The following is a 57,671-nucleotide window of genomic DNA, read 5'->3' as shown; positions in this document are numbered from 1 at the left end:
CCTGGCACCAGGGAACGGGTACTCGCCGCGGTCGCGGAACTGGCCTACCTGTCCGACCCCGAGCCGCCCGCCGCGGCCGGGGCGGACCCTGCCGCCCGCTCCGGGGCGGCGGACCGCGGCACGGGTCTCGTGGGCGTGGTCGTCACCGACGTGACCGATCCGTTCGCCTCGCGCCTCGCCTCCGGCGTGGACGCGGCCGTGCGCCGGCACGGGCTGCGCATCCTCATCGGTGACAGCCGACGGGACCGGGAGCGCGAACGCGGGCTCGTGGCCGACCTCGCGGGCCGCGCGGACGGCATCGTCGTGATGCCCGCGGGGCCGCGCCAGGAGCACCTGTCCGCCGTCGCCGCGCGGGGCGTTCCCGTGGTGTGCGCGGGCGGCCCGCCCGCGGGTTTCGAGGCGGACCACGTGGTGATCGACGACTACGGCGGGGCCAAGGAGGCCACCGAGCGGCTGCTGGCGCTCGGGCACCGGCGGATCGGCTTCCTGGGTCCCCGGCCGGATGTGTGGAGCGGCGCGGAACGCCTGCGCGGCCACAGGACCGCGCTCCGTTCCGCGGGGCTGCCGCTCTCCGATGAGCTGGTGCGGCGGGAGGGGGCCGGGGCGGCGGAACGGGCCGCGGCGGAGCTGCTGGCCCTCCCCGAGCCGCCGAGCGCCCTGTTCTGCTGCGGCGAGCGGTACACCGTCGGGGCGTTCCGCGCGGTGCGGGCGGTGGGCGCCCGCACGGTGCTGGCCGGGTTCGACGACTTCGAGCTGGCGGACACGCTCGGGCTGCCGCTGACCGTCCAGATCTGCGACAGCGGCGAACTCGGCCGCCAGGCGGGCCGGTTGCTGCTCGACCGGATGGGCGGGGCGCCGGGCCGGCGGCAGCCGCCGCGCCGGAGGGTGGTGTCCACCAGGGCCGTGCGGTACGGCGAAGGACACAGCCGCGGCCCGCTGGCTCCGGCACCCGCGGGCGCGGACGGCGCCGCCGGGGACGGGGCGGAAGGGCGGCACGGGGCGGGAACCGCGGGGAAGGGGCAGCGGCGCAACGCCGCGCCCGGTCGCACCCGTTGACGCGGGCGCACACGTGATGCTCAACTGTTCGACGTGAGCGTCGAGTTGCCTTTGGTCACGCGCGGCCACATCGACTTCGGTCGGGTGTGGTCGGCCTCGTGTCGCGTCTGACCCGGTAGCACCGCGGCCCGCGCCTCCCCGCGCTTTCCGAGCCGCCGCGCCCCTTCCGGTGCGCGCGTGCGCACGCCCGGCGTATGCCGGCGCCGCCCGCTCCCCGCTTCCCCGCGCGGAACGCGCCGTCCACGCCCTTCGCACGCCCGCGCACGCCCACCCGCGCCCCGGCCGTCCCGCGACGCGCGCCGGACGCCGCGTTCCCCTGCCCCGACACCTTCCACCTCCCCCGCAGGAAAGGCCGGGTACGACCAGGTATGACCGCGCCGACACCTCCCACTCCCCCGCCCGCCGCACCCCCCGCCCCCGGTGGCGTGCGGGTCGTGCGGGCCCGCGTCTCCGACCCCGTCGCGGCCCCGCTGCTGCGCGAACTCGGCAGGGAGTACGTCTCCCGCTACGGCAGCGCCGCGCTGCGCGAGATGACCCGCTATCCCGACGCCGAGTTCGCGCCGCCGCACGGCGTCCTGCTGCTCCTCGTCCTGGACGGCGCGGCCGTCGCCGGCGGCGCCTACCGCAGGTACGACGAGGACACCGCCGAGCTGAAGCGGATCTGGACCCACTCCGCGCACCGCCGCCGCGGACTCGCCCGGCGCGTGGTGGCCGAGCTGGAGCGGGACGCCGCCGCACGCGGCTACCGGCGCGTGCGGCTGACCACCGGGCCGCGGCAGCCGGAGGCCGCGGGGCTGTACCTGGCGGCCGGCTACACACCGCTGTTCGACACCGCGGCCGACCCGGCGGGCATCGACCTGCTGCCCTTCGAGAAGCACCTCACCCCGCCCACGCCCCGCGCCACCGCGCCCGCGACCGCCGGGGCGAGCCCCGGCGGTCGCGGGCGCCGGTGACCAGGACGCGACCGAAAGGCCCGAGACCATGGACATCGCGTCAGCGCCGGGCGAGGCCCTGCGCCACCCACCCGATCCGCCGGCGACCGGAACGCCGGGCGAGGCCGACGAACTGGCCGGGCTGCGGATCGTGCCGGCCCGGCACTACGGGCGGTGGGTGGCCGGCGCCGCCGTCCTGGTGCTGCTCGGCCAGTTCGCGCACGGCCTGGCCACCAACCCGGGCTGGGACTGGGACACGTTCTTCGCCTACCTGACGGCGGAGACGGTCCTCAAGGCCGTGTGGCTGACGGTCCAGCTCACGCTGTACGGCACGGTCCTCGGCTTCGCCCTCGGCGTGGTCCTCGCCTGCATGCGGCTCTCCCGCAGCCCGGTGCTGCGCACGGTGGCCTGGACCTACGTGTGGGCGTTCCGGTCGATCCCGCTGATCGTGCAGCTGCTGTTCTGGTTCAACCTGGCCTACCTGTACCGGGAGATCGGCTTCGGCATCCCCTTCGGCCCTGTGTTCTGGGAGTTCGAGACGCTGCACCTGATCGGCGCCATGACCGCGGCGGTCATCGGGCTCGCGCTGCACCAGGCCGCCTACGCCGCCGAGATCGTGCGCGGCGGCGTGCTGTCGGTGGACCGGGGGCAGACGGAGGCCGCCGCGGCCCTCGGCATACCGCGGCTGCGCCAACTGCGCCGGATCGTGCTGCCGCAGGCCATGCGCGGCATCCTGCCGAACGCGGCGAACGAGATCATCTCCCTGTTCAAGGGCACGTCGATCGTCTCGGTCATGGCGATCGGCGAGCTGTTCTACCAGGTGCAGGTGATCTACGGGCGCAACGGCCGCGTCGTGCCGCTGCTGATGGTCGCGACCGTCTGGTACATCGTGCTCACCACGGTGCTGTCCGTCGCCCAGTACTACGTCGAACGGCACTTCGCGCGCGGCGCCGAGCGCACCGCGCCGCCCACCCCTCTGCAACGGCTGCGGGCCCGGTTGCGGTCCGCCCGGCCGCTGACGGCCGCGCGGGCCGGGGCGGCCACCGGGGGGCGGACATGAGCGGCGGGCGGCGGACGATGGTCGACGTCCGGGGGCTGCACAAGTCGTTCGGCGCGCGGCACGTGCTGCGGGGCATCGACCTCGCCGTGCGCGCCGGGGAGGTGGCCGCGGTGCTCGGGCCGTCCGGTTCTGGGAAGTCGACCCTGCTGCGCGGCATCAACCACCTGGAGCGGCCCGACCGCGGCTTCGTGCGGATCGACGGCGAGCTGATCGGGTACCGGCGCGCCGGCGACCGGCTGCGGGAGCTGCGGGAGCGCGAGGTGCTGCGGCAGCGGGCGCGGATCGGCTTCGTGTTCCAGGATTTCCACCTCTTCCCGCACCTGACCGTTCTCGGCAATCTCGTCGAGGCTCCCGTCTCCGCGCTGCGGCTCCCGCGCGCCGAAGCCGCCGCGCTCGCCGGCCGGCTGCTCGACCGGGTGGGCCTGGCGGACCGGGCGGACGCCTACCCGAGGCAGCTGTCCGGCGGCCAGCAGCAGCGGGTCGCGATCGCCAGGGCGCTGGCGCTGCGGCCCAAGGTGCTGCTGTTCGACGAGCCCACGTCGGCGCTCGACCCCGAACTGGTCGGTGAAGTGCTCGACGTCATCAGGGACCTGGCCCGCGCCGGCACGACGATGATCGTCGTCACCCACGAGGTCGCCTTCGCGCGCGAGGTCGCCGACACCGTCGTGTTCATGGACGAGGGCCTGATCGTCGAACGCGGCTCCCCGCGGCAGGTGCTCGACCGGCCCGCCAACCCGCGCACCCGGGCGTTCCTGTCCAAGGTGCTCTGAGCGGGCCGCCGCCCCCGCGCGCTCCGCCCACGGCGGTCACCCGTCGTTCCCGCTCCCCCGTTCGCCCATCCTCCCGTTCACCCGTGCCGGTCACCCGGCCGGAAGGAAAGGACCTCGCGTGCGCCGCCATCGCCCCCGTCCCGCCGCCCGCCGCCGCTTGCCCGCCCTCGCGTCCTGGCTGGCCGTCGCGCTCGCCCTCACCGCGTGCGCCGGTCCCGGGGCGGACGGGGGCGGCGGCCCGGCCCCCGCGGGCGCCGCGGGCGAGGGGACGGGCGTCCACCTCGGGCCCGACCAGGACCGGATCGGCACCGAACGCGTGGACGCCGTCGCCGCGCTGCTGCCCGAGGAGATCCGTGACCGCGGCACGCTGGAAGTGGCCCACTCCCCCGGCTCCGCGCCGCCGCTGACGTTCTACGCCACGGACGACGAGACCGTCATCGGCGTGGAGACGGACATCGCGTCGCTGGTCGGTGACGTGCTGGGACTTGAGGTCCGCTACCACACCGTCGACTGGGCCAACTTGTTCGTCGGGCTGGACAGCGGGCGCTACGACGTCGGATTCAGCAACATCACGGTCACCGAGGAGCGCAAGGACAAGTACGATTTCGCGACGTACCGGCTGGACAACGTCGCCTTCGAGGCCAGGGCGGGCGGCGACTGGCGCGTCGAGGGCGCCCGGGACGTGGCGGGCCGCACGATCGGGGTCAGCTCCGGCACGAACCAGGAGGAGCTGCTGGTGTCGTGGAGCGAGCAGAACGTGGCGGACGGCCTCGACGCCACCGACATCAAGTACTTCCAGAACGCGACGGACTACTACCTGGCCCTGTCCTCCGGGCGCATCGACGCCTACTTCGGTCCCAATCCGGTGGCCGCGTACCACGCGGCGGTCACCGGTGAGACCGAGATCATCGGCAGCTTCTCCGGCGCGGGGGCGGAGATCCAGGGCGAGATCGCCGCGACGACGAAGAAGGACAACGGGCTCGTGCGGGCCCTGAACGAAGCGCTGAACACCGTCATCGACAACGGCACCTACGGGCAGGTGCTCGACCGGTGGGGCCTGGCGGACGAGGCCGTCGAGGTGTCGGAGGTCAACCCGCCGGGGCTGCCGCGCGCCGAGGAGTGAGCGCGGGCTCGCCTGCCGAGGCGGGACGCGCCTGCCCCAAGGGTGCCGGGCCGGCCGGGACGCCGGCCCGGCACCCGCGCGGGCACCCGGCACATGGCCGGCGGCGCCGCGGCCTCGGAGGCGCACACGGGCGGGACGGGGGGACGGGCAGCCGGAGGGAGCGGCGGCACCCGACGGCCTCGGCGGGCGGAACGCGGGCCGCGGCCGAGTCGGACGCTACCCTGCGGCCCCGTGGGGGCGCCAGGGGGGCGGCACCGGAGCGCGGCCCGCGCCGCGCGCCGCGACCACGCGCGACCGCGCCCGCCGCCCGGGCCTGGGAGGCCGGGCGGCGGGCGCGGCGGCCGGCCGGGCCGGCGTCAGCGTGCCGGGGTGACGGGCGTCTCGTCCTGGGCGCCCCCCGCGTCCCCGGGCGCGGCGCCCTTGGACAGGGTCTGCGCCGAGCCGGGAGCCTGGGCGTCCGGGCCGGTGCCGTCCGCACGTTCCGCGACCTCCCCGGCCGCGGCCTCCTCGGCGAGCCGCTCCGAGCCGCTGGTGGTCTTCAGCGGCTTCTCCTTGATGAAGAGCACGACGAGCAGCGCGAGAGCCGCGAACGGCGTGGACACGAGGAACAGCTCCGCGGTGGCCGTGCCGTAGGCGTTCTCCACGATCTCCCGCACGGGATCGGGCAGGGTGGAGATGTCGGGCACGGCCCCGTGGCCGCCGCCCCCGCCGGTCTCGCCGCCCTCGGCGCCCGGCATGTTGGCGGACATCTCGGAGGCGACCCGGTTGGCCAGCACGGCGCCGAGCACGCTGGTGCCGACGGTGCCGCCCATGCTGCGGAAGAAGGACAGCACGGAGGTCGCGGCGCCGAGCTCGGCGGCGGGCACGTCGTTCTGCGCGGCCAGGACCAGGTTCTGCATCAGCATGCCGACGCCGATACCGAGCAGCGCCATGTAGACGCTCAGCACGCCGAACCCGGTGTTCGCGTCGATGGTCGCGAGCATCCCGAGGCCCGCGGTCATCGTGATGCCGCCCGCGACCAGGTAGACCTTCCACTTGCCGGTCGCCGTGATCAGCTGGCCCGCGATGGTGGAGGACACCAGCAGGCCGGCGATCATCGGCAGGCTCATCAGCCCGGCCATGGTCGGCGACTTGCCGAGCGCCACCTGGAAGTACTGCGAGAGGAAGACCGTGCCGCCGAACATCGCCAGACCCACGAAGAAGCTGGCCACCGTGGTGAGCGCGACCGTGCGGTTGCGGAAGATGTCCAGCGGGATGATCGGCTCGGAGACCCGGGCCTCCACGAACACCGCGGCCACGATCAGCAGCGCGCCGGTGCTGGTCAGCGCGGCGGTCTGCCACGAGGCCCAGTCGAACTCGTTGCCCGCGAGCGAGGTCCAGATCAGCAGGGCGCACACGCCCGCCACGATGAGGAACGCGCCCAGGTAGTCGATCTTGACGTCCCGCCTGATGGTGGGCAGCGACAGGGTGCGCTGGAGCAGGAAGATCGCCGCGACGGCGAAGGGCACGCCGATGAAGAAGCACCAGCGCCAGCCGAGCCACGAGGTGTCGACCATCAGGCCGCCGATCAGCGGGCCCGCGACGGTGCCGACGGCGAAGACCGAGCCGAAGATGCCGGCGTACTTGCCGAGCCGGCGCGGCGGGATGACGGCCGCCATGACGACCTGGACCAGTGCGGTCAGGCCGCCCGCGCCGATGCCCTGGACGACGCGGCTGAGGATCAGCACCTCGATGTTCTGCGAGAAGCCGGCCACGAGCGAGCCGACCACGAACAGCGCGAGCGACGCCTGGAGCAGGAGTTTCTTGTTGTACAGGTCGGAGAGCTTGCCCCAGAGCGGGACGGTGGCGGTCATCGCCAGCAGCTCGGAGGTGACGACCCAGGTGTAGGAGGACTGGGTCGCACCGAGGTCGGTGATGATGCGCGGCAGCGCGTTCGCCACCACGGTGCCCGCCAGGATGGCGACGAACATGCCGGCCATGAGACCGGACATGGCCTGGAGTATCTGGCGTTCTGTCATGGCCGGCGGCGCGCTTTCCGGCACCTCTGTTGTGGTCACAACGTCCTTCTTCGTGTGCTGTGCGGGGGGAGGAGAAGCGGTCCGCGGGCCCGCGGCGAACGTCAGCGGTCGCCGTGGGTCGGCGCCGGCAGCCCGGCGGCCAGGTGCGCGAACACTCTCCGGAAGACAACGGGGAACGGGTCGGAGGTACCGCCCACGCCCCAGTGCTGCATCGAGATGCGGACGGCGGTCCCGGCGACCGCCGCCACCAGGCGCGGGTAGAGACCCGGCTGCTCCGGCTCGGGCGCGTCCGGGTCGAGCCGCTTGGCGATGGCCCGGGCGAGGATGAGCTCGTCCTCCATGTGGGCCCCGAGCGTTCGGACCATGAGGTGCGGAGCCTGCTTCAGCACCTCGGCCCGCAGATCCCACACCTCCTGCCGGCCCTCGACATCCGCCAGTTCCGCGGCGAAGGCGTCGTGGACCACCGTCAGGGGGTCGAGCCCCGGCGGTGCGCCGAGCACCGCCCGCCGGATGCGCGCCCCGACATCGCTGTCGATCATGACGAAGGCGTCGTCCCGGCTGTCGAAGTAGTTGAAGAAGGTCCGGGGCGAGACGTCAGCGGCGTCGCTGATGGCCTCCACGGTCACGTTCTCGATCCCGTGCTCGGCGGCGAGCCGCACCGCGGCCTCCGCGAGCGCCGCACGCGTCGCCCGCTTCTTCCGCTCCCTGAGCCCCACCGGAGCTTCCGCACCCTTCACGCATTGCAGGGTATGAAAAAATGCAGAGCATGCAAAATCTTTTTCCCGGGGTCCGGTGATTCCGAGAAAAGAGTCACACGGGGGCAGGCGGGGCACGCGGGGCCGCTCAAGAACAAACAGAAGCACGCACGATACTTCACCAGCGCACGGGATCCTCCATAGAGTGCGACAGCATCCTCCCGCGGATGCCAGTCATCACCGAGCAGCACCCAGAAAGGACAGTGCGTTGGCCAAGCCGACACCGACGGACGGCGCCCACCGCCGTTACGCGCTCATCGGCACCGGGAGCCGTGGCCGTGACTACGTGCGCGCCCTGTGCCGTGACCACCGGGACGTCGCGGAACTCGTCGCGCTCCTCGACCCGAACCCGGCGCGGCTCGACTACTACGAGGACCTCATCCGCGACCTCGGCACCGGGGCGGCGGGACCGGCCCGGTACGGCGCGGACGACGTGGAGCGGATGATCACCGAGCAGCGGGTCGACCGCGTCGTGGTGACCGCACCCGACCACACCCACGCCGACGTCATCGCGCGGGCCCTGCGCGCCGGCGCCGACGTGATCACGGAGAAGCCCCTCACCACCGACGCCGAGGGCACCCGCCGCATCACCGAGGCCCTGCGGGAGACGGGGCGCGACCTGGTCGTCACGTTCAACTACCGGTACTCCCCGAGGAACAGCGCGCTGCGGGAGCTGATCGCCTCCGGAGCCGTCGGCGAGGTCACGGGCGTCCAGTTCGAGTGGGTGCTCGACACCCAGCACGGCGCCGACTACTTCCGCCGCTGGCACCGGGAGAAGCAGAACTCGGGCGGCCTGCTCGTCCACAAGGCGTCGCACCACTTCGACCTCGTCAACTGGTGGATCGACGACACCCCGCACCGGGTGTTCGCCTCCGGGGGCCTGCGCTTCTACGGGGCCGAGGCCGCCGCCCGCCGGGGCCTCGGCCCCCGGCCGGAGCGCGGCACCACCGATCACGGCGGCGGCGACCCGTTCCTGCTCGATCTGCGCACCGACGAGGCGTTGCGCCGCCTCTACCTGGAGGCCGAGCACCACGACGGGTACCTGCGCGACCGCGACGTCTTCGGCCCCGGCATCACCATCGAGGACAACCTCTCGCTCGTCGTCGACTACGCGGGCGGCCCGACGCTGACCTACGCGCTCAACGCCCACAGCCCGTGGGAGGGGTACCGCGTCGCGGTCAACGGCACCGAGGGGCGCGCGGAGCTTGAGGTGGTGGAGCGGGCCGCCGTGCTCACGGAGGCGGACCGCCCCGCGGCCGTCGACCCGAGCGTCACCGGGCGGACGGAGGGCGCGGCGGGCGACGCCAGGGCCGACGGCGAGCGGCTGGTGCTCCAGCGCCACTGGGAGGCCGCCCGCGAGATCCCGATCCCGCCGGCCGAGGGCGGGCACGGGGGCGGTGACGCGCAGTTGTACCGGGCGCTGTTCCACCGGGTGCCGCCGGACCCGCTGGGCCGGGCCGCGGACGTGACGGACGGGCTGCGGGCGGTGTCCGTCGGGATCGCGGGCAACCGCTCACTGGAAACGGGCCTCCCGGTCCTCATTCCCGACCTGGGCCTCGGCGAGAAGTAGCCGAAACGGCGGGGCCGTCGCACCCCCTTGACGCTTCCTCAGTTCGCCCCTATGTTCCTCGGCACGGTTTTGAATCGTTTCATGAACGGTCCCGCACGCCCGTGGAAGACATGGGGAAGAGGAGTGCCATTGACCGGCCCCGCCGCCTTATCACCGCTGCTCCGACTCCGTGAGGTCACCAAGTCCTTCGGCCCCGTGGCCGCCGTCAAGGGCGTCTCCCTCGCCCTGCACGCCGGGCGCGTGCACGCCCTGGCGGGCGAGAACGGCGCCGGCAAGTCGACCATCGTCAAGATGCTCGCCGGCGTCCACCGGCCCGACAGCGGCGGCATCGACCTCGACGGCCGCCCCGTCGTCCTCGACGGCCCGGCCGCCGCCCAGGCGGCCGGGATCGCCGTCATCCATCAGGAACCCACCCTGTTCCCCGACCTGTCGGTGGCCGAGAACATCTTCATGGGCCGGCAGCCCACCGGCCGCCTCGGCCGCATCGACCGCCGCGCGATGCGCGAGGCGGCCGACGGCCTGTCCGCCCGGCTCGGCTTCGCCGTCGACCCCGGCCGCCAGGCCCGCGGCCTGTCCATCGCCGACCAGCAACTCGTCGAGATCGCCAAGGCCCTGTCCCTGCGCGCGCGGGTGTTCGTCATGGACGAGCCGACCGCCGCGCTGTCCGGCGTCGAGGCGCGGCGCCTCTTCTCCGTCGTCGGGGAGCTGACCCGGCAGGGCGCCGCCGTCCTGTTCATCTCCCACCGCTTCGACGAGATCTTCGCCCTGTGCGACGACATCACCGTGCTGCGCGACGGCGCCCGGGTGGCCACCGAGCGCGTCGCCGACGTCACCGTCGACGACATCGTGCGCGGCATGGTGGGCCGTGAGGTCTCCGCGCTCTTCCCCAAGGAGGACGTGACGCCGGGCGACGTCGTGCTCGACGTGGCCGGGCTCACCAGGGCGGGGGCGTTCCGGGACATCGACCTGGCCGTCAGGGCCGGGGAGATCGTCGCGCTCGCGGGACTCGTCGGGGCGGGCCGCAGCGAGGTGGTGCGCGCCGTCTTCGGCGTGGACCGCTACGACCGCGGCGAGGTACGGGTCGGCGGAACGCCCCTGCCGCCCGGCTCCCCCGCGGCGGCCATGGCCCGCGGCGTCGCCCTGGTGCCCGAGGACCGGCGCCAGCAGGGCCTGGTGATGGAGATGTCGGTGGAGCGCAACGCCACGCTCACCCGGCTGCGCCCGCTGGCCGGACGCGGCCTGCTGACAGGACGCGGCGAACGGCGGGCCGCCGCCGCGTGGGCGGAGCGGCTGCGCGTGCGGTACGGCGGACTCGGCGACCCCGTAGGCACCCTCTCCGGCGGCAACCAGCAGAAGCTGGTGCTCGCGAAGTGGCTGGCGACCGCGCCGCGCGTCCTCATCCTCGACGAGCCCACCCGCGGCATCGACGTCGGCACCAAGGCCGAGGTGCACCGGATCATGTCCCGGCTCGCCGCCGAGGGCATGGCCGTGCTCATGGTGTCCTCGGAACTGCCCGAGGTGCTGGGCATGGCCGACCGCGTGCTGGTCATGCGCGAGGGGCGGATCACCGCGGAGCTGCCGGGGCGGCGGGCCACCGAGGAGTCGGTCATGTTCGCCGCCACCGGCCGGCGGGCGGCGGGCGCGTGAGCGCGGCAGCCGCCGGCGCCGGGACGCGCCGGGCGTGGGCCGTGCGCGAACTGGGCGTGCTGCTCGCGCTCGTCCTGCTGGTCGCGGTGACGGCGGCCGACAACTCCCGTTTCCTGTCCGCGCAGAGCGTGCGCGACGTGCTGCTGAGCGCGTCGATCCTGATCGTCCTCGCGGTGGGCCAGACGGTCGTGGTCCTCACCCGCAACATCGACCTGTCCGCGGGGTCCGTGCTCGGCCTCGCCGCGTTCGCGACCGGCACGCTGTTCGCCTCCGCGCCCGGCACGCCGATCCCGCTCGCGGTGCTGGCCGGCGTCGGGATCGGCGCGCTGTGCGGCCTGCTCAACGGCGCCCTGGTGGCCCTCGCGCGGGTCCCGGCGCTCGTCATCACCCTCGGCACGCTCTACGTGCTGCGCGGCGTCGGCCACTCCTGGGCCTCGGGCGACCAGATCAACGCGGCCGACATGCCGGGGGCGTTCCTCGACCTGGGCACCGCGACCCTGCTCGGCGTGCCGGTCCTCGCCCTGCTCGCCGCCGCCGTGCTGCTCGTGGTGGCGACCTGGCTGTCGTCCTACCGCAGCGGCCGGGAGCTGTACGCGATCGGCTCCGAGCCGGCCGCCGCACGGCTCAGCGGAATCCCGGTGGGCCGCAGGGTGTTCACCGCGTTCCTCGTGAGCGGTTCGCTGGCCGGCCTGGCCGGGGTGCTGTACGCGGCCAGGTACGGAACGGTGGACGCCACCGCGGGCACCGGCCTCGAACTCCAGGTCGTGGCCGCCGTGGTGGTCGGCGGCGTGGCGATCTTCGGCGGCAGCGGCACCGCCTGGGGCGCGGCGCTTGGCGCGCTGCTGCTGACCACCATCGGCAGCTCGCTCGCGGTGCTGCGGGTCGACCCGTTCTGGCAGCAGGCCGTCGTGGGCGCCCTGATCCTGGCCGCGATCGGTCTCGACCGGCTGCTCGCGGCGCGGACCGCCGCGGGCGCGGCGCGGGCGCGGGGCCGCGCGGGACCGCCGCCCGAGCGGGCGGACAGCACCGCGGGGGCCGGGGGCCGCGGCACCGGGAGGAAGGCGGGGAACCATGGCGCATGACACGCTCCGGGCGCGACCGCGGGACCCGCGCGCCGCGGGGGCCGGGGGCGGGAGGGCCGGCGCGCTGCTGCGCCGCTGGGACACGGCCGTGGTGCTCGCCCTGGTCGCGGTGGTCGTGGGCGCCGCCCTGCTCGTCGACGGCTTCGCCACGGGCCGCAACGCGGAGTTCCTGCTGCTCGACGCGGTCGCGATCGGCCTGGTCGCGCTGCCGGTGACGCTGATCGTCGTCACCGGCGAGATCGACCTCTCGGTGGCGAGCACCCTGGGCCTGTGCAGTGCCGTGATGGGGCAGCTGTGGCTGTCCGGCTGGCCCCTCGAACTGATCGTGCCGGCGGCGGTCGCCCTGGGCGCGGTGCTCGGCGCGGTCAACGGCCTGTTCGTGACCGGGTTCGGGCTGCCCTCGCTCGCCGTCACGATCGGCACCCTCGCGGCCTACCGCGGGCTGGCGTTCGTGGTGCTCGGCGACCGGGCGGTCGCGGACTTCCCCGGCGACTGGACCGACGCCGCCATCTCGACGGTGCCAGGCGGCGCGCTGCCGTGGGCGATGGTGGCGACGGCGCTGCTCGCGGCCGGTTTCGGCGTGGTGCTGCACGCGACGCCGTTCGGCCGGGAGCTGTTCGCGCTGGGCAGCAACGCCGAGGCCGCGCGTTTCTCCGGCGTCGCCGTGCGCCGCCACAAGTTCTGGCTGTTCGTGGCCTGCGGCGCGGTGTCAGGACTGGCCGGCGTGTACTGGACGCTGCGGTACGCCAGCGCGCGGGCCGACAACGGCGAGGGGCTCGAACTCGCGGTCGTCGCCGCCGTCCTGCTCGGCGGCGTGTCGATCTTCGGCGGCCGGGGCACGCTGCTCGGCGTGTGCGCCGGCGTGCTCCTGCTCGGCGCCCTGCGCAACGCGCTGCAACTGGCCGACGTGCCGTCGGACACGTTGGACATCGTCACCGGATCGCTGCTGATCGTCTCGGTCGTCGCGCCGAACGCCGTGGCGCGCCTTCGCGCCCGGCGCACGCGCGCGCGGCCCCCGTCAGGCCCCGGCGCGCCGGGCGCACCCGCGCCCGGCCGCCGCCCGTCCCCCGCTCCGCCGTCCGGCGAAAGGAACCCCTGATGCCCGTGACCCCTGGTCGCCCGCGCGTCGGCCCGCGCACCGGCGTGCGCGTCGGCACGGCCCTGGCCGCGTGCGCGGCCCTGCTCGCCACCGCCTGCTCGGGGACGACGCGCGGCGAGGAGGACGACGAGGCCGGCGCCGCCGATCCGGCGGCGAGCGCCGATCCTTCGGCCCCCATCGAGGAGGGCCTGTCCGTGGCCTTCCTGCCCAAGCAGGTCAACAACCCCTATTTCACGGTCGCCAACGAGGGCGGCCGGGCGGCCGTCGAGGAGTTCGGCGGCGAGTACAAGGAGACCGGTCCCTCGGAGGCGAGCGCGTCCTCGCAGGTCAGCTACATCAACACGCTCTCGCAGCAGCAGACGGACGTCATCGCGATCGCCGCCAACGACCCGGGCGCCGTGTGCGGTGCGCTGGAGGGCGCGCGTTCGGCGGGCGCACGCGTGGTGACGTTCGACTCGGACAGCGACCCGGGGTGCCGCGACCTGTTCGTCAACCAGGCGACGGCCGAGGGCATCGCGCGCACCCAAGTCGAACTGATCTCCGAGCAGATCGGGGGCGAGGGGCAGATCGCGGTGCTCTCCGCCACCCCCAACGCCACCAACCAGAACGCGTGGATCGCGCTGATGGAGGAGGAACTGGAGAAGCCGGAGCACGCGGGGATCGAGCTGGTGACGGTCGCCTACGGCAACGACGAGGACGAGAAGTCCTTCCAGGAGACCCAGGGCCTGCTGCGCTCCTACCCGGACCTCGCGGGGATCGTCTCGCCCACCACGGTCGGCCTGGCCGCGGCGGCCCGGTACCTGTCGGGCACGGAGTACCGCGGTGAGGTGGCGCTCACGGGGCTCGGCACGCCGAACCAGATGCGGGAGTTCGTGGCGGACGGCACCGTGGAGGCGTTCGCCCTGTGGAACCCGGCCGACCTGGGCCACCTCGCCGCCTGGGCGGGCGCGGCCCTGGCCTCGGGGCGGATCACCGGGGCGGAGGGCGAGACGTTCACGGCCGGAGATCTCGGCGAGTTCACCATCGAGGCGGACGGCACGGTCGTCCTCGGCCCGCCGACCGTCTTCACCGAGGAGAACATCGACGACTACTCGTTCTGACCCGCCGGCCCGCTCCCGGCCCCGCCGGCCGGCACACCGGGCCCGCGCGCGGTGTGCCGGCGCCGCGCCGCGGGCAGTCTGCTCCCGCGCGTCCGGCGCGGGTCCGGGCGGACGGAACCGTGCGGGAGGCGGACGGTGGCATACCGCGGGCTGATCCTCGACTTCGCCGGGGTGCTGGCGACGGGCATCAGGGAGTCGATCCGGGACTGGTGCCTGGGCGAGAAGCTGGAGGCCGACGCGTGGCGGCACGCCCTGGAGACCGATCCGGCCGGCCGCCGGTCCTACCTGGACCTGGAGGCCGGGCGGCTGTCCCAGGCCGACTGGAACCGGCTGACCGCGCGGGCGCTCGGCCTGCCGGACGGCGAGAACCTCATGGGCAGGGCGTGGGCGCGGGTGCGGCCTGCCGCCGAGGTGATCGCGCTGGCCCGCGCGGCGCGCGAGGCCGGGATGACGGTGGCCATGCTGTCCAACTCCTTCGGCCTGGCCCCCTACGACCCGTACGCGCACGTCGGCGTGTGGGACCTGTTCGACGTCGCGGTGATCTCGGAGCGCGAGTTCGTGGCGAAGCCGGACCCGCGCATCTACCGCCTGACGCTGGAGCGCATGGGGCTGCCGGGCGAGGCGTGCGTGTTCGTCGACGACCGGCCCGAGAACCTGCCCCCGGCCGCCGCGCTCGGCATCACCACGGTGCACGCCACCGCGGACGGGGCCTGGCTCGCCGACCTGACGCGCCTGCTCGCGCTGCCGTCCGCCGCGGCGGACGGCGACGCGCCCGGAACCCGGCCGGACGGCGACGCGCCCTGAGCGCCGCGCGGGCCGCGCGGGTGCGGCGGCCCGCGCCCGCCACGGGAAAACCGCTGTCCCGCCCGCCCCCGCTCTGCCAGGCTGGCCGGCCATGACTTCCTACGAGTTGCTGCTGATCGGCGGTGGGGCGGGCGTCGGCAAGACGACGGTCGGCTGGGAGACGTCCGCGCTGTTGCAGGACAGGGGGACCGCCCACTGCCTGATCGAGGGCGACTTCATGGACCAGATCCACCCCGCGCCCGAAGGCGACCCGCACCGCGCCCTGATCACCGAGCGCAACACCGCCGCGATCTGGGCCAACTACGCCGCGCTCGGCCAGCGCCGCCTCATCTATACGAACACGGTGAGCATCCTCGACGAACCGATGGTCAGGCGGGCCATGGGAGGCGGCGGGACCAGGGCCACCCGCGTCCTGCTCACCGCCGAGGAGACGACCGTGCGGCAGCGGCTCGCCCGGCGGGAGATCGGGTCCCGGCTCGACGCCCACATCGAGCGGAGCCTGCGCATGGCCCGCGAGCTGAGCGAGCAGGCTCCCCCGGGAACCGTCCGCGTCCCGACCGACGGCCGCTCCGTCACGGACATCGCCCGCGACGTGCTGCGGGCGGCGGCCTGGTAGGGGCGGGCGGAACGCGCGGCGCGCGCCTCACCCGCCGGCGGGCCGCGCGGCAGGCGCCCCGGCGCCGCGGGGCGTGCGGGTGCGGTAGGAGTGGCCGAGCTCGGGGCCGAGCCCGAAGTAGTGGCGGAAGTTGTAGACGAGGGGGCTCCAGGCGGCGGGGTCGATGTGGTCGGTGCCGGGCACGACGATGCGGGCGTCGGCGTGCACCTTGCGCACGACGGCCTCGACGACGAGGAAGCCGCCGGAGCCGTCCGGACGCACCCGCTCGGCACGGGCCTCCAGCTGGATCGGGCACGCGGCGACGCGGGGCGGCCCGACCAGGTGGGAGGGCTCACCGGTCAGGCCGGCCGCGGCGAACTTGTCCGGCTCGTAGCGGCAGCCCTCCGGTTTGGTCGCGGGCACCGGGTACCGCCCGGTCAGCGCCGCCAGCCGCTCCACGGCAGGCCACTGGGCGGGGGACGGCAGGCTGATCACCAGCTCGGGCCGGCTCCCGAGGTTGTGCGCGGTCTGCCCGTCGCGGCCGAGCCCGATGACGACCGTCCGCGCGAGGGCCCATGCGGAGGACACGGGAGCCAGGTTGAACGAGCCGTCCTCGTTCTCCGTGGACAGGAGCACCACCGGCGTGCCGAAGTACAGGACGCCGGGCTCGATCTCCACGTGGGTGGGGCCTGCCGCGGCGGGCAGGGCGGTGGGATGTGCGGTGTGCATGGCGGGCAGCCTAGGTTCCGCTCGTTTCGGCGGCGGCCGAAGCGTCGTGGGCGACAATGGTGCGCATGGGAACGCGGCGCGCACACGGAGCCGGCCCCGATCTCGCCTCCGTGGCGAGATTGCTGGCCGACGGGACACGCGCGGGCTTCTGCATGGCCCTGCTCGACGGCCGGGCGTGGACGGCGAAGGAGCTGGCGCACCACGAGGGCGTGGCGCCCTCGACGGCGACCGAGCACTTGCACGCGCTCGTGCGCGGGAACCTGCTCACCGAGGAGCGCCAGGGCCGCCACCGCTACGTGCGGCTGGCCGGTCCGCACGTCGCCGAGCTGGTCGAGGGCCTGGCCGCGCTGGCACCCGAACGTCCCGCCGCCGCCCGCTCCCTGTCGGCGGCGAGCCGCCGGCGGGCCCTCGCCCACGCCCGCACCTGCTACGACCACCTGGCCGGGGCCCTCGGCGTCGCGATCACCGACGCGATGACCGAACGCCGGCTGCTCGACCCCGGGCACGGACTCGGCCTCACCCGCGCCGGCGCGGACTGGCTGAGGGAGCTGGGCGTCGTCGTCCCGGCGGGCACCCGCCGGCCGGCGGTGCGGTCCTGCCTCGACTGGACGGAGCGCCGCCCCCACCTGGCCGGAGCCGTGGGGGCCGCGCTGTGCGGGCACGCGTTCGACGCGGGCTGGATCACCCGCGTGGGCACCACGCGCGCCGTCGTCGTCACCCACGCCGGCCGGCGGGCGCTGCGCCGTCACCTCGGCCTGTCCGGCGGCCTGCTCGCGCCGGCGGAGGCGGTCTCCCCCGGCTCCGGCGCCGCGCCGGGCCGCGCCTGACGCGCGCCCCGGCCGGCGTTCCCGCCCGGTCCCCACCGTAGGGTGAGCGCATGACAAACGCACATACGGGCACGGGCGTTGCCCTGGTCACGGGCGCCTCACGCGGACTCGGCGCCGTCATCGCCCGGCGCCTGGCGGCCGACGGCTGGGCCGTGGCCGTGAACTACCGTTCCGGGGACGAGGCGGCCCGGCAGGTGGTCGAGGACATCCGCGCGGCCGGCGGCACGGCGGAGTCCTTCGGCGGCGACGTGACGGACGAGGCGGCCGTCGCCGCCCTGGTCGCCGAGGTCGGGGACCGCCTCGGCCCGCTCGGCGCCCTGATCCTCAACGCCACGGGGCCCCAGCCGATGATCGCCCCCGAGGAGCTGACCTGGCGGGACCACCTGGACCAGCTCGACTTCTTCGTGAAGAGCCCCACCCTGCTGGTGCGCGCGGCCCTGCCCGCGCTGCGCGAGCACGGCGCCGGCCGGATCGTCCAGATCGGCTCCGACGTCCTGGAGCGCGCGCTCCCCGAGATGGCCGCGTACACCGCGGCCAAGGCCGCGCAGCACAGCCTCACCGTCGGCTGGGCCCGCGCGTTCGGCCGGCACGGCATCACCGTCAACACCGTCGCCCCCGGCTGGATCCCGGTCGAGCGCCACGCCGGCACGTCCCCCGAGTCGTTCGCCTCCTACGCCGCCGAGGTGCCGCTCGGCCGCATGGGCACTCCTGAGGACGTCGCGGCCACCGTCGCCTTCCTCGCCTCGCCCGCCGCGGCGTTCATCACCGGAGAACGCGTCAAGGTCAACGGCGGCCACACGCTCGGCTGACGCCTGCCGTCCGGGCCGCCCGGGGCCCGGCGTCAGCGGTGGCTGTCGCTCGGCTCGTCCGCGCCGAAGACGATGGCGTCGAGGGCGCCGGCCGCCGACCGGTCGAGGATCAGCACCGACGCGCAGCCGGACGGCAGCCGTCCCGCCTCGACCTCGCTGAACAGCCGGGCCATGGCGCGCCTGTGCCGCGCGAACGCCCGCCCCGACACCGCCCGCCCCCGCTCGTACTGCCCCGCGAGCGCGGTGTCCGCGGAGACGTCGAGGAGCAGCAGGTGGTACGCGGTGCCGCGGCGCCTGGCGTCGCGGCCGAGCCAGTTACGCACCCATGAGGTCCTGCCGCAGTCGTGCACCAGCACGCTCACCGGGCCGCGCAGCGCCCGCCACAGCCGCGCGTAGTGGGCCACGCGGACCGCGGGGCGGTACACGGCGTACGGCAGCCGGTCCGGCAGCCTGCGCGCCCAGCTCTCCCTGACCTCCTGCGAGTCGATGAGGCGCACCGCGCCGCGCGCCCGCCGCATCAGGGTGGACTTGCCGCTGCCCGGCAGCCCGGAGACGATGACCCGCTCGCCGGGGCCGCGGGTGAGGAGGCGCGGCACGTCGACGGCGCCCCGCAGATCGAGGACACGGGGACCCGCGGGGTCTCCCGCGTCGCGCCCTGTCAGTTCCGGGCAGTGCGCCATGACGGAGTCCCCTTCTGGGCAGCGGCGCGCTTTCGCGCGGTGGCGCCCGGCCGTGGCGCGGCGACACGACGTGACCGCGAACTCCGAAACGTTAACCGGCGTGGGCGTTGGTCCGCAATGTCACCGAAGTCCCGGGCGGCGGCGCCGAGTCGACGCGGCGTCAGGCCGCGGCCACCCGGCGGCCGACGCGGTGCGCGAGCGCGAGCACGGTGAGGACCGGGTTCACTCCCCCGTTGGTCACGTGCAGGGACGCGTCGGCGACGTGCAGGTTGTCGTGCCCCCAGACCGTTCCCCACGGATCGGTGACGGAGTCGGCCGGGTCGGTGCCCATGCGGCAGGTGCCGGCCTGGTGCTGCCCGGCGGTCGGGCCGTGGGCCGGCGGCGCGCCGCGCCGGAACACCCGGGTGGCACCGGCCGCGGTCAGCCAGTCGGCGGCGCGGTCGGCGAGGAACGCGGCGGTCCGCGCGTCCTCGCGGTGCAGGCTGCCGGAGAGGCGGGCGACCGGCAGGCCGAACCGGTCCCTGGCCGCGGTCGAGACCGTGACCCGCAGGTCGGCCCGCGGAATCTCCTGCACCGGCCCCGTGACCAGGGCGAGCCGTGAATAGAGCGTGCGCATGCCCTCCTTGGCCGCGGCGCCCCACGCCGGGATCAGGCCGAGTCCGGTGAGGGCGGCGAAGGTCTGGAGCGGGGTGGGGACGAAGTCGTCGGCGAGCAGGCCCCCGCCGACGAGCCCGTCGTTGCGGTGGCGGTGGTCGTTGGTGGCTATGCCGGGGCCCGGTCCGACGCAGTCCTGCACCGGCTCGTCGAACAGGCCGAACGCCCCGGCGTAGACGTGCCCCTGGAGGTGCCGGCCGACCTGGTCGGTGTTGTTGCCCAGCCCGTTCGGCTCCCGCGCCGAGGCGCTGTTGAGGAGCAGCCGCGCCGTCTCGATCGCGCCGGCCGCCAGCACGACGTGGCCCGCGGCGACCTCGCGCCGCAGGACGCGCCCGCCGCGTTCCGTGGCGAGCGCGACGCCGGTGACGCGCCCGCGCGGCCCGCCGGTCGTCACCCGGACGGCCTGCGCGCCGGTCAGCACGTCGCAGCGGCCGGTGGCGACGGCGCGCGGGATGACCGTGTTGTGGGTGCCGTTCTTGTACTCGCCCTGGCACCCGAAGCCGACGCACGTCGCGCACCCCGTGCACGCGCCACGGCCGTCCCTGGGCACGGAGTTGATCAGCAGCGGCACCGGTGAGGTGGCGAGGCCCAGCCGCCGCGCGCCCGCGGCGAGCACGCGCGCGGTGCCGTTGGGGCGCACCGGCGGCATGGGGTAGCCGCGCGTGCGCGGCCCGGCGCAGGAGTCGCCCGCCGGGTCGCCGCTGACCCCGATCCCCCACTCGGCCCAGTCGTAGTCGGGTTCGAGATCGGCGTAGCCGATGGGCCAGTCGGCCAGGGAGCTGTCCTCGGGAACGCCGTAGGTGGTTGCCATCGTGAAGTCCTCGGCGCAGAACCGCCACGCCTGCGCCCCGTAGACGCGGGTGCCGCCGCCCGCGGTCATCGCGTTGTTGCCCCACCGCGGATCGGCGGGCCACACCACGCGGTCGCCCGAAGGCGCCGCGAACACGCGGGGGTTGCCGCGCGCGGGCGGCCCGGCCGGGGTGTCGTAGCCGCCGTCGACGCCGGGCGCGCCCCGCTGGTTGCGCAGGTGGTCGGGGATCAGTTCCTCGGGCGTCAGCCACGGGCCGCGCTCCACGAGCAGGACCCGCAGGCCGGCCTCGGCGAGCACGCAGGCCGCCACGCCCCCGCCCGCGCCCGAGCCGACGACCACGGCGTCGTAGCGGTCCGCGACGTCCGCCCAGTCGACGGTGGGCGGCGTTCCCGGCACGGGGGTGGGCGGCGTTCCCGGCGCGGGGCGGCCCGGGTCCTGCCGCGCCCGGTAGCCGACCATGCGCCAGGAGGCGCCGCCGCGGTTGCCGCCCGCGGCCGGGTCCCCGTAGTAGCCCTGGGCGCACAGGCGGATGACGGCCCGGACGAACGCGGCCGGGTCGGCGGGCTCCCAGGCCGCCCGCGGCCGGCCGGCCAGCAGGTCGGCGACGATGTCGTCCCGCGCGGCTTCGGGCAGTCCCGCGAAGGCCGCGCCGTCGTGCCTTGCCCCGGCCTCGGCGTCGAGGAGGGCGAGGCCGGCGTCGATCAGCGGGGCGTCCGCGCGTGCGTCCGCGGCCAGCATCCGCCGGAAGAAGCCGTCCGCGCCCGCCTGCCACGCGTCGGGGTGGCCGTCGCCGCCGGGGACGACGCGCTCCACAAGGGCGCGCAGGGTCTGCCGCGGTTCCATCCGTGCTCCTCGGTTCCGTGTCTCCTGGGCCCGCCACGCGCCGAGCCCAGGCGAGAATGCCAGGCCGCGGCGTTCCCGGGTAGGGGGTCGGGCCCGCGGACCGGCGCGGACCCGGCCGGTCCCGCGCATTGACAGCGGACGTGCCCTGCGGTCGAATCCGTCACTGGGAGCGCTCCCAAACGATCTGTGGGAGGCGAGGGACGACATGCAACTCCGCACTGCCGTCAGAGGGTTCACGGCCGCCGCGGCGGCCGGCGTGCTCGCGCTGCTCGGCGCGCCGCCGACGGCCGCCGCACCGGGCCCGGCGGCCCCGGCCGCCGCCGACGAGGCGGCCCCGCCGGTCCGCCAGGCCCCCGAGGTGTACGAGGCCGAGGACGGCGAACTCCAGGGCGTCACGGTGGCCTCCACCGCGCCCGGCTTCTCAGGCACCGGCTACGTGGAGGGGTTCGACGAGGCCGACGACCAGGTCACGGTCACGATCCCGGACAGCCCCGGCGGCCTGTACGAGCTGACCGTGCACTACCGCGGGCCCTACGGCCGCAAGAACGCCGTGCTCAGGCTCAACGGGGAGGGCATGGGCGAGGTGACCCTGCCCGAGACCACCGAGTTCTCCACCGCCCCGGCCGGCAAGGTCCTGCTCGAACCCGGGGACAACACCATCTCCGTCGTCAACGGCTGGGGCTGGTACGAGATCGACGCCCTCGCCCTGGCGCCCGTGCCGCCGCGCCCGCCGCACCAGGTGACGGGCGAACCGGTCAATCCGCACGCAACGCCGGAGGCCAGGGGGCTGCTGCGGTATCTCACCGACGGCTACGGCCGCCGCATCCTCAGCGGGCAGCAGGACATGTCCGGGATCGCGTGGCTGGAGGAGAACATCGGCAGGACGCCCGCCGTCGCCGGCCTCGACATGATGGACTACTCGCCGAGCCGCGTGGAGCGCGGCACCTCCTCGCAGGAGGTGGAGAACGCGCTGGCCTGGGACGAGCGCGGCGGCATCACCACCTTCGTGTGGCACTGGAACGCGCCGGCCGGCCTGATCGACGAGCCGGGCCGCGAGTGGTGGCGCGGCTTCTACACCGACGCGACGACGTTCGACCTGGCGGCGGCGCTCGCCGACCCCGCGTCCGAGGAGTACGCGCTGCTGCTGCGGGACATCGACGCCATCGCCGCCGAGCTGACCCGGCTGCGGGACGCCGGGGTGCCGGTGCTGTGGCGCCCGCTGCACGAGGCCGAGGGCGGCTGGTTCTGGTGGGGCGCCAAGGGCCCCGAGCCCGCCAAGGAGCTGTGGCGGCTGATGCACCAGCGGATGACCGAGGTGCACGAGCTGCACAACCTGCTGTGGGTGTGGAACTCCGTCGACCCGGCCTGGTACCCGGGCGACGACGTGGTGGACATCGTGAGCGCCGACTCCTACCCGCCGGCCGGCGACCACGGCCCGGTCAGCGGCACGTACGACCGGCTGGTCGAGCTGGGGCAGGACGCCAAGCTCGTGGCGCTCACCGAGGTCGGCTCGATCCCCGACCCCGACCTGCTTGAGGCGTACCGGGCCGACTGGGCGTGGTTCGTCACCTGGTCGGGCGACTTCCTGACCGACGGCGTCAGCAACCCGCGCGCGCACCTCGAACACGTCTACCACCACCCGCGGGTCGTCACCCTCGACGAGCTGGGCGACTTCAAGGAGCACGGCGGCTGCACCGCGACCCACCGGGTGGTCACGAAGTGGGGCACGGGGCACCACGTGGAGGTCACCGTGCGCAACACGGGCACCGCGCCGCTCTCCGGCTGGGAGGTGTCCTGGCCGGCGCCGGCCGGGGAGACCGTGCGGCACGTGTGGAACGCGCGGCTGACCACCGCCGGCGACCGCGTCCGCGCCACGGCGCAGGACTGGAACGGCGACCTGCCGCCCGGCGGTGGGACGACGTTCGGCTACCTGGGCGGCGGAACGCTGCCCGACAGCCTCGCGCCGGCGCCGAGCTGCGCCGCCGCCGGAGGCTGACCCGCGGGCCCGGGGGCGCGCGGGGGCCTCAGTCCTCCCGCGCGCTCCCGGGCAGCCGGATCGCGACGCGGCCGTCGGTCACGCGCGTCTCGAACACCGGCTGGGGCGCCGTCGCCGGGCCCTGGACGTGCCAGCCGTCGGAGAGCCTGAACACGCTGCCGTGCCAGGGGCAGCGCACGCAGCCGTCGGAGATGTCGCCTGCCGACAGCGGGCCCGCCTGGTGGCTGCACCGGTCGGCCAGCGCGCGGACCGCGCCGCCCGGCTCGCGCACCACGAGCACGGCGACGTCCTCGACGGTGCGCCGCACCGGCTCGCCCACGGGGAACTCGCCGAGGTCGCCCAGCGCGTGCCAGCCGGGCTGGACGAGGGCGGGCACCTGCTCGGCGTGGTTGACGCCCGCGGCCTGCCGGTAGGCGAGGTGCCCGCCGATGGCGCCGCCGACCCCGACCACGACCAGCCCGGCGAAGCCGAGGCCGCGGCCCGCGACCCGCCGGCCGCGCAGGCGGGCGGCGAGCGAGGCGCCGTAGAGGGCGACCGCGGCCGAGTTGGCCGCCGCGTGCACCAGGCCCACGCGGGCCTGCGGCTTGCGCAGGTCGGCCCAGTCGGCCCAGCCGGCCACGGCCGCGGGAGCCGCCGCGGCCAGGCCGACGGCGACCAGGACCCCGGCGCCGCGGCGGCGGCCCGGCGCCAGGTCGAGGACGGCGGCCGACAGCCACGTGCCGATGGGCACCTGCACCAGGATCGGGTGCACGGGGTGGCCGAGCCACGTGCCGTGCAGGATGTCGCGGGCGCCGGAGGGGATCGTGCGCACCACCGCGCGCAGCGCGCCGATCAACGGGTCGGCGGCTCCGGCGGACTCCACCCGGTCCATGGCGGCCAGCACCCGGCCGGGCCGCGTGCGGTCCGGCAGCAGCGAACGGGCGGCGGCCGTGCCGTTCGGCAGTCTCTGCAAGAAGGCCATGCCGCCGACTTCCCCGCCTCAAGGACCCGAAACCGCGGGGCGGTGCGCCACGCCGCGCGCGCTGGCAGAATGCACCGCATGGAGCAACGCGTTCTCGGTCCATCGGGTCGGCAGGTCTCGGTCGTCGGCCTCGGCACGTGGCAGCTCGGCGCCGACTGGGGCGAGGTGGACGAGCCGCGCGCGAGGGCCGTGCTCGACGCGGCGGCGGACGCGGGCGTGACGTTCTTCGACACCGCGGACGTCTACGGGGACGGCCGCAGCGAGCGGCTGATCGGCGCGTTCCTGCGGGCCAGGCCGGACGCGGGGATCACGGTGGCCACCAAGATGGGGCGCCGGGTGGCGCAGCTGCCGGAGCACTACGTGCTGGACAACTTCCGGGCCTGGACGGACCGCTCGCGCGCCAACCTGGGGGTGGAGACCCTCGACCTGGTGCAGCTGCACTGCCCGCCGACCCCCGTGGTCTCCTCCGACGCGGTGTTCGACGCGCTGGACACGCTGGTCGACGAGGGGCGCGTCGCGGGCTACGGCGTGAGCGTCGAGACCTGCGACGAGGCGCTGACCGCCATCGCCAGGCCGGGCGTGGTGAGCGTCCAGATCATCCTGAACCCGTTCCGGCTCAAGCCGCTGGAGCGGGTGCTGCCCGCGGCCGGGGCGGCGGGGGTGGGCGTGATCGCGCGCGTGCCGCTGGCGTCGGGCCTGCTCTCGGGCCGCTACACGGCGGCGACGGTCTTCGCCGATGACGACCACCGCGCGTTCAACCGGAACGGCGAGGCGTTCGACCGGGGCGAGACCTTCTCGGGCGTCGACTACGCCACCGGTCTCACCGCCGCCGCCGAGTTCGCCGGCCTCGCGGCCGAGGGCGCCACTCCGGCGCAGACGGCCCTGCGGTGGGTGATCCAGCAGCCGGGGGTCACCACCGTGATCCCGGGGGCGCGCGACCCCGAGCAGGTGAGGGCGAACGCGGCGGCGGCCCACCTGCCGCCGCTGCCCGAGGACACGCTCGCTGCCGTCCGGGCCCTGTACGACGAACGGATCCGCCCGCGGGTGCACGCGCTCTGGTGACGGCCGCCGCGGGCGGGCGCCGCGCCCGGGCGGGGCGTGTCAGACCTTCCGCTTGAAGACGCGCACCGACAGCGGCGCGAAGACCGCGGTGATGGCGATCGCCCAGGCCAGGGACGTGAGCACCGGCGTGGCCACCTCGCCGCCGAGCATCAGCCCGCGGCTCGCCTCGGCCAGGGAGCTGACCGGGTTGACGTCGACGAAGCCCTGGAGCCAGCTGGGCATGGAGTCGGCGGGCACGAACACGTTGCTGACGAACGTGAGCGGGAACAGCGAGGTGAAGCCGAAGATCTGCACCCGCTCGGCGTCCTTGGCCAGCAGCCCCACCAGGACGGCGACCCACGAGAACGCGAGGGCGAACACCAGGAGCAGGGCCGCGGCGGCGATGAGTCCCGGGACCCCGGGGTCCCCGAGGCGGAAGCCGAGGATGAAGCCGACCGCGAGGACGAGGACGATCGACCAGGTCTGCTTGACCTGGTCGGCGGCGATGCGGCCGGCCAGCGGGGCCCAGCGGGCGATGGGCAGGGAGCGCAGGCGGTCGAAGACGCCCTGGGCGAGGTCGGTGTTGAGGCCCTGCCCGACGTAGAGGGTGACGAACAGCATGTTCATCACCAGGAGTCCCGGCAGCATGAACGTCAGGTACTTGTCGGTCGAGCCGGCGATGGCGCCGCCGAACACGTAGGTGAAGAGCAGGACGAACATCACCGGCTGGATGCTGAAGTCGGTCAGTTCGAAGGGGTTGTGCCTGACCTGCACGAGTGTGCGCCAGGCCAGGGTCAGGCTCTGCCTGACGCCCTGGGCGAGGGTGACCCGCGGGGCCAGGTCGGCCTCGCGGCCCGTGCGCTCCGTGGTGCCCTCCCCGGCCTCCGGCGGGGGGCTCACGACCGGCCCCCGTCCCCGTTGCCCTCCGGGGCGCCATCCGTTGCATCGGCAGCGTCCGTTTCGTGCGTTTCATCCGTGTCGTGCGTGTCGTCGGCCTCGTCCGCCGGGCGGCCCGTGAGGGTGAGGAAGACCTCGCGGAGGCTCGATCCCCGCAGGGCCAGCTCGGCCAGCCGCACCCCTGCGTCGTCGAGGCGGCGCACGACGGACGGCATGACGGCGGGGTCGCCGACCGGCGCGGTGACCAGGTCTCCGCTGATGTCAGGGCGGTTCCCGGTCAGTTCGGCGACCGCCGCGCGGACGTCCTCGACGCGGGCCGGGTCGGCGGGCCTGACGGCGAGCGTGCGGCCACCGACCCTGGACTTGAGTTCCTCGGGCGTCCCGGTCGCGATCACCTCGCCGTGGTCGATGACCACGACGTGGTCGGCCAGCGCGTCGGCCTCGTCGAGGTACTGGGTGGTGAGCAGGGCGGTGGCGCCGGTGCCCACCAGGCGCCTGATGAGGTCCCACAGCTCGGTGCGGGCGCGCGGGTCGAGCCCCGTGGTGGGCTCGTCGAGGAAGAGGACGGGCGGGCGGCCGACGAGGCTGGCGGCCAGGTCGAGCCGGCGGCGCATGCCGCCGGAGAACGTGCCGACCGCGCGCCCGCCCGCGTCCGCGAGGCCGAACCGGTCGAGCAGTTCGTCGGCGCGGCTCCTGGCCTCGCGGCGCGGCATGCCGAGCAGGCGGCCGATGAGCAGCAGGTTCTCCGTGCCGGTGAGGTGTTCGTCGACCGAGGCGTACTGGCCGGTGAGCCCGATCAGCTGCCGCACCCGGTGGGCGTCGCGCAGGACGTCGTGGCCGCCGACCTCGGCCCGGCCCGCGTCGGGGCGCAGCAGCGTGGCCAGGACGCGGACGACGGTCGTCTTGCCCGCGCCGTTGGGGCCGAGCAGGCCGAGGACGCTTCCCGCCGGAACCCGCAGGTCGACGCCGGCCAGCGCGGTCGTCGTGCCGAAGCACTTGAGCAGCCCTTCCACCCTGATGGCGTCGCCCATGGTCCCGGCTCCTTCCCGGTCGGTCCCCTCCCGGCCACTATCCGGGCCGCGGGCGCGGGCCGCGACCGCAAGGGCGCGTCGCCCGGGGTCAGGTCACGTCGGTCGCGGCGGCTGCCGCGCGGGGCCTGAGGATGTTCTCTATGTAATCCTCCGCCGCGCTGGCCAGGCCGACGTCGCGCTGCGCGCGCTCGGAGAGGTACCACCGGTGTTCGAGGAGTTCGTGGTAGATCTGCGCGGTGTCGGCCTCGCCGCGCAGCTCGAACGGCACGGCGCGGACGGCGGGCCTGAAGACGTCGCGCACCCACCGGTGGGCCAGCACCTCGGGCCGGGCGCCGAGCGGGTCGCCCGGCGCGTAGTCCTCCTGGGTGGCCATCCAGGTCTCCAGGTCGTTGAGCAGGCTCCTGGCCTGGTTCTCCTCGGCGTCCAGGCCCGTCAGGCGCAGCAGCTGCCGCTGGTGGTGGCCCGCGTCGACGACCTTGGGGAGGAACGTGACGTGGTCGCCGTCGGGCGAACGCTGGATCTGCATCTCCGCGACGTCGAAGCCGAGGTCGTTCAGCCGGCGGATGCGGCGGTCGATGTAGTGCCGCTTGTCCCTGGGGTAGATGGAGGTGCGGGTCAGCTCGTGCCACAGGTCGCCGTAGCGCTGCACGATCTCCTGCCCGAACGGCACCGGGTCGACGGCCGGGTGCAGGGAGCCGCCCGCCTCCAGGTCCATCAGCTCGCCGACGATGTTGACCTGGGCCACTTCGAGGTCGTAGTCGCGCTGGCCGCGGGTGAGCCGCGGCTGGATCTGCCCGGTCTCGGCGTCCACGAGGTAGGCGGCGTAGGCCCCGGCGTCGCGGCGGAAGAGCGTGTTGGACAGCGAGCAGTCGCCCCAGGCGAAGCCGCTGAGGTGCAGGCGGACCAGGAGCACGGCGAGCGCGTCGAGGAGCCGTTTGATGGTGGTGGGGCGCATCGTCGTCTCGAACATCGACCGGTAGGGCAGCGAGCCCTTCAGCTGCCGGGTGATGAGGACCGGCTCCAGTGGCTCGCCGTCCGCGCCGGTCCTGCCGGTGACCACCGCGACGGGGTCGACCGAGGGCACCGCGAGGCGGTCGAGGTCGCGCAGCAGCGCGTACTCGCGCACGGCCGCCCACTCGCCGACCTCCTTGACGGCGACGACCTCGCTGCCGGCCCGGGCGAAGCGCACCACGTGCCGCGAGATGCCGCGGGGCAGGGCGACGAGGTGCTTCTCCGGCCACTCGGCCAGCGGGACGTCCCACGGAAGGTCGAGGAGCGTGGCGGGGTGCGCGGGGTCGGTGGCGGTGATCTGCAACTCCATGGGTCCAGTCTGCGCCAGAAGGGCCGCGGACAGGCGTGCGGGCGCGGTGCGGCGGCCCCGGGAGTCCCGGGGCGCCGGGTGCGGGCGGCGGGCGGCCCGTGAGGCCGCCCGCCGTGCCCGACCCGGTCAGCGCTCGCGGAAGGCGCGGGTCGCCGACTCCTTCACGTTGTCCGCGGCCCGGCGCGCCGCCTCGGTGCCGTCGTCCTTGAGGTGCCTGGCGGAGGCGGTCGCGGCGTCCCTGACCGGTCCTGACCGCTCGGAGATGCGGGCCGCCGCCTGCTGCTCCGGCCTGCTGGCCGGGGCGAGCGAGGCCGCCATGAGCCCGGCGCCGAAGGCGATCGCCCCGGCGGCCAGCGGGTTGCCCCGCGTGCCGGACGCGGCGCGGCCCGGCGCGCGGCCCAGGCTCTCACCCGCGTGCGACGCGGCGTCGCGGGTGCCGCGCGCCGCGTTCCTGCCGCGGCCGCCGGCCTCCTCCGCGCCGTGCGCCGCGGTGCCCGAGACCCGCTCGCGCAGGCCGGAGGCGGCGCCGCGCACGCGTTCGGTGCGGCGGTGCGCCATGCGGCGCGGGCTGGCGCGGTCGGCGAGCCGGTCGAGGTCGTCGGCCAGCTTGGTCCTGGTGGCCTCGATGTCGGCCCTTATGCGGTCGGGTGACGCGCCCATCGTGCGTCCTCCTTCAGCGTCTCGACGGTCTGTTTCGGGGTGGCGGACAGGCGCCGCATGCGGGCGCGCCCGGCGATGAACAGGGCGGCGCCCACGATCGCCCACAGGCCCGCGGTGATGAGGCCGGCCCAGCCGGCGTCGAGCACGTTGGCCAGGCCGAACATGAGGGCGAGCGACAGGAAGAAGGCGACCATGTAGCCGGCGAAGCCGGCGCCCCCGAACATGCCGGCCGCCTTCCCCGCCCGGCCGACCTCCTGCCGGACCTCGGCCTTGGCCAGTTCGACCTCCTGGCGCACGAGGTGCTGGGCGTCGGTGGTGATCTCGGAGATCATCCGGCCGACGGAGCCGTTCTGCTCGCCTCCGGTGCGGGTCGCTCCGGGCTGCCGTGATGTGGTGGCCATGTCAGACCTCCGGTTCACGGGTGTCGCCCTGCGCGTCGCCGTCGCCCTCGGCGCGGCCCGCCCTGACCAGGCGGCCGATCGCCAGGCCGGCGAGCGCGGCGCCGCCGAGGAACGCGGCCGGGCGGCGGCGGGCGAAGCCCTGGACGTCCTCGACGAGGCCGGAGAAGCCGTGCGCGTCGAGGTAGTCGGCGGCCCGGTGGCCCTGGTCGGCGGCCTGGGCCACGAGGTTCTTCGCCTGCGATTCGGCCGGGGCATTGGCCGCGAGGCCCGCGAGGTCGTCCGCCCACTGGCGCACGGCGTCGGCGGTGCGGTGGGTCTGGCTGTCCGCCTCGTCCGCCGCCCGGCCGCGCAGGTCGTGCGCCGTGTGGCGCGCCTCGTCCCTGGCCCGGTCGGTGACGGCTCTGGTCTGCTCCCGCGCGGTGTCGGCGAAGCCCCGGGACCCGTCAGGGGGCCGTCCGGCACTCCTCGTGTCCGCGTACGCAGCTTCGGTCATGGGTCTCTCCTCCTGCGGGATGCGGGTTGTGCCTCCCTCTTCCGGCACCGGGTTACCACCGCAAACCAAGCGAAAACCCAACGAATCAAATGAAAGCGGACCATATGCGCTGAACCCCGCGCGCGCCCCGGCCGGCCCCGCCGCCCCTGGGGTGCACCGCGGCCCCCGCGGTCACAGAATGGACGGGGCGTTCGCCGGCCGGCGGCTTCCGCGCCGCCAGGCCCGGCTCGTTACCCTGGCCCGGCACCGCGGCGCGGCGTGCCCGCCGGGCCCCGGCGTCCGAAGGAGCCGACCAAGGAGGAGCAGTGGCCCACGCGCCCACCCATACGCTCAACGACTCGCACGCCCTGCCCGCGTTCGGGTTCGGCACCTACCCGCTGGACGACGCGGCGGCGGAACGGGCCGTCGTGGACGCGCTCGGCCTGGGCTACCGGCTGATCGACACCGCGGTGAACTACGGCAACGAGAAGGGCGTGGGCCGCGGGATCGCCGCCTCCGGCGTCCCCCGTGAGGAGATCACCGTCACCACCAAGCTGCCGGGCCGCCACCACGGCTACGCCGAGACGCTGAGCTCGTTCGAGGAGTCGAGGGCGCGGCTGGGCGTCGACCGCGTCGACCTGTACCTCATCCACTGGCCGCTGCCCCGCGTGGACGCCTACGTCGACTCGTGGCGCGCGATGGTCAAGCTGCGCGACGACGGCCTGGTGCGCTCCATCGGGGTCTCCAACTTCACCCCCGCGCACATCGAGCGCATCGCCGAGGCGACGGGCGTGCCGCCCGCGGTGAACCAGATCGAGCTGCACCCCCTGTTCCCGCAGGAGGAGGCCCGCGCCTACCACGCGGCGCACGGCATCGTCACCGAGAGCTGGAGCCCGCTCGGCCGGCGCAGCACGCTGCTGAGCGACCCTGGCATCGAGCGGCTCGCGCGGGCGCACGGCGTCACGCCCGCGCAGATCGTGCTGCGCTGGCACATCCAGCTCGGTCTTGTGCCCATTCCCAAGTCGGGCGACCCGGAGCGGCAGCGGACGAACGCCGACGTGTTCGGCTTCGCGCTCGACGAGGCGGAGATGGCGGCCGTCACGGACCGGCCGCACCGGCGGCTCGGGGGCGACCCGGAGCGGCACGAGGAGTTCTGACGCCCCGTCGGACACGCTCGGAATGCTTGCTTCCGCCGTGCGGAACAACCGCGCGCCCACTCGTAGTTGGGGTCTAGTACAGCTGAAGTGACGACAGGAGTTGATGAGATGGCGCGGCAGGCTCAGATCGGTATCACCGGTCTCGCGGTGATGGGCAGCAACCTGGCACGGAACTTCGCCAGGCACGGGCACACCGTCGCACTGCACAACCGCACCGCCGCCAAGACGCGGGCCCTGGTCAAGGAGTTCGGCCACGAGGGCGACTTCATCCCGGCCGAGTCGGCCGAGGAGTTCGTGGCCGCGCTCGAACGGCCCAGGCGAGTGGTGATCATGGTCAAGGCGGGCGCGCCGACGGACGCGGTCATCGACGAGTTCGCCGCCCTGCTCGAACCCGGCGACATGATCGTGGACGGCGGCAACGCCCACTTCGAGGACACCAGGCGGCGCGAGGCGGCGCTGAAGGAACGCGGCCTGCACTTCGTGGGCTGCGGCATCTCCGGCGGTGAGGAGGGCGCGCTGAACGGGCCGAGCATCATGCCCGGCGGCTCCGCCGAGTCCTACCAGGCTCTGGGTCCGCTGCTGGAGAGCATCTCGGCCAAGGTCGACGGCGAGCCGTGCTGCGCGCACATCGGCGCGGACGGCGCGGGCCACTTCGTGAAGATGGTGCACAACGGCATCGAGTACGCCGACATGCAGCTGATAGCGGAGGCGTACGACCTGCTGCGCAAGGTCGGCGGGTACGAGCCGGCGCAGATCGCGGACATCTTCCGCACGTGGAACACCGGGCGGCTCGACTCGTACCTCATCGAGATCACGGCCGAGGTCCTGGCGCACACCGACGCCGACACGGGCGACCCGTTCGTCGACATCGTCGCCGACCGCGCCGAGCAGAAGGGCACCGGGCGCTGGACGGTCCAGACCGCGCTCGACCTGGGCGTTCCGGTCTCGGGCATCGCCGAGGCCGTCTTCGCCCGCTCCCTGTCCGGGCACGCCGAGTTGCGGGCCGCGGCGGCCGAACTGCCCGGCCCGGAGCGGCCCGAGCTGCACCCGGACGACGCGGCCCGCTTCACCGAGCAGGTCGAGCAGGCGCTGTACGCGTCCAAGATCGTGGCCTACGCGCAGGGCTGGCACCTGATCCAGACCGGGGCGGAGCACTACGGCTGGGACATCGACCGGGCCTCGGTCGCGGCGATCTGGCGCGGCGGCTGCATCATCAGGGCCAGGTTCCTCGACGAGATCAGGGCCGCCTACCGGGGCGGTCAGGCGCCGGTGACGCTGCTGACCGACCCCACGTTCAGCGGCGCGCTGAAGTCGGCGCAGAACGCGTGGCGGCAGGTGGTGGCGCGGGCGACCGAACTGGGTGTCCCGGCCCCCGGGTTCTCCGCCGCCCTGGCGTACTACGACGCGCTGCGCGCCGGCCGCCTGCCCGCCGCGCTGGTGCAGGGGCAGCGCGACTACTTCGGCGCCCACACCTACCAGCGCACCGACAAGGACGGCTCGTTCCACACCCTGTGGGGCGGCGACCGCTCCGAGCGCAAGGAGGACTGAGCGGGGGCACGGCACGCGGCCACCGCCGCCCGGGTGTCCCGGGCGGCGGTGGCCGCCGCCGTTCCCTACGCCGTCCGGGGGACCTGCCGCCGGTGGGCGGCCTGCCTGCCCCGGCGTCCCGCCCGCGCCTGGCAGCGTGCGGGCAGGCGCCCGGGGCGCGGGCAGGCAGCGGGAGATGAGGGACGGATGCAGATCGGGTACAAGCTGGCGGCCGAGGGCTACGGGCCTGAGGAACTGGTGCGGCAGGCGGTGCTGGCGGAGCGTTCGGGTTTCGACTTCGTGGAGATCAGCGACCACTACCACCCCTGGCTGGACAACCAGGGCCACTCGCCGTTCGCCTGGAGCGTGCTGGGGGCCATCGCGGCGCGCACCGAGCGCATCGGCCTGGCCACCGGCGTGACCTGCCCGACCGTGCGCTACCACCCGGCGATCATCGCGCAGGCCGCCGCGACGCTCGCGCTGCTGTCCGACGGCAGGTTCGTCCTCGGCGTCGGCTCGGGCGAACGCCTCAACGAGCACGTCACCGGCCGCGGCTTCCCCGACTCGGTGCACGTGCGGCAGGAGATGCTGCGTGAGGCGCTGGAGATCATCCGGCTGCTGTGGCGCGGCGGCTACCGCAGCTACGACGGCAAGTACCTGCGGCTTGAGGACGCCCGGGTGTTCGACCTGCCGGCCACGCCGCCGCTGATCGCGGTGGCCGCGGGCGGCGAGGACGCCGCCGAGATCGCCGCGGCGCTGGGCGACGGCCTGTTCGCCACCGAGCCGCGCGCCGACATCGTCCAGCGCTACCGCGACAGCGGGGGCGCGGGACCGCGCTACGCCGAGGTGCCGGTCTCGTGGGCCGAGGACACGCACACCGCCGCTCAGGCGGCGCTCGACACCAGCCGGTGGGCGCTGACGGGCTGGAAGGTCATGAGCGAACTGCCCAACCCGGTGAACTTCGCCGCGGCGTCCCGCACCGTGCGGGAGGAGGACATCCTCGGTCAGTTCGCGTGCGGGAACGACCCCGACCGGTTCGTCGAGGCCGCCAAGCAGTACGCCGACGCGGGCTACGACCGGCTGGTGATGCAGAACGCGGGCCCCGACCCGGACGGCTTCGTCGACTTCTACCAGCGCGAACTCGACGGCCGCCTGCGGGAGCTGACGCCCCGCGGCTGACCGGGCACGCCCCGCCCCGCCTCACGCGCGCGCGGCGATCCGGTCCAAGCGCCGGCGGGCCGCCGTGAGGGAACGCGCCTCCCGGCGCAGCCCCTGCCACGGGTCGCCCGAGCGCGCGAGGCGTTCCGGCAGGGTGCGCAGCGTGAAGTGCCGCGGCCCGATGCCGCCCCCGGTGAACTCCTCCCACGTCAGCGGGGTGGCGACCGGCGCGTGCGGCCTGGCCCTGACCGCGTAGGGCGCCACGGCCGTCTGGGCGTAGGCGTTGCGCTGCACGTCCAGGTAGAGGCGCCCGCCGCGCCGGTCCTTGCGGACCTCGGTGGTCAGCCGGTCCGGGTGGCGCGCGGCCAGCAGGTCGGCGGCGGCGTGGGCGAAGTCGCGGACCTCGTCGAAACCGGCCTTCGCGTCCAGCGGCGCGAGCACGTGCGCGCCGCGCGAGCCGGTCGTCATCACCGCGGGCCGCAGTCCCGCGTCCGTCAGCAGGCCGCGCACCTCGGTGGCGGCCCACCGCACGAGGCCGAAGTCGTCGCCCGGCGGGTCGAGGTCGAAGACCAGCCGGTCCGGGCGGTCGGGCCGGCCCGCGCGGCTGAGCCACACGTGCGGCGTCAGGCACGCCTGGTTGGCCAGATAGGCGAGGGTGGCCGCGTTGTCGCACACGGCCATCTCCAGGGTGCCGCCCGCCTTGGCCACCTCGACCCGGCGGACCCAGTCGGGGAAGTGGTCCGGCACGTCCTTGTGGAAGAACGAGGGCCCGCGGTAGCCGTCCGGGTAGCGCTCCATCGTCAAGGGCCGGTCGCGCACGTGGGCCAGCATGGGCCGGGCGACGGCCCGGTAGTACGCGACCAGGTCCTCCTTGGTGATGCCGTCCTCGGGGAACATCTCCTTGTCCGGGCGCGTGACGGCGACCCGCCGCCCGCCGACCCGGATCTCGTGCCGTCCGTCTCGTGCGCTCATGGCCGGTGCCGGGTTCCCCCGCGCGGCCGGGGAAAACGCCGGGGCCCTGGGTTTCCCCGGCCGCCGCGCCGGTTACCCGGACCGCGGTCCGCAGACCCGACAACCCCGACAACACCGAGGACGGTGAAACCGATGCGCATCGCATTCCTGACGGCACCGGAGGGCGTGGAGCAGGTCGAGCTGACCGAGCCCTGGCGGGCCCTCACCGAGACCGGCGAGACCCCGCAGCTGATCTCCACGAGCCCCGGGGAGATCCAGGGCTTCGACCACCTCGACAAGGCGGACACCTTCCCGGTGGACCACACCGTCGACGAGGTCTCGGGGGACGACTTCGACGCGCTGGTGCTGCCCGGCGGCGTCGCGAACCCCGACGCGCTGCGCCTGAACGCCCGGGCCGTGGCGTTCGTCAGGGAGTTCTTCGACGCCGGCAAGCCGGTCGCGGCGATCTGCCACGCGCCGTGGACCCTCATCGAGGCGGACGTGGTCCGCGGCAGGACCCTGACGTCCTGGCCCAGCCTCCGCACAGACATCACCAACGCGGGCGGCACCTGGGTCGACGAGCAGGCGGTGGTGTGCCACGAGAGCCCCAACACCCTGGTCACCAGCCGCAAACCGGGCGATCTGAAGCACTTCAACGACCGTATGCTGCGCGAGTTCGGAAAGGTCGCCGCATAACCATGAATCTCGGATTCCTCACCCCGCTGCTGCACCGCCCCGGCCCCTGGGCCACGGTGTACCTGGACACCTCGGCCGTCGCGGAGGACGCGGCGGAGGTCCAGGAGCTCCAGGCCCGCGACGCCTGCGACCGGCTCGCGGAGCTCGGGGCCGACGAGGCGACCTGCCGCGCCGCGTACGGCGCGCTCGCCGGCGCGGGCCGCGAGGACGCGGGGCGCGCGGTGTTCGCCACGGACGGCGAGGTGGTGCTCGACGTTCCGCTGAGCACGCCGCCGCCGTCCCCGCCCCGGGCGTCCTGGTCCGTGCTGCCGCGCCTGGCCCCGCTGCTCGAATACGGCGGGGGCGACCCGGCGTGCCTGGTCGCGTTCGTCGACCGCAAGGGCGCCGATCTCGAACTGCGCGGCACCCACGGCAGACCGCGGCCCGAGGGCCAGGTGAAGGGGCGCGACTGGCCCCTGCACCGCACCGGCCGCGACGACTGGCACGAACGCCACTTCCAGCTGGCCGTCGAGAACACCTGGGAGGAGAACGCCGCCCTCATCGCGGACCGGCTCACCGACGAGGCCGCCAGGACGGAGGCCGAACTCCTGGTCCTGGCCGGCGATCCGAGGCAGCGGCGGGCCGTATGCGACCGGCTGCCCGAGGAACTGCGGGCGGCCACCGTCGAGAGCGAGCACGGCGGCCGGGCCGCGGGCGCCTCCCGCGAACTGCTCGACAGCGAGGTGGCCAGGGCGCGCGCCGAACGGGTCCGCGCCCACGCCGACGAGGTGCTCGACCGGTTCATGGCCGGCCGCTCCCCCGCGGGCGAGCACATCGACGCCGCCGAGGGGGTGCCGGCGCTGGTGGACGCCGCGCGGGAACACCGCATCGACGAACTGCTCGTGCGCAGCGGCGGCACCGACCTGCACCACGAGGTGTGGGTGGGGCACGAGCCCGACCAGGTGGCGCTGCGCCGCTCCGACTCCCAGTACCTCGGCGAGCCGTCGCCCGCCGCCGCGCGCGCCGACGACGCGCTGCTGCGTTCGGCCGCCGCCACGGGCGCCGGCGTGATCGCGCTGCCCGCCGACGACGGGTCCGACGGCGGGCACCGGGTGCCGGTCGGGGGCCTGGGCGCGCTGCTGCGCTGGCCCTACCAGGGCGCCGTGCCGGGCGGCGGCGCCAGGCCCGACGGCTGACGCCGCCCCGCCCCCGTCCGCCGGCCCGAGCCCCGCGCCCGGGCCGGCGGCGTGCGCGCGGGCCGGTTTTCAGGGCCCGGCGGCCCGGGTACCCGCGCACGAAACGTCCACAGGCCGGCCCATGAGGAGGCTTCCGCATGACCACCGATCTCGACCTGGCCGAGCTCGGACAGCAGTTCCGCGTGGACGCGGTACGCGCCACGTCGCACGCCGCGTCCGGGCACGCCACCTCGTCGATGTCCGCCGCCGACCTGATGGCCGTGCTGATGGCGCGCCACCTGCGGTACGACTTCGACTGGCCCGACCACCCGGGCAACGACCACCTCATCCTGTCCAAGGGGCACGCCTCTCCCCTGCTGTACGCCGCCTGGAAGGCGGCGGGCGCGATCACCGACGAGGAGCTGCTGACGTTCCGCGAGCACGGCAGCCGCCTCGAAGGCCACCCCACGCCGCGGCTGCCGTGGGTGGACGTCGCCACCGGCTCCCTGGGGCAGGGCCTGCCGGTGGGCGTGGGCATCGCGCTCGCCGGCCGCAGGCTCGACGAGCTGCCCTACCGGGTGTGGGTGCTGTGCGGGGACAGCGAGCTGGCCGAGGGCTCGAACTGGGAGGCGTTCGAGCACGCGGGGTACGAACGGCTCGCGAACCTCACGCTCGTCGTCGACGTGAACCGGCTGGGCCAGCGCGGCCCCACCCGGCACGAGTGGGACCTCGACGCGTACGCGCGGCGGGCCGCCGCGTTCGACTGGCACACGATCGAGGTCGACGGCCACGACACGGCGGCGATCGACGCCGCCTACACGGAGGCGGCCGGCGTCACCGACCGGCCCACCGTGATCCTGGCCCGCACCCGCAAGGGGCGCGGCGTGCGCGCGGTCGAGGACCAGGAGGGCGCGCACGGCAAGCCCGTGCCCGACGCCGACGAGGCCATCGCGGAACTGGGCGGCGAGCGCTCCCTGACCGTCGAGGTGGCCAAGCCGGCCGCCGCGACCGCGCCCCGGCAGCCGCACGGCGTGCACACGGAGCTGCCCACGTGGTCGCCGGGCGACGAGGTCGCCACGCGGAACGCCTACGGCGAGGCGCTGGCCGCCGTCGGGGACGGGCGCGAGGACGTCGTGGCGCTGGACGGGGAGGTGAGCGACTCGACGCGTTCCGCGTTCTTCGCCGAACGGCACCCCGAGCGGTTCTTCGAGTGCTACATCGCCGAGCAGGAACTGGTCGCGACGGCCGTCGGCATGCAGATCCGCGGCCGGACACCGTTCGCCTCGACCTTCGCGGCCTTCCTGACCCGCGCGCACGACTTCGTGCGGATGGCCGCGGTCAGCCGGGCGAGCCTGAACCTGGCGGGCTCGCACGCGGGGGTGGCCATCGGCGAGGACGGCCCGTCCCAGATGGGCCTTGAGGACCTGGCGATGTTCCGCTCGGTGCACGGCAGCACCGTGCTCTACCCGTGCGACGCGAACCAGACGGCACGCCTGGTGGCCGCCATGGCCGACGGCACCGGCATCCGCTACCTGCGCACCTCGCGGGGCGCCGCGCCGGTGCTCTACGGCCCGGACGAGGAGTTCCCGATCGGCGGCAGCAAGCTGCTGCGCTCCTCGGACGAGGACCGGCTGACGGTGGTGGCCGCGGGCGTCACCGTGCACGAGGCGCTGGCCGCCGCGGACGAACTCGCGGCGGACGGCATCCGCGTGCGGGTGCTCGACCTGTACTCGGTGAAGCCGGTGGACGCGCACGCGCTGCTCGAAGCGGCCGAGGCCACCGGCTGCCTGCTGACGGTCGAGGACCACAGGCCCGAGGGCGGTCTCGGGGACGCCGTCCTCGACGCGTTCACCGACGGCAGGCCCGTGCCCCGGCTGGTCCGCCTCGCGGTCACGACGATGCCGGGGTCGGCGAAGCCGGCCGAGCAGCTGCGGGAGGCAGGCATCGACGCGGCCGCCATCGCGGCGGCGGTGCGGCGTCAGCTCGACGAGCCCGCCACCGCGTGACGGACGGCGTCGGCCGTGTCGGTCAGCGTCGGCAGGTGGGCGAGCACGTCCGCGGCCCTCGCGGTCAGATCGGCGGGTGAGTCGATGCCGAGGTCCGCGAGCAGGGCGGCGAAGTGCGGGGCCCGTTCCTCGCGCAGCGCCTCCGGCGCGTCGGCGTCGAGGACGGTGTGGCAGCGGGCGGCCGTCGCGGCCAGCCAGAAGGCCACCTCCCTGTGCTGCCCCGCCCTGATCCGCGCGTACAGCGAGTCGATCGACACGGCCCTGGCCGCGGGCGTGATGTCCGAGGCGTAGGCGAACGGGGTGCGGGCGACCGCCGCCGCGGCGTCGAAGGTGTCGGCGAGCGCGCGCAGGTGCTGTTCCGCGCGCGGCGCGGTCAGGGCGGCGGAGCCGAGCAGTTCGAGCAGTTCCTCGTGGCGCCGGGCCAGGCCGTGCGCGGCGAGCAGGTCGCGGGCGGCGACATAGCGCAGCCGGATGGTCGGGTTGCGCAGCGCGGCCACGAGCAGCACGTGGGTGGTGACCCCGGTGGGGAACAGCCAGGCGGTGACGGCCTGCGGCCAGGGCGCGGTCGCGTCCAGGCCGCGCAGGCCGTCCGTCACGCGGCGCAGCGCGTGGGCCTGGCGGGCCGCGACCCAGCGCGGCTCGGCGAAGCGGCGGGCGACGTCCTCGTGCAGGGCGGTGAGCCGGCCCGCGGGGTCGGCGACGACGGTGTCCGCGCGCAGCGCCGGCGCCAGGTGGTAGTCGGAGAGCACCGCGTCGGGCGAGGCGAGCTGCTCGGCGGGCACCAGCGTGACGTCGAGCAGCGCCCCGAGGTGGCGCAGCTTGCCCGGCTTGACGCCGGGCGCGGGTCCTTCGGTGACGACCATGACGTCGACGTCCGAGCCGGGCGGGACGGGGGCGTCGGGCGGCAGGGCCGCCGTGGAGCCGCCGAGGTAGGCGCCGGCGAAGCCGGGCAGCCGGCCGCCGTGTCGTTCGATCCAGTCGGCGGCGGCTGCCCTGGCTTCACTCGCTCTCATGCCGACCATGGTGCCCGCGGCCCGGCGCCCCCGCGCCACCGGGGCGCGAAAACTCCGGTCAGGGGGCGCGTTCGAACCGGGCCGCGGCCACGAAGTCGGGGCGCGGGTCGAGGGCCGCCGCGAGCCGGAAGTGGCGCAGTGCCTCCCCGTCCCGGCCGGCCCGCTCAAGCGTGCGGGCCAGCGCGAAGTGGGCGAAGGCGTTGTCGGGCTCGCGTTCGAGCACGAGCTGGAACTCCAGCTCCGCCGAGCGCAGCTGCGCGGCGAGGAAGAACGCGCGGGCGCGCAGCAGCCGGGCCGCGGTGTTCTCCGGGTGGGCCGTGATCAGCGGGTCGAGCAGTTTCAGGGCGCCGCGCGGGTCACGGGCGTCGAGCAGGTGCTCCGCCGCCCGGTAGGCGATGACGTGGGTCTCCGGAGTGGCGTCGGACACGGGCCCTCCCTCAACGAATGGTTCTGGTGCCGGGTGGGCGCAACGCTGGGCCGCCGCCCGGTATTCCCCTCCGGGATTCCCCGCCACGGCCGCCGCGTACCGCGCGCCGCCTGATAAGACATGGGCATGGCCGACGATCTCTCCCCGCGCCGCCGGTTCCTGGTGCTCGCGATCTGCTGCATGAGCCTGCTGATCGTCAGCCTGGACGTGACCGCGCTGAACGTGGCCCTGCCGTCGTTGCAGCGGGAGCTCGACGCCGACGTCTCGGGGCTCCAGTGGACGCTGGACGTCTACACGGTGGTGCTCGCGGCCTTCCTGATGCTCTCGGGTTCGATGGCCGACCGGATCGGCCGGCGCCGCGTCTTCAGGACGGGCCTCGTGGTCTTCACCGCCGGCTCGCTGCTGTGCGCCCTGGCGCCCGGGCTCGGCTGGCTGATCGCGTTCCGCGCGGTGCAGGCCGTCGGCGGCTCGATGCTCAACCCGGTGGCCATGTCGATCATCACGAACACCTTCCGCGAGCCGCGCGAGCTGGCCAGGGCCATCGGCGTGTGGGGCGGTGTGGTCGGCATCTCCATGGCGATCGGCCCGATCGTGGGCGGCGCGCTGACGCACGCGTTCGGCTGGCGGGCGATCTTCTGGCTGAACCTGCCGATCGGCCTGGCCGCGCTGTACCTGACGCGGCGCTTCGTGCCCGAGTCGCGGGCCGCGCGACCGCGCCGCGTCGACCCGGTGGGGCAGGTGCTGGTGATCGTGCTGCTCGGCTCGCTGACGTTCGGGATCATCGAGGGCGGGCACGACGGCTGGGGCTCGCCGGTGATACTGGGCTGCTTCGCCGGGGCCGCGGGGGCCCTGGCCGGACTGCTGCTGTACGAGCCGCGGCGCGCCGAGCCCCTGATCGAATTGCGCCTGTTCCGCAGCGCCCCCTTCAGCGGCGCGTTCGCGATCGCGGTGGCGGCGTTCGCGGCCCTGGGCGGGTTCCTGTTCCTGAACACGCTCTACCTCCAGGACACCCGGGGCCTCACGGCGCTCGAAGCCGGCCTGCACCTGCTGCCGATGGCCGGGACGACGCTGCTCTTCGGGCCGCTCTCCGGCCAGTTGGTGGCGCACGTGGGCCCGCGCGCGCCGCTGATCCCGGCCGGCGTCGCGATCGCGGCGAGCGGCGTCCTGCTCACGGGGCTCGACGCGCGGACGCCCCTGCCCGTGCTGTTCGCCGGGTACGTGTGCTTCGGCATCGGGTTCGGCCTCGTCAACGCGCCCATCACGAACACCGCGGTGACCGGCATGCCGCGGTCGCGTTCCGGGGTGGCGGCGAGCATCGCCTCGACGGGCCGGCAGGTGGGGTCCGCGCTCGGGGTCGCCGTGGTCGGCACGGTGCTCGTCGCGGGGTCGAGGACGGCCGGGATGTGGGTCATCGCCGGCTGCGGCGCGGTCGTGCTGGTGCTCGGGGTGGTGACGACGGGGCGCTGGGCGCGCGGCACCGCGGAACGGGCCACGCGCCGGCTCGCGGCGGCGGAACGCGACGCCCGCGCCGGGGCGGAACCCGGCGCGTGAGCGGCGCGTGCGCAACCGCGCCGGCGCGCGAAGTGGCGCGCGGCGCCGGCGCGTTCAGGCGTCGGGCGCGGTCGCCGTGCTGCCGCGCGCGGTGAACCGCGCGGGCGGCGACCAGCGCCGCACGACCGGGCGGCCGTCGATGAGTTCGAGCACCGACGCGGCGACCAGGACGCCGAACCGGTGCACGTCCACGCTCATCGTCGAGAGCGCGGGCGAGGCGAGGCGGCACAGCGTGGAGTCGTCCCACGCGATGAGGGACAGGTCCTCGGGCACCCGCACGCCGTGCTCCTTGGCGACGCCGAGCCCGGCGACGGCCATCACGTCGTTGTCGTACAGGACGGCCGTCGGCCGCTCCGGGCGGCGCAGCAGCTGTGCGGTCAGCTCGGCGCCGGCCTCGGCCGAGTAGTCGCCCTCGACGAGCACGGGTTCGACGCCGACCGCCGCGCAGCCCTCGCGCAGGGCCGCGGTCCTGGCCCGCGTGTGGACCAGCTCTGCGGGTCCTGTGACGCGGGCTATGCGCCGGTGCCCGAGCCCGAACAGGACGTCCAGCGCCTCGCGCACCGGCGCGGCGTTGTCCGTGATGACGGCCGGCGTGTCGGGACCGCCGTCCCACGCGCCGACCATGACGGCGGGCAGGCCCAGCCCCGCGAGGACCGCCGGGCGGCGGTCGCCGCCGGTCAGGTTGACCACGACGACCGCGTCCACCAGCCCGCGCTCGGCCCACCTGCGGTGGGTGGCGATCTCCTCGTCGTGCGTGGCGACGACGTGGAGCAGCACGGACAGTCCCCGCTCGGCCAGTTTCTCCTCGATGCCGGCGATGAACTCCATGAAGAAGGGTTCGACACCGAGCAGTCGCGCCGGCCGGGCGAGGACGAGCCCGATGGCCTCGGTCCGGCTCACTCAGCCGGCACCGGTGGCGTGTGCAGGGAGCCGGCGCTGCGCAGCACCAGCGGTCCGGTGAACTCGGCCGGGTCGACGGTGGCCCCGGTGCGCACGGTGAACGAGCGGGTCTCGCCCGGCAGGACGGGCACCAGCATCTCGTCGACCACGGCGTCGGGGGCGACGCGGTCGGCGAGGATCGCGACGTCGCGCGCGAAGGAGGTCGCGCGGACGTCGACGCGGTAGCCGCCCGGCACCGGCACCGCCTCGGCCGTGAGGGCCCGCGGGTCGTAGGCGAGGTCCCGGTCCTCGGCGAAGAGATGGACCGCCCGGGTCCCGTCCACGGTTGCCACCAGTACCTCCCGTGCCGCGTCGGCCGGCTTCAGCAGCGAGTCGGCCAGCTCGATCTCGGCGACCGAACGTGCCGAGACTTCGAGGGAGATGGTAGCGGTGGCCAGCGCCTCGCCCGTGAACGTCAGCCGCTCGACACGAAGTTGGCCGGTCCACGCCTCGTCGGTGTCGTTGACCGCGACGAGTGTCTCACGGCCGTCGCGGGGCTGGACGGTCAGCAGCCGCGGGGCGTAGGCGTTGCGCAGCCCGTACCACAGGGGCTTGGGGCGCTCGTCGCCGTCCACGGCGGCCCAGGAGGTCACCGGCCAGCAGTCGTTGAGCTGCCACACCAGGGAGCCCGCGGTGCGCGGCCACCAGGAGCGGAAGTGCTCGATACCGAACGCGACGGCGCGCGCCTGGTTGAGCTGCGTGGCCCAGTGCCAGTCCTCGAACGTGCGGGGCTCGGGCAGGTGGGGGGCCATGCCGCGGTCGAGCTTGCCGTTGCCGTCCTCGGCCTTCTGGTGCAGCAGGAAGCCGGGCGAGGTCGGGGTCAGCGGCTCGTCGTGGATCCAGCGGGTCAGCGTGGACCAGGCGGGCGGGCCCTGGAAGCCGAACTCCGAGCAGAAGCGCGGCACATGAGTGCGGTAGTGGGTGTAGTCGACGCGGTTCCACACCTCCCACTCGTGCCGGGAGCCGTGGTCGGCGTCGTTGGGGTGCTTGTCCTCGGGCGTGAAGCCGGGGCTGTAGGGGCTGCCGTCGGAGTAGGGGCGCGTGGGGTCGAGTTCGGCGACGATGGCGGGGAACAGCTCGGTGTAGTAGCGCAGGCCCCAGGTCTTGCCGTCGAGTTCCTCCTGCCAGCCCCAGTCCATCCAGCCCCACAGGTTCTCGTTGCCGCCGTTCCACAGCACGAGGGAGGCGTGGGAGGTCAGCCGGGCCACGTTCTCGCGGGCCTCGGCCTCGAACTCGCTCCACAGCGGCTCCTCCTCCGGGTAGGCCGCGCAGGCCAGGAGGAAGTCCTGCCAGACGAGGACGCCGCGCTCGTCGCAGACGTCGTAGAAGTCCTCGGTCTCGTAGATGCCGCCGCCCCAGACGCGGAGCATGTTCATGTGCGCGCCGAGCGCCTGGTCGACGCGCCGCTCAAGGCGCTCGCGGGTGATGCGGGTGAGGAAGTGGTCGTCGGGGATCCAGTTGGCGCCCTTGGCGAAGATCCGCCGGCCGTTGACGACGAAGGTGAACGGGGTGCCCGTCTCGTCCGGCGCGGTGTCCAGGACCACGGTGCGGAAGCCCACGCGCCGCCGCACGGTGTGCAGCGCGGTGCCCGCGTCGTCGCCGGTGCCCGAGAGGGTGACGTCGAGGTCGTACAGCGGCTGGTCGCCGTACCCGGCCGGCCACCACAGCTCGGCGTCGGGCACCTCGACGGTGACCTGCGCGGTGGTGGCGTCCGCCGGCACGACCACGGTGGCGCGGTGGTCGCCGATGGCGGCGGTGAGGGTCAGTTCCGCGGCGTCGCCGAGCCCTGAGCGCTCGACGACGGCGTGCACCTCGGCGCGTCCCGTGCCGTCCTCGGCGACGGTGACCAGGGGGCGGACCTCGGCGAGGCGGGCCACGCGCCAGCGTTCGAGCGCCACGGGCTTCCAGATGCCGGCGGTCTGGAGGTCGGGGCCCCAGTCCCAGCCGAAGCTGCACGCCATCTTGCGCACGGTGTTCATGGGGTGCGGGTAGGCGCGGGGGCGGGACCCGAGGCGCTCCTGGATCTCCTCGCCGTACGCGAGGGCCGACCTGAAGGTGACGACGAGGTCGGCCGCGTCGCCCGTGAGCAGGTGCCGCACGTCGAAGCGGTAGGAGCGGTGCATGTTGGCGGTGCTGCCGAGCACCTCGCCGCCGAGCACGACGGTGGCGACGGTGTCGAGCCCTTCGAAGACGAGGTCGACGCGCTCGTCGGGGGCGGGAGCCTCGGCCTCGACGGTGGTGGCGTAGCGCCAGTCGGTGCGGTGCGCCCAGACCAGCTCCTCCTCCACCCGGTCGAGGTACGGGTCGGGGATGAGGTCCTGCGCGAGCAGGTCGAGGTGCGCGCTGCCCGGCACCTGGGCCGGGATGGTGCGGCCCGCGATGTGGCCGGGAACCGGTCCGGCAGCCGCCGTCAGGTGCCAACCGTCATGCAACGTGTGGCGGATCATCGTTGAACACTCCCTGGAAATCGTCCGCTCGAACCGGGTAGAGATTCTTATGCAACCAAATAAAGTAAGTCAACAAGGTCAACTGACCGGCAACTCCCGATGAGCGAAGGACGCGGATCCACGTGGCACCACAACCCGACCTGCTCGCCGACCCCGGCCTGACGCACCTGCGCGCGGCCGGGGTCAGCCTCGTGCTCGACCTCTCGGAGGCGCGGCTGCCCCGCGTCGTGCACTGGGGGGCCGACCTCGGGGCGCTCGACCCCGCCGGGCTCGCCGCACTGCGGCTGGCCGCCCGGCCGCAGCCCATCGGCTTCTCCGTCGACGGCCCCGTCGACGTCGCCGTCCTGCCCGAGCAGTCGGCGGGCTGGCTCGGCACCCCCGGGCTGATCGGCAACCGCGGCGGGGCCGACTTCTCCACCGCCTTCCGCGTCACCGGGGCGAGCCTCGGCCCCGGGGAGGGCGCCGCGGGCGAAGGACCGGCCGAGGGCCGGGGCGGACGGCTCACCGTGCACGCGCACGACCCGGCGGCGGCACTCGAACTCGAACTCACCATCGAACTCACCCCGCAGGGGCTCGTGCGCCAGCGCGCCGCCCTCACCAACGCCGGTGACACCCCGTTCGCCGTGGACGCGGTGCACCTCACGCTCCCGGTGCCGCCCGACGCCACGGACCTGCTCGACTTCACGGGCCATCACCTGCGCGAACGCAGCCCGCAGCGCACGCCGTTCACCCACGGCCTGCGCATGCGCGAGAACCGCACCGGCCGCACCGGCTACGACGCCGCCTACCTGCTCGCGGCCGGCACCGCCGGCTTCGGCAACCGCTCCGGGCGCGTGTGGGCCGTGCACACCGCATGGTCCGGCAACCACCGCACCTTCGCGGAACGCACCTTCCACTCCGTTTCCCTGCTCGGCTCGGGTGAACTGCTGCTGTCCGGCGAGGTCCTGCTCGACCCCGGCGCCTCCTACCGCACGCCGTGGCAGTACGGCTCGTTCGGCACCGGGCTCGACGAGGTGTCGGCGCGCTTCCACCGCCACCTGCGGGCCCGGCCGCACCACCCCTCCGGCCCGCGCCCCGTCGTCGTGAACACCTGGGAGGCCGTCTACTTCGACCACGACCTGACCCGCCTGCGCGGCCTCGCCGACGCCGCCGCCGCGGTCGGCGCCGAGCGCTTCGTCCTCGACGACGGCTGGTTCGGCTCCCGGCGCAACGACCGCCGCGGGCTCGGCGACTGGTACGTCTCCGACGAGGTCTGGCCCGACGGGCTCGGCCCGCTGACCGACCACGTGACGGGTCTCGGCATGCAGTTCGGCATCTGGGTCGAGCCGGAGATGATCAACCCGGACTCCGACCTCGCCAGGGCGCACCCGGACTGGATCATGGCCACCGGCGACCGGCTGCCCGGCCCCGCCAGGTCCCAGCAGGTGCTCGACCTCGCCAGGCCCGAGGCGTACCGGTACATCCTGGAGCGCCTCGACGACCTCCTCACCACCTACCCCGTCTCCTACCTCAAGTGGGACCACAACCGCGACCTCGTGGAGGCGGGCCACCAGCCCGCCGGCCGGGCCGGCGTGCACGACCAGACCCTCGCCGTGTACCGGCTCATGGACGAGCTGCGCGCCCGCCACCCGCACGTGGAGATCGAGTCCTGCTCCTCCGGCGGCGGCCGGGTGGACCTGGAGATCCTCCAGCGCACCGACCGGGTGTGGGTCTCCGACTGCATCGACGCCCTCGAACGGCAGCGCATCCAGCGCTGGACCAACACGCTGATCCCGCTGGAGCTGATGGGCACGCACATCGGCGCGGGGCTCGCCCACACCACCGACCGCCGCCACCCGGTGGACTTCCGGGCCGGCACCGCCCTGTTCGGCCACTTCGGCATCGAGTGGGACCTCACCCGCGCCGAGCCGGCGGACATCGAGCGGCTGACGCGGTGGGTGGCGCTGTACAAGGAACTGCGCGGGCTGCTGCACTCGGGCGTCTCCGTGCACGCCGACCACGCCGACCCGGCCGTCGAGGTGTCCGGCGTCGTGGCCGAGGACGGCACCGACGCGGTGTTCGCCGTGGTCGCCACCGCGACCTCCGAGCTGTACCCGCCCGGCCCGGTGCGGCTGCCGGGGCTGCGCCCCGAGCTGACGTACCACGTGCGCCCCCTGCCGCCCGGCGACGTGCCCGAGGGCAACGCCACCCGGTGGGGCGTTCCGTTGCCGTGGTGGACCCCCGAGGGGGTGCGCCTGCCCGGCCTCGCCCTGGCCGAGGCCGGGCTCCAGGCCCCGGTGCTCTTCCCCGAGCGGCTGATCCTGCTGCGGGCCACCGCCGGTTAGGCGGGACGGTGTCCTCCCGCGGGGCCGCGGCCCCGCGGGAGGACACCGTGGCGGCGCCGCCGGGCCCCTCAGCGGAGCCGGATGACGCGGGCGGTGGCCGCGGGCCCGGACTCCGGGCTCGTCAGGCGCAGTTCGCCCCGTTCCGCGTCCCATGCCAGGGCCCACTCGGCCGCGCCGGTGCCGGGTCCTGGGAACAGCACCTCGGGCCGGATGTCCGCGCCGCGCAGGTGCGGCACCGGCAGGACCAGCTCGGGGTCGGCGCCGGGGCGGCGCCACACCGTGAGCAGCGTCCCGCCGCCCGCCTCCGGCGCCCGCAGGCCCGTGGCCACCCAAGGGCCCGCCGCGTTCGTCAGGCCGAGCGGCCAGAACGGCAGCGCCCCGGCGATCTCCTCGCGCAGGTCCTTGTGGACCGCCACCGCCGCGCGGACCAGCGCGAGCTGCTCGGGCGCCATCCGGTTCAGGTGCCCCGACAGGTACAGCCGCCCCAGGACGCCCGTCGCCAGTGTGAACGCCGACTCCTCGACCGACATCTCGGGCTGCGTGTACGCCCAGTTGCCTGCCTGCTCCGGCAGCACCGAGGCCGGGGCCGCCGACGCGATCGGCGGGTAGAGCAGCGGGTTCTGCTGGTCGGACGTCGACTGGAGGTGCAGCCGCGACAGCATGGCGTAGTCCATGCGCATCGCGCCCGAGGCGCAGTTCTCGATCAGCAGGTCCGGGTGCCGCTCAAGCAGCGCGTCCAGCCACTCCAGGTGCGCCCGGTTGTGCGCGAGCAGCCCCTCACCCGGCGCGCAGCCGCCCGCGTCGGTGCCGGCCCCCGGCATGATGTTGTAGTCGAACTTGAAGAAGCCGACGCCGAACTCCTCGACCAGCCCGTCGACGATGCCGTCCACGTGCGCCCGCGCGGCCGGGTGCCGCAGGTCCAGGTGGTAGCGGCCGTGCTCCACGACACGGCGGCCGTGGCGCTGGAAGAACGCCTCGTCGGGCAGCCGGCCGGCCATCGGCGAACGGACGCCGACGACCTCGGGCTCCAGCCACAGCCCCGGCACCATCCCGCGCTCCCTGACGCGCGCGACGACCTCGCCGAGACCGCCGGGGAAGCGCGTCGCCGAGGGGCGCCACTCCCCCACGCTGTCCCACCAGTGGCCGTCCTCGTCGTACCAGCCGGCGTCGACGCAGAAGTACTCCGCGCCGGCCTCGGCCGCCGCGTCGATCAGCGGCAGCAGCTTCGCCGTGGTCGGGTTGCCCATCAGCGTGTTCATGTAGTCGTTGAACACCACGGGCAGCGGCCCCGAGCGGCCGGCCCGCAGCGCCCTGCGCTGGTGGGTCAGCGCGCCGAACGCCTCGTCCACGCCGCCCGCGGCGACCGCGAGGGACACCGGCACGGTGGTGAAGCCCGCTTCGGCCGTCACCACCGTGCTCCACTGGTGCTCGGCGTCGGTCGGGCCGAGCAGCGCCAGGTAGGCGCCGGCGCGGCGTTCGCCCAGCTCCCAGTGCCACGCGCCGTTGTGCTCGATCTGCCACGCGAGCGCCCAGGAGTCGTCCGCGGCCACCACGGCGCCGGTGGGCAGCCGTTCGCCGGTGGACCACGAGCTGCGGGAGGTCACGGGGAACCGGCTGCGCGAGGCGTGGTGGTGCGCCTCGGGGTCCATGGCGACCAGCCCGACCTCGCGCAGCGGGGCCCGCCGCCAGCGGGACTCGGCCACCCAGTCGGAGTCGGCGCACACGACGTCCATCCCGTCCACCGGGCGGCCCGCGTCGGCGAGGAACGCGCCGGTGACCACGGAGGTGACGGCCTGGAGCCGCACCTCCTCGGCACCGGGGGCGAGCGTCACCTCGGTCCAGGCGCGCACCGCGGGCACGCCGCGCGCGGCCCGGAAGACGCTGGTGACGACCAGCCCGCTGACGTCGTCGCGCTGGGTGAGGCGCAGTTCGGCCCAGGTCCCGTCCGCCGACTCCTCGTGCCCCACGTGGCGCAGGCGCGCACCCACGGTGGTGTCCGCGTAGCGGTGGCTGCCGGGGAACCGGCCGTGCCCCAGCGCCTGGAGCTCCACCAGCGGCGGGGCGGCGGCCTCCTCAGGCGGCGCGGCGGGCTCCCCGGCGCCCGCGGGGCGCACGGAGAGCAGCGAGACCGGCAGGTCGCCGCCGACGGCGAACGTCAGCCGCGCGACGCCGCCCTGCCAGACCAGGCGCGTGCGGGCCGTCATGAGGACGCGCCCCCCGCCGGGTTGGCGAGCGCCGCGGCGATCGGGGCGGCCTTGTCGAACGGGTGCCACGACTGGGTGTGGTGGTCGTACATCCGGGTCAGGTCCTCCTTCTCGATCGCTCCCGGCGAGGCGGCCAGCGACCTGCCGCGTTCGTCCGGGTTGGGCGCGGCGGCGGCGAGCAGCTTGGTGTACGAGTGCCGCGGGGTGAGGATCACGTCGTCCGACGGGCCCCGCTCGACGACGTGCCCGCGGTACATGACAAGGATCTCGTCGGAGAAGTGCCGCGCGGTGGCGAGGTCGTGGGTGATGTACAGCACCGCGAGGCTGTCCTCGCGCTGGAGGCGCGCGAGCAGGTTGAGCACGCCGAGCCGGATGGACACGTCCAGCATCGACACCGGCTCGTCGGCGACCACGACCTGCGCGCCGGGCGCGAGCGCCCGCGCGATGGCGACGCGCTGGCGCTGCCCGCCCGACAGCTCGTGCGGGCGGCGCGGCGCGATGGAGCGCGCCGGGGTGAGGTTGACGCGTTCGAGCAGCTGGTCGACCAGTGCCCTGGTCTCCTCGCGGCTCTTGGCCCGGCCGTGCAGCCGCAGCGGCCTGGCCAGGTGGTGCTCGATGGTGTGGAAGGGGTTGAGCGAGGCGAACGGGTCCTGGAACACCATCTGCACGTGGTCGCGGTACTCCCGGTCCGCCACCGGGGTGCCGTCGGCCTTGGTCGCGATGATCTCGCCGCCGGTGGGCCGTTCGAGCCGGGCGAGCATCTTGGCGACGGTGGACTTGCCCGAGCCCGACTCCCCCACGAGCGCGACGGTCTTGCCCGGCGTGAGGGTGAAGGAGACGTGGTCCACCGCGCGCAGCGTGGAGGAGCGCAGCCCCGAGCGGATGGCGTAGTCCTTGACCAGGTCGCGGACCTCAAGAGCGGTCACTGCGGCGCTCCCTCGTTCTTCGTGAATGACGACTCGCCGGTGCGGATGAACGCGCCGCGCTCGCCGGTCAGGCTCGGGAAGGAGCCGAGCAGCTGACGGGTGTACGGGTGCTTGGGGCGCTCGTAGATCTCACGCGCCGGCGCGTACTCGACGACCTCGCCGGCCCGCATGACCGCGATGCGGTCGCTCAGTTCGAGCAGCATCGGCAGGTCGTGCGTGATGAAGACGACGGCGAAGCCCAGTTCGTCGCGCAGCCGGATGATCTCCTGGAGGATGCCGCGCTGCACGACCACGTCGAGCGCCGTGGTCGGCTCGTCCATGATCATGACCTGCGGGTCGAGCAGCATCGCCATGGCGATCATGACGCGCTGCCGCATGCCGCCCGACAGCTCGTGCGGGAAGGAGTCGAGGCGGGCGGGGTCCACCCGGACCAGGCGCAGCACCTCTTCGCAGCGGGCGCGCCGCTCCTCCTTGGACATGTCCGGCTTGTGCGTGAGGAGCACGTCGTCGAGCTGTTCGTGGATGGAGATGACCGGGTTGAGGGAGTTCATCGCCCCCTGGAAGACCATGGAGAGCTTCGCCCAGCGGAAGCGGCGCAGGTCCTCGGCGTCCAGGGCCAGCAGGTCGATGTCCCCGCCGTCGCGGTCGTGGAAGACGACCGAGCCCGAGGAGACCTCGGCCGGCGGGCGGTGCAGCCGGTTGACGGCGTAGGCCAGCGTCGTCTTGCCGCAGCCGGACTCGCCGGCGAGGCCCAGGATCTCGCCGCGGCCCAGGGTGATCGAGACGTCCTTGACCGCGTGCACCGGGTTGTCGGTCCGGTAGACCACGTTGAGGTTGCGGACGGTGAGGACCGCGTTCCCCCGCTCGGCGGCCTGGTCGCCGGCCACGGCGGGCGGGGCCTCGGCGGCGGCGCCGGCGACCGGGGCCGCCGGGGTGACCGGCGGCGGCGCGTCGGCCTTGCCGGTCGCCTTGGGCACGCGCAGCTTGGGGTTGATGATCTCGTCGATGCTGAAGTTGATCAGCGAGAGGCCGCAGCCGAACAGCGCGATCATCAGGCCGGGCGGGCCGAACCACCACCAGGCCTCGTACTGGAGCGCGAAGCCGTTCTGGGCGTAGTACAGCATGGTGCCCAGGGTGTGGGAGTTGGCGGCGCCAAGGCCGAGGAACGACAGGCCGGCCTCGGCCAGGATGGCCGCGATGACGGCGAAGACGAACTGCGAGGCGAGCAGCGGCAGCAGGTTCGGCAGGATCTCCACGGTGATGATGCGCCACCGCTTCTCCCCCGCCACCCGGGCCGCGGCCACGTAGTCGCGGTTGCGCAGCGAGAGGGTCTGGGCGCGCAGCACCCGCGCGGAGGCGGCCCAGCCGGTGATGGCGAGCACCAGCGCGACGGTCCACCAGCCGCGGTCCTGGGCGGGCACGAAGCCCGCGATGACGATGACCAGCGGCAGGCCGGGGATGACCAGCATGACGTTGGACAGCAGGGAGAAGCCCTCGTCCACCGCGCCGCCCGCGTAGCCGCCGATGATGCCGAAGAGGGCGGACAGGACAGTGGCGAGGATGCCGACGACCAGGCCGACCATGAGCGAGCCGCGCACGGCGTGCGCCAGCTGGGCGAGCACGTCCTGCCCGGTCTGGGTGGTGCCGAGCCAGTAGTCGCCGCTCGGCTCGGTCATGCCGATGCTGTTGATGGCGTCCGGGTCGCCGACCAGCATGGGGCCAAGGGCACCGAACAGGACGATGCCGAGGACCAGCGCGAGCCCGATGCCGAGCTTGGGCGACCAGCTCGGCAGCAGCGCGCGCATGCCGCTCTCGCGCGCCGGTGGCGGGGGCGCCGACTTGACGGGGGCCGCCTGGCCCGGCGTGCCCTGGTCGGGGCTGCCGGCGAGCGGGCTTGGATTGGTCACGATGCCTGCTCCTTCCTGGTCAGTTCTCGACTCGGGTACGCGGGTCGATGAAGCCGTACAGCAGGTCGACGACCAGGTTGGCGGCCAGCACCGCCACCGTGATGACGAGGAAGATCCCCTGCATCAGGGCGTAGTCGCTGTTCTCCACGGCCTGGAGCAGCTTGCCGCCGATGCCGGGGTAGGAGAAGACCTGTTCGGTGATGATGGAGCCGGAGACCACGAAGCCGAGCGAGATGGCGAAGCCGGCCACCGAGGGCAGGACCGCGTTCCGCGCGGCGTAGCGGGTCATGATCCGGTTGTTGCGCAGGCCCTTGGCCCGCGCGGTGAGGATGTAGTCCTCGGACATGGTGGAGACCATCATGTTCCGCATGCCGAGCAGCCACCCGCCGACGGAGGAGACGACGATCGTCAGGGCGGGCAGGAAGCCGTGGTAGATCGCGGAGCTGATGAACTCCCAGGTCCAGCCGGTGGACAGGGAGACGTCGTAGCCGCCGTTCAGCGGGAACCACGCCAGGGACGTGGAGAAGAACATCACGAAGATCAGCGCGAGCCAGAAGTACGGCACGGCCGAGAGCACGGTGGTGGCCGGAATGAGCGAGTCGAGCCAGGTCCCGCGCTTCCAGCCCACCACCATGCCGAGCACGACGCCCACCAGGAATGACAGGAAGGTCGCGATGCCCACGAGCACGATCGTCCAGGGCAAGGACTGCGCGATGACCGTGGTGACCTCTTCGGGGAAGACGCTGACCGAGACTCCCAGGTCCCCGCGCAGCATGTTGGCCAGGTACGAGAAGTACTGGTCCCACAGGGGTTCCCCCGTGTCCGTACCGAGCATCAGCGCGTAGGCCTCGCGCACATCGGGTCCAACCGAGCCGCCACGCTGCTGGAGCTTGGCCAGCAGCGTGTCGACTGGGTTGCCCGGCATCATTCGTGGAATGAAGAAGTTCAGGGTCAGGGCCGCCCACAGGGCGACCAGGTAGAACCCGAGCTTCCGGGCGTAGTACCTCATCGGTTCAGGTCACTCACCGGTCGGTTCGAGGCTGCGGTAGATCTCCGCCTGGTCGGGGCGCTGCCAGACCGCGGGGTAGGCGTAGAGATTGACGTCCGTCGGCCAACCGGTGAACTTCGCCGAGTTGAACTGGCTGGTGTTGCCGCCGAGCATGATCGGGATGTACGGCATGTCCCGCTCGATCTCGGCCTGGATGATGTCGTAGTACGGCTGCCGCTGCTCGGTGTCCGCCGGGTTGATCTGGTTCAGCTCGGCGATGGCGTCGTCGACGGCCGGGTTGGAGTACCGCGCGAAGTTCGGGTTGGCGGTTTCGCCGACCGGAACGGTGTTGTCGCTGTTGAAGAAGTTGTTGTACACGTAGTACGGGTCCGGCGTCGGGCCCGGGTACTGCGAGTCGATCTGGAGCTGGAAGTCACCGCGACCGCGGGCGTCCATCGTCTCGTTGTTGGAGGCGGGCTGCGGGGTCAGCTCGATGCCGGCCTCCTTCAGCTGCTCCGACAGGGTGTTGACGGCCGTGATGTAGTCGGTCCAGCCGGTGACCACGCGCACGGTCATGGACAGCCGCTCGCCGTCCTTCTCGTAGATGCCGTCGCCGCCCATGGTCCAGCCGGCGCCCTCAAGGATCTCCTGGGCCCGCGCGATGTCGGCGTTCATCGGCACGGTCTGGTTCTCCAGGTCGGCCGAGACGTAGCCGGCGTCGCGCTCGGGCAGCGCGAAGCCGGGGGACATCTCGTCCGCGGTGTTCTGGAAGGCCAGCGTGTTCAGCTGCTCGCGGTCCATCGCGTAGTAGATGGCCTGGCGCACGGCCGGGTCGGTCTGCGGGCCGGTGCAGCCGAGTTCGGCGTTGGAGCAGGTGTCGAGCACCATCTGGAAGGCGTGGACGGTGACGTCCTTGTACCCCTCGTGGTTGGCCTCGAAGTTGGCCATGTCCGGCACCGGGCCGGTCTGGAAGTCGATCTCACCGGCGGCCAGGGCGTCTGCACCGGCCTGGTTGCCGGAGAGGGCGACGTAGCGGACCTCGGGCAGCTCGGGGGCGCCGTCCCAGTAGTTCTCGTTCGCGGCGAGCGTGAACGCCTGCGGGCTGAACTCCTGCAAGGTGAACGGCCCGGTGCCCACCGGCTCGGGTATCTGGTCCGTCCCCGGGTCCTCCAGCTCGCCCCAGATGTGCTCGGGCACGATCCAGGTCTTGCCGAGCAGGTCGGGGGCCTTCATGTAGGCCGGCTCCTCGAACGACACGGTCAGGTGCGTGTCGTCCACGACCGTCGGCTCACCCTGGAAGTTCTGGGTGTTGAGGGCCTCGTTCTCCAGCAGCATGTTCAGGGTGAAGGCCACGTCGTCCGCGGTGAACGGCTCGCCGTCCGACCACTCGACGCCCTCGCGGAGGGTGATGGACAGCTCGGTGCCGTCATCGTTCCACGCGTATTCCGTGCCGAGCCTGGGCGCTGGGTCGTCCTGGCGCGCGATGTTGTAGAAGAACAGCGGCTCGAAGATGGTGCCCGGGCCCTCGGAGACCGTCGGCAGGTACGGGTTGAAGACGCGGGGCCAGTCGCCGGCGAGGCCGGTGTAGACGATCAGCGTGTCGCTGTCGGCACTCGAACCACCGTTGTCCGAACCGCCACCGCAAGCGGTGGCCAGCAGCCCGACCGACACCACTCCGATCGACGCTGTTCGTATGCGCCGCCACCTCGCGTGCATGGACATGCTTCGTTCCTCTCATGGCCTGCCCCACCGTTGGGGCATGGAAGGAGTCACCCAGGGGTATGTGATTGTTAAGCCGCCGAATTAACAAAGTCAACCCTCTAAAGACACGAACAGACAACGACGTGCATGCCAAGCGCCGACACGCTGCGCGGTCACGGGACCACTTTCAGCGACAAGTCGGGGCACTCGGGATGGATCGCCGTCGCCCGAGGTATGACTCTGGCAAACTCGTTCGTCAGGCGAATAAACTAAGCATCGCGCAGCGTTACCTCGCTGCCGCGTTGCGTCGCCAACTCCCGTGAACGATGCGGAGGACTCTGTGAGCGGACCAGCGGGGACCACACCCCACGCCAGCAGCCGGGCTGCTGTCCTGGACGTGATCCGTGCGGCCGGAACCATCAGCCGGGTCGGACTCGTCAAGGCCACCGGGTTCACCGGTGCCACCATCTCCACCGTGGTCCGGCGGCTGATCGACGACGGACTCGTGCTTGAGACGGGACGGGCCGAGTCCACCGGCGGCAAGCGCCGGGTGCTGCTACAGCTCAACCAGTCCTCCCGGTTCGCTGTCGGCGTGCATCTGGACCACGCGGGGCTCACGTATGTGCTCACCAACCTGGGTGGTTCGGTGGTCGCCCGGATGTCCCGCGCGGGTGTCGGCACCGACGATCCCCCGGTCGTCGTGGCCAGGATCGCCACGGAAGTCGACGCGCTGATCGACGGAGCCGGTATCGACCGCAGCAGGATACTGGGCCTCGGATTCGTCACTCCGGGGCCCTTGGACCAAACCGGCGGCATGCCGCTGACCCCGCCCGCGATGCGGCACTGGGAGCACTTCCCGCTCGACCGCGAACTCGGCGCGGCCGTCGGCCTGCCGGTCGTCCTGGAGAACGACGCGACCGCCGCGGCACTCGGGGAGCACTGGTCGGGCGACATCGGCGGGACGGCGACGTTCGCGGCCCTCTACATGGGCACGGGCATCGGGGCCGGCCTGATGATCAACGGGGTCACCTACCGCGGCGCGGGCGGCAACGCCGGCGAGATCGGCCACATCTGCGTCGACATCGAGGGTCCCGAGTGCTGGTGCGGCGCACGCGGCTGCACCGAGCAACTGGCCGGTCCTGGCGCGGTCGTCGGCGCGGCCCTGGCCGACCCCGAGCTGGTCAGGTCGGCCGGTCTGACCAGCACCGGCGAACGGCCCAGGCGCGTCGCGGACTTCGCCGCCATCACCCGCGCCGCGCTGCGCGGCGACCCGCGGGCCAGAACGCTGCTCGAACGCTCCGCGCGCTACCTCGCGGTCGCCGCCCGCACCCTGGCCAACATCATGGACCTCGAACAAGTGGTCCTCACCGGCCCGAGCCTGGCCATCGCCGGGTCGATCTACCTGCCCGTGGTCCAGGAGGAGCTGGACCGGTCCTTCTTCTCGCGGGCCACCCACTCCGTGCCGGTGCGCCTGTCCCGCTCCGCGGCCACGGCGCCGGCCATCGGCGCCGCCGCCCTGGTGCTCCAGTCCGAACTGGTGCCGCTGCGCGAGGGCTTGCGGCTGCCGGACAACCTCGGGGACGCGGAGCCGAGCGGGCAGCCGGCCGTGCGCTGAAGCCCCCGGCCGACGGGCCGCGTTCCGCCGTCCGCATCGCAAACGAAACCACCGGGTGCCCCGGTGGGCCGGACCGGCCCACCGGGGCGCCTCGCGTCTCCGCACGGCCCGCGAGCCACGCCGAACATCCTCTAACGGGTTAATTTCACGGGCCGGGCACATGACCTCCGCATCGGACGGGGACACACCGTAAGTCCAGGTGCGCGGCCCCAAGACCGCGCCCGCCGTGACGCGGCCCGAGGATAGGAGCGCCGGAGTGGAGAACTCCGAGACCGTCAGGACCTGCCCCTTCGACTTCGCCGAGGGACTGGAGTTCGACCCGTTGCTTCGGCAACTGATGCGCGAGGGGCCCGTCACCCGCATCCGCATGTCCTACGGCGAGGGCGAGGCGTGGCTCGTCACGCGCTACGAGGACGTCAGGACCGTCACGACCGACCGCCGCTTCAGCCGCGCCGCGCTGACCGGCCGGGACTTCCCCCGCATGACCCCCGCGCCGATCGTGCAGGACGAGTCGATCAACCTGCTCGACCCGCCCGAGAGCAGCCGCCTGCGCCGCCTGGTGGCCCAGGCGTTCACCGCGCCGCGGGTCGAGCGGATGAAGCCCGCCACGCAGGCCATCGTGGACGAGCTGCTCGACGGCATGGCCGAGCACGGGCCGCCCGCCGACCTGGTCGAGCACCTGTCGACGCGGCTGCCGCTGACGACGATCTGCGAGGTGCTCGACATCCCGCGTGAGGACAGGACCCGGCTGCGCGCGCAGGCGATGGCCATGATGAACACCGGTGTGACGACCAGGGACGAGGCGGTCCGCGCCAAGGCCGAGCTGCGGTCCTACTTCGCGGACCTCACGCGCGAGCGGCGGGCCAGGCCGGGCGACGACCTCATCAGTGTGCTGGCCACCGCGCGCGACGGCGACGAGGTGCTCGGCACCGACGAGTTGACCGTGATGGCCATGGTCCTGCTGATGACGGGCCACGACACCAGCACCTACCAGCTCAGCAACATCACCTACACCCTGCTGACGCACCCGGAGCAGCTCGCGAAGCTGCGGGCCAGGCCGGAACGGCTGCCGCAGGCCATGGAGGAGCTGCTGCGGTACATCCCGTTCCGCAAGGGCGTGGGCATTCCGCGCGTCGCGACCGAGGACGTGCAGATCGGCGACGTCACCATCCGCGCCAACGACACGGTGCACGTGTCCTACCTGGCCGCCAACCGCGATCCCGCCCGCTTCGCCGA

General features: G+C 74.1%; 48 protein-coding genes (2 of these 48 cut by a window edge). 26 read left to right on the top strand and 22 right to left on the bottom strand.

Going from position 1 to position 57,671, the window contains the following annotated elements; translation table 11 throughout:
- The 5 genes from LC193_RS27585 to LC193_RS27565 all read left to right on the top strand — a co-directional run.
- A protein-coding gene (locus LC193_RS27585; protein WP_226078089.1) for a LacI family DNA-binding transcriptional regulator crosses the window boundary here: on the top strand, positions 1-1,056 show its 3' portion. It extends 117 nt beyond the left edge of the window; the window shows 1,056 of its 1,173 coding nt (coding positions 118-1,173); the start codon falls outside the window, past its left edge; its stop codon occupies positions 1,054-1,056.
- Positions 1,057-1,424: 368 nt separating this feature from the next.
- On the top strand, positions 1,425-2,009 hold the full coding sequence (locus LC193_RS27580) for a GNAT family N-acetyltransferase (protein WP_226078088.1): 585 nt from the start codon (positions 1,425-1,427) through the stop codon (positions 2,007-2,009).
- A gap of 28 nt (positions 2,010-2,037) precedes the next feature.
- Positions 2,038-3,048, top strand: a complete 1,011-nt coding sequence (locus LC193_RS27575; protein WP_226078087.1) for an amino acid ABC transporter permease — start codon at positions 2,038-2,040, stop codon at positions 3,046-3,048.
- A complete protein-coding gene (locus tag LC193_RS27570) occupies positions 3,045-3,818 on the top strand; it encodes an amino acid ABC transporter ATP-binding protein (protein ID WP_318842194.1) in 774 nt (257 codons plus the stop codon). Before LC193_RS27575 ends, LC193_RS27570 begins: the two co-directional genes overlap by 4 nt.
- A gap of 118 nt (positions 3,819-3,936) precedes the next feature.
- Positions 3,937-4,941, top strand: coding sequence for an ABC transporter substrate-binding protein (locus tag LC193_RS27565; protein WP_226078086.1), 1,005 nt, complete (start codon positions 3,937-3,939; stop codon positions 4,939-4,941).
- Positions 4,942-5,297: 356 nt separating this feature from the next.
- Here LC193_RS27565 and LC193_RS27560 read toward each other — a convergent pair whose 3' ends face one another.
- Both LC193_RS27560 and LC193_RS27555 read right to left on the bottom strand, forming a co-directional pair.
- A complete protein-coding gene (locus tag LC193_RS27560) occupies positions 5,298-6,959 on the bottom strand; it encodes an MDR family MFS transporter (protein WP_226078903.1) in 1,662 nt (553 codons plus the stop codon).
- Positions 6,960-7,060: 101 nt separating this feature from the next.
- Entirely contained in the window at positions 7,061-7,705 is a 645-nt protein-coding gene (locus LC193_RS27555) for a TetR/AcrR family transcriptional regulator (RefSeq protein ID WP_404819565.1), read from the bottom strand.
- A 217-nt stretch (positions 7,706-7,922) separates the two neighbouring features.
- On the opposite strand from LC193_RS27555, the gene LC193_RS27550 reads away from it, so the two are divergent.
- From LC193_RS27550 to LC193_RS27520, 7 genes are all read left to right on the top strand, one after another.
- Positions 7,923-9,284: a Gfo/Idh/MocA family protein gene (locus LC193_RS27550; RefSeq protein ID WP_226078084.1), complete on the top strand. Its 1,362-nt coding sequence runs from the start codon at positions 7,923-7,925 to the stop codon at positions 9,282-9,284.
- A gap of 129 nt (positions 9,285-9,413) precedes the next feature.
- Entirely contained in the window at positions 9,414-10,931 is a 1,518-nt protein-coding gene (locus LC193_RS27545; protein ID WP_226078083.1) for a sugar ABC transporter ATP-binding protein, read from the top strand.
- Positions 10,928-12,013, top strand: coding sequence for an ABC transporter permease (locus LC193_RS27540; RefSeq protein ID WP_226078082.1), 1,086 nt, complete (start codon positions 10,928-10,930; stop codon positions 12,011-12,013). The genes LC193_RS27545 and LC193_RS27540 overlap by 4 nt, the downstream gene beginning before the upstream one ends.
- Positions 12,003-13,112 carry an ABC transporter permease gene (locus LC193_RS27535; protein WP_226078081.1) on the top strand — a complete coding sequence of 370 codons (1,110 nt, stop codon included), beginning with the start codon at positions 12,003-12,005 and terminating at the stop codon, positions 13,110-13,112. The genes LC193_RS27540 and LC193_RS27535 overlap by 11 nt, the downstream gene beginning before the upstream one ends.
- On the top strand, positions 13,112-14,212 hold the full coding sequence (gene rhaS, locus LC193_RS27530) for a rhamnose ABC transporter substrate-binding protein (protein ID WP_226078080.1): 1,101 nt from the start codon (positions 13,112-13,114) through the stop codon (positions 14,210-14,212). Before LC193_RS27535 ends, rhaS begins: the two co-directional genes overlap by 1 nt.
- Before the next feature lie 135 nt (positions 14,213-14,347).
- The gene (locus LC193_RS27525) at positions 14,348-15,016 is read left to right on the top strand and encodes an HAD family hydrolase (protein WP_226078079.1); all 669 of its coding nucleotides are present in this window, start codon (positions 14,348-14,350) and stop codon (positions 15,014-15,016) included.
- A gap of 91 nt (positions 15,017-15,107) precedes the next feature.
- A complete protein-coding gene (locus tag LC193_RS27520; protein WP_226078078.1) occupies positions 15,108-15,632 on the top strand; it encodes a hypothetical protein in 525 nt (174 codons plus the stop codon).
- Between the two features lie 27 nt (positions 15,633-15,659).
- Here LC193_RS27520 and LC193_RS27515 read toward each other — a convergent pair whose 3' ends face one another.
- The gene (locus LC193_RS27515; RefSeq protein ID WP_226078077.1) at positions 15,660-16,340 is read right to left on the bottom strand and encodes a flavin reductase family protein; all 681 of its coding nucleotides are present in this window, start codon (positions 16,338-16,340) and stop codon (positions 15,660-15,662) included.
- Between the two features lie 65 nt (positions 16,341-16,405).
- Between LC193_RS27515 and LC193_RS27510 the strand changes: the two genes are divergently transcribed.
- Both LC193_RS27510 and LC193_RS27505 read left to right on the top strand, forming a co-directional pair.
- Positions 16,406-17,167 carry an ArsR/SmtB family transcription factor gene (locus LC193_RS27510; protein ID WP_404819498.1) on the top strand — a complete coding sequence of 254 codons (762 nt, stop codon included), beginning with the start codon at positions 16,406-16,408 and terminating at the stop codon, positions 17,165-17,167.
- A gap of 50 nt (positions 17,168-17,217) precedes the next feature.
- The gene (locus LC193_RS27505) at positions 17,218-17,976 is read left to right on the top strand and encodes an SDR family oxidoreductase (protein WP_226078075.1); all 759 of its coding nucleotides are present in this window, start codon (positions 17,218-17,220) and stop codon (positions 17,974-17,976) included.
- Between the two features lie 32 nt (positions 17,977-18,008).
- Here LC193_RS27505 and LC193_RS27500 read toward each other — a convergent pair whose 3' ends face one another.
- Complete coding sequence (locus LC193_RS27500) at positions 18,009-18,656, bottom strand: ATP-binding protein (protein WP_226078074.1); 648 nt, start codon at positions 18,654-18,656, stop codon at positions 18,009-18,011.
- Positions 18,657-18,816: 160 nt separating this feature from the next.
- Positions 18,817-20,964, bottom strand: coding sequence for a GMC family oxidoreductase (locus LC193_RS27495; protein WP_226078073.1), 2,148 nt, complete (start codon positions 20,962-20,964; stop codon positions 18,817-18,819).
- Positions 20,965-21,169: 205 nt separating this feature from the next.
- On the opposite strand from LC193_RS27495, the gene LC193_RS27490 reads away from it, so the two are divergent.
- Positions 21,170-22,960: a glycosyl hydrolase gene (locus tag LC193_RS27490; protein ID WP_226078072.1), complete on the top strand. Its 1,791-nt coding sequence runs from the start codon at positions 21,170-21,172 to the stop codon at positions 22,958-22,960.
- A 28-nt stretch (positions 22,961-22,988) separates the two neighbouring features.
- Here the strand turns inward: LC193_RS27490 and LC193_RS27485 are convergent, their stop codons facing one another.
- On the bottom strand, positions 22,989-23,831 hold the full coding sequence (locus tag LC193_RS27485; RefSeq protein WP_226078902.1) for a Rieske 2Fe-2S domain-containing protein: 843 nt from the start codon (positions 23,829-23,831) through the stop codon (positions 22,989-22,991).
- 159 nt (positions 23,832-23,990) lie between these two features.
- On the opposite strand from LC193_RS27485, the gene LC193_RS27480 reads away from it, so the two are divergent.
- Positions 23,991-24,983: an aldo/keto reductase gene (locus LC193_RS27480; protein WP_226078071.1), complete on the top strand. Its 993-nt coding sequence runs from the start codon at positions 23,991-23,993 to the stop codon at positions 24,981-24,983.
- 39 nt (positions 24,984-25,022) lie between these two features.
- On the opposite strand, the gene LC193_RS27475 is transcribed toward LC193_RS27480, so the two are convergent.
- From LC193_RS27475 to LC193_RS27450, 6 genes are all read right to left on the bottom strand, one after another.
- A complete protein-coding gene (locus LC193_RS27475; protein ID WP_226078070.1) occupies positions 25,023-25,862 on the bottom strand; it encodes an ABC transporter permease in 840 nt (279 codons plus the stop codon).
- Positions 25,859-26,890 (bottom strand): ATP-binding cassette domain-containing protein, encoded by a 1,032-nt coding sequence (locus tag LC193_RS27470; protein ID WP_226078069.1) that lies wholly within the window; start codon positions 26,888-26,890, stop codon positions 25,859-25,861. Before LC193_RS27470 ends, LC193_RS27475 begins: the two co-directional genes overlap by 4 nt.
- Positions 26,891-26,978: 88 nt before the next feature.
- Entirely contained in the window at positions 26,979-28,211 is a 1,233-nt protein-coding gene (locus tag LC193_RS27465) for a DUF4032 domain-containing protein (RefSeq protein ID WP_226078068.1), read from the bottom strand.
- Between the two features lie 126 nt (positions 28,212-28,337).
- Entirely contained in the window at positions 28,338-28,871 is a 534-nt protein-coding gene (locus LC193_RS27460) for a DUF3618 domain-containing protein (RefSeq protein ID WP_226078067.1), read from the bottom strand.
- Positions 28,847-29,272 (bottom strand): phage holin family protein, encoded by a 426-nt coding sequence (locus LC193_RS27455; RefSeq protein ID WP_226078066.1) that lies wholly within the window; start codon positions 29,270-29,272, stop codon positions 28,847-28,849. Before LC193_RS27455 ends, LC193_RS27460 begins: the two co-directional genes overlap by 25 nt.
- A 1-nt stretch (position 29,273) precedes the next feature.
- Positions 29,274-29,765, bottom strand: coding sequence for a hypothetical protein (locus LC193_RS27450; protein WP_226078065.1), 492 nt, complete (start codon positions 29,763-29,765; stop codon positions 29,274-29,276).
- Positions 29,766-30,070: 305 nt separating this feature from the next.
- Between LC193_RS27450 and LC193_RS27445 the strand changes: the two genes are divergently transcribed.
- The 3 genes from LC193_RS27445 (at position 30,071) to LC193_RS27435 (ending at position 33,607) form a co-directional block, all read left to right on the top strand.
- Positions 30,071-30,901, top strand: a complete 831-nt coding sequence (locus LC193_RS27445) for an aldo/keto reductase (RefSeq protein WP_226078064.1) — start codon at positions 30,071-30,073, stop codon at positions 30,899-30,901.
- 108 nt (positions 30,902-31,009) lie between these two features.
- On the top strand, positions 31,010-32,449 hold the full coding sequence (gene gndA / locus LC193_RS27440) for an NADP-dependent phosphogluconate dehydrogenase (RefSeq protein WP_226078063.1): 1,440 nt from the start codon (positions 31,010-31,012) through the stop codon (positions 32,447-32,449).
- 186 nt (positions 32,450-32,635) lie between these two features.
- Positions 32,636-33,607, top strand: coding sequence for a TIGR03557 family F420-dependent LLM class oxidoreductase (locus tag LC193_RS27435; RefSeq protein WP_226078062.1), 972 nt, complete (start codon positions 32,636-32,638; stop codon positions 33,605-33,607).
- 21 nt (positions 33,608-33,628) lie between these two features.
- On the opposite strand, the gene ligD is transcribed toward LC193_RS27435, so the two are convergent.
- Positions 33,629-34,558, bottom strand: a complete 930-nt coding sequence (gene ligD, locus LC193_RS27430; RefSeq protein ID WP_226078061.1) for a non-homologous end-joining DNA ligase — start codon at positions 34,556-34,558, stop codon at positions 33,629-33,631.
- A gap of 132 nt (positions 34,559-34,690) precedes the next feature.
- Between ligD and LC193_RS27425 the strand changes: the two genes are divergently transcribed.
- The 3 genes from LC193_RS27425 (at position 34,691) to LC193_RS27415 (ending at position 38,393) form a co-directional block, all read left to right on the top strand.
- Entirely contained in the window at positions 34,691-35,233 is a 543-nt protein-coding gene (locus LC193_RS27425) for a type 1 glutamine amidotransferase domain-containing protein (protein WP_086157161.1), read from the top strand.
- 2 nt (positions 35,234-35,235) lie between these two features.
- Positions 35,236-36,408, top strand: coding sequence for a baeRF2 domain-containing protein (locus tag LC193_RS27420; RefSeq protein WP_226078060.1), 1,173 nt, complete (start codon positions 35,236-35,238; stop codon positions 36,406-36,408).
- Positions 36,409-36,545: 137 nt separating this feature from the next.
- A complete protein-coding gene (locus LC193_RS27415) occupies positions 36,546-38,393 on the top strand; it encodes a transketolase (protein WP_226078059.1) in 1,848 nt (615 codons plus the stop codon).
- Here the strand turns inward: LC193_RS27415 and LC193_RS27410 are convergent.
- Positions 38,366-39,406, bottom strand: a complete 1,041-nt coding sequence (locus LC193_RS27410; RefSeq protein ID WP_226078058.1) for a hypothetical protein — start codon at positions 39,404-39,406, stop codon at positions 38,366-38,368. The genes LC193_RS27415 and LC193_RS27410 overlap by 28 nt on opposite strands.
- A gap of 58 nt (positions 39,407-39,464) precedes the next feature.
- The gene (locus LC193_RS27405; protein ID WP_226078057.1) at positions 39,465-39,833 is read right to left on the bottom strand and encodes a tetratricopeptide repeat protein; all 369 of its coding nucleotides are present in this window, start codon (positions 39,831-39,833) and stop codon (positions 39,465-39,467) included.
- A gap of 126 nt (positions 39,834-39,959) precedes the next feature.
- Between LC193_RS27405 and LC193_RS27400 the strand changes: the two genes are divergently transcribed.
- Positions 39,960-41,384 carry an MFS transporter gene (locus LC193_RS27400; RefSeq protein WP_226078056.1) on the top strand — a complete coding sequence of 475 codons (1,425 nt, stop codon included), beginning with the start codon at positions 39,960-39,962 and terminating at the stop codon, positions 41,382-41,384.
- Positions 41,385-41,438: 54 nt separating this feature from the next.
- Here LC193_RS27400 and LC193_RS27395 read toward each other — a convergent pair whose 3' ends face one another.
- Together LC193_RS27395 and LC193_RS27390 are read right to left on the bottom strand one after the other, a co-directional pair.
- Positions 41,439-42,284, bottom strand: a complete 846-nt coding sequence (locus LC193_RS27395; protein ID WP_226078055.1) for a LacI family DNA-binding transcriptional regulator — start codon at positions 42,282-42,284, stop codon at positions 41,439-41,441.
- A complete protein-coding gene (locus LC193_RS27390; RefSeq protein ID WP_226078054.1) occupies positions 42,281-44,770 on the bottom strand; it encodes a glycoside hydrolase family 2 protein in 2,490 nt (829 codons plus the stop codon). Before LC193_RS27390 ends, LC193_RS27395 begins: the two co-directional genes overlap by 4 nt.
- Positions 44,771-44,892: 122 nt before the next feature.
- On the opposite strand from LC193_RS27390, the gene LC193_RS27385 reads away from it, so the two are divergent.
- Positions 44,893-47,094, top strand: coding sequence for an alpha-galactosidase (locus LC193_RS27385; protein WP_226078053.1), 2,202 nt, complete (start codon positions 44,893-44,895; stop codon positions 47,092-47,094).
- A 68-nt stretch (positions 47,095-47,162) separates the two neighbouring features.
- Here the strand turns inward: LC193_RS27385 and LC193_RS27380 are convergent, their stop codons facing one another.
- From LC193_RS27380 to LC193_RS27360, 5 genes are read right to left on the bottom strand one after another with little or no spacing between them, the layout of a single operon-like run.
- Entirely contained in the window at positions 47,163-49,298 is a 2,136-nt protein-coding gene (locus LC193_RS27380) for a glycoside hydrolase family 36 protein (RefSeq protein ID WP_226078052.1), read from the bottom strand.
- Positions 49,295-50,224: an ABC transporter ATP-binding protein gene (locus LC193_RS27375; protein WP_226078051.1), complete on the bottom strand. Its 930-nt coding sequence runs from the start codon at positions 50,222-50,224 to the stop codon at positions 49,295-49,297. The genes LC193_RS27380 and LC193_RS27375 overlap by 4 nt, the downstream gene beginning before the upstream one ends.
- Complete coding sequence (locus tag LC193_RS27370) at positions 50,221-52,131, bottom strand: dipeptide/oligopeptide/nickel ABC transporter permease/ATP-binding protein (RefSeq protein ID WP_226078050.1); 1,911 nt, start codon at positions 52,129-52,131, stop codon at positions 50,221-50,223. Before LC193_RS27370 ends, LC193_RS27375 begins: the two co-directional genes overlap by 4 nt.
- Before the next feature lie 19 nt (positions 52,132-52,150).
- On the bottom strand, positions 52,151-53,140 hold the full coding sequence (locus LC193_RS27365) for an ABC transporter permease (RefSeq protein ID WP_226078049.1): 990 nt from the start codon (positions 53,138-53,140) through the stop codon (positions 52,151-52,153).
- Positions 53,141-53,149: 9 nt separating this feature from the next.
- On the bottom strand, positions 53,150-54,841 hold the full coding sequence (locus tag LC193_RS27360; RefSeq protein ID WP_226078048.1) for an ABC transporter substrate-binding protein: 1,692 nt from the start codon (positions 54,839-54,841) through the stop codon (positions 53,150-53,152).
- Positions 54,842-55,160: 319 nt separating this feature from the next.
- Between LC193_RS27360 and LC193_RS27355 the strand changes: the two genes are divergently transcribed.
- Positions 55,161-56,435, top strand: coding sequence for an ROK family transcriptional regulator (locus tag LC193_RS27355; RefSeq protein ID WP_226078047.1), 1,275 nt, complete (start codon positions 55,161-55,163; stop codon positions 56,433-56,435).
- A 256-nt stretch (positions 56,436-56,691) separates the two neighbouring features.
- A protein-coding gene (locus tag LC193_RS27350) for a cytochrome P450 (protein ID WP_226078046.1) crosses the window boundary here: on the top strand, positions 56,692-57,671 show its 5' portion. It continues 226 nt past the right edge of the window; the window shows 980 of its 1,206 coding nt (coding positions 1-980); the start codon lies at positions 56,692-56,694; the stop codon falls past the right edge of the window.

The organism is Streptomyces marincola (genome assembly GCF_020410765.1).
GTDB lineage: Bacteria > Actinomycetota > Actinomycetes > Streptomycetales > Streptomycetaceae > Streptomyces > Streptomyces marincola.
The sequence above is the reverse complement of the archived record's forward strand: the minus strand, read 5'-3'. Positions and strand labels throughout refer to the sequence as shown.

Excerpts from the sequence above, each read along its gene's own strand:
- LC193_RS27580 (WP_226078088.1), top strand. The coding sequence starts at position 1,425 with ATGACCGCGCCGACACCTCCCACTCCCCCGCCCGCCGCACCCCCCGCC.
- LC193_RS27575 (WP_226078087.1), top strand. The coding sequence starts at position 2,038 with ATGGACATCGCGTCAGCGCCGGGCGAGGCCCTGCGCCACCCACCCGAT.
- LC193_RS27570 (WP_318842194.1), top strand. The coding sequence starts at position 3,045 with ATGAGCGGCGGGCGGCGGACGATGGTCGACGTCCGGGGGCTGCACAAG.
- LC193_RS27560 (WP_226078903.1), bottom strand. The coding sequence starts at position 6,959 with ATGACAGAACGCCAGATACTCCAGGCCATGTCCGGTCTCATGGCCGGC.
- LC193_RS27535 (WP_226078081.1), top strand. The coding sequence starts at position 12,003 with ATGGCGCATGACACGCTCCGGGCGCGACCGCGGGACCCGCGCGCCGCG.
- rhaS (WP_226078080.1), top strand. The coding sequence starts at position 13,112 with ATGCCCGTGACCCCTGGTCGCCCGCGCGTCGGCCCGCGCACCGGCGTG.
- LC193_RS27520 (WP_226078078.1), top strand. The coding sequence starts at position 15,108 with ATGACTTCCTACGAGTTGCTGCTGATCGGCGGTGGGGCGGGCGTCGGC.
- LC193_RS27515 (WP_226078077.1), bottom strand. The coding sequence starts at position 16,340 with ATGCACACCGCACATCCCACCGCCCTGCCCGCCGCGGCAGGCCCCACC.
- LC193_RS27510 (WP_404819498.1), top strand. The coding sequence starts at position 16,406 with ATGGGAACGCGGCGCGCACACGGAGCCGGCCCCGATCTCGCCTCCGTG.
- LC193_RS27505 (WP_226078075.1), top strand. The coding sequence starts at position 17,218 with ATGACAAACGCACATACGGGCACGGGCGTTGCCCTGGTCACGGGCGCC.
- LC193_RS27500 (WP_226078074.1), bottom strand. The coding sequence starts at position 18,656 with ATGGCGCACTGCCCGGAACTGACAGGGCGCGACGCGGGAGACCCCGCG.
- LC193_RS27495 (WP_226078073.1), bottom strand. The coding sequence starts at position 20,964 with ATGGAACCGCGGCAGACCCTGCGCGCCCTTGTGGAGCGCGTCGTCCCC.
- LC193_RS27490 (WP_226078072.1), top strand. The coding sequence starts at position 21,170 with ATGCAACTCCGCACTGCCGTCAGAGGGTTCACGGCCGCCGCGGCGGCC.
- LC193_RS27485 (WP_226078902.1), bottom strand. The coding sequence starts at position 23,831 with ATGGACCGGGTGGAGTCCGCCGGAGCCGCCGACCCGTTGATCGGCGCG.
- LC193_RS27480 (WP_226078071.1), top strand. The coding sequence starts at position 23,991 with ATGCACCGCATGGAGCAACGCGTTCTCGGTCCATCGGGTCGGCAGGTC.
- LC193_RS27470 (WP_226078069.1), bottom strand. The coding sequence starts at position 26,890 with ATGGGCGACGCCATCAGGGTGGAAGGGCTGCTCAAGTGCTTCGGCACG.
- LC193_RS27465 (WP_226078068.1), bottom strand. The coding sequence starts at position 28,211 with ATGGAGTTGCAGATCACCGCCACCGACCCCGCGCACCCCGCCACGCTC.
- LC193_RS27460 (WP_226078067.1), bottom strand. The coding sequence starts at position 28,871 with ATGGGCGCGTCACCCGACCGCATAAGGGCCGACATCGAGGCCACCAGG.
- LC193_RS27455 (WP_226078066.1), bottom strand. The coding sequence starts at position 29,272 with ATGGCCACCACATCACGGCAGCCCGGAGCGACCCGCACCGGAGGCGAG.
- LC193_RS27450 (WP_226078065.1), bottom strand. The coding sequence starts at position 29,765 with ATGACCGAAGCTGCGTACGCGGACACGAGGAGTGCCGGACGGCCCCCT.
- gndA (WP_226078063.1), top strand. The coding sequence starts at position 31,010 with ATGGCGCGGCAGGCTCAGATCGGTATCACCGGTCTCGCGGTGATGGGC.
- LC193_RS27435 (WP_226078062.1), top strand. The coding sequence starts at position 32,636 with ATGCAGATCGGGTACAAGCTGGCGGCCGAGGGCTACGGGCCTGAGGAA.
- ligD (WP_226078061.1), bottom strand. The coding sequence starts at position 34,558 with ATGAGCGCACGAGACGGACGGCACGAGATCCGGGTCGGCGGGCGGCGG.
- LC193_RS27425 (WP_086157161.1), top strand. The coding sequence starts at position 34,691 with ATGCGCATCGCATTCCTGACGGCACCGGAGGGCGTGGAGCAGGTCGAG.
- LC193_RS27420 (WP_226078060.1), top strand. The coding sequence starts at position 35,236 with ATGAATCTCGGATTCCTCACCCCGCTGCTGCACCGCCCCGGCCCCTGG.
- LC193_RS27415 (WP_226078059.1), top strand. The coding sequence starts at position 36,546 with ATGACCACCGATCTCGACCTGGCCGAGCTCGGACAGCAGTTCCGCGTG.
- LC193_RS27410 (WP_226078058.1), bottom strand. The coding sequence starts at position 39,406 with ATGAGAGCGAGTGAAGCCAGGGCAGCCGCCGCCGACTGGATCGAACGA.
- LC193_RS27400 (WP_226078056.1), top strand. The coding sequence starts at position 39,960 with ATGGCCGACGATCTCTCCCCGCGCCGCCGGTTCCTGGTGCTCGCGATC.
- LC193_RS27390 (WP_226078054.1), bottom strand. The coding sequence starts at position 44,770 with ATGATCCGCCACACGTTGCATGACGGTTGGCACCTGACGGCGGCTGCC.
- LC193_RS27380 (WP_226078052.1), bottom strand. The coding sequence starts at position 49,298 with ATGACGGCCCGCACGCGCCTGGTCTGGCAGGGCGGCGTCGCGCGGCTG.
- LC193_RS27365 (WP_226078049.1), bottom strand. The coding sequence starts at position 53,140 with ATGAGGTACTACGCCCGGAAGCTCGGGTTCTACCTGGTCGCCCTGTGG.
- LC193_RS27360 (WP_226078048.1), bottom strand. The coding sequence starts at position 54,841 with ATGTCCATGCACGCGAGGTGGCGGCGCATACGAACAGCGTCGATCGGA.